Origin of the sequence: Cohnella cholangitidis, from assembly GCF_014107495.1 — a bacterium.
Taxonomy (GTDB): Bacteria; Bacillota; Bacilli; order Paenibacillales; family Paenibacillaceae; genus Cohnella; species Cohnella cholangitidis.
On sequence record NZ_CP041969.1, the window covers coordinates 4,471,025 to 4,528,695 of the forward strand.

At 51.0% G+C, this 57,671-nt stretch carries 50 protein-coding genes, 5 tRNA genes and 1 pseudogene (1 of these 56 cut by a window edge); 43 read left to right on the plus strand and 13 right to left on the minus strand.

Annotated elements, in window-relative coordinates:
* A protein-coding gene (locus tag FPL14_RS20605) for an MFS transporter (protein ID WP_182299528.1) crosses the window boundary here: on the minus strand, nucleotides 1-432 show its beginning. The gene continues 1,005 nt to the left of window position 1, outside the view; the window shows 432 of its 1,437 coding nt (coding positions 1-432); its start codon is at nucleotides 430-432; the stop codon falls past the left edge of the window.
* A 197-nt stretch (nucleotides 433-629) separates the two neighbouring features.
* Nucleotides 630-1,160, minus strand: a complete 531-nt coding sequence (locus FPL14_RS20610; RefSeq protein ID WP_182299529.1) for a TetR/AcrR family transcriptional regulator — start codon at nucleotides 1,158-1,160, stop codon at nucleotides 630-632.
* Nucleotides 1,161-1,365: 205 nt separating this feature from the next.
* On the opposite strand from FPL14_RS20610, the gene FPL14_RS20615 reads away from it, so the two are divergent.
* The 6 genes from FPL14_RS20615 (at nucleotide 1,366) to FPL14_RS20640 (ending at nucleotide 4,315) form a co-directional block, all read left to right on the plus strand.
* A tRNA-Asn gene (locus tag FPL14_RS20615) sits at nucleotides 1,366-1,441 on the plus strand.
* Nucleotide 1,442: 1 nt separating this feature from the next.
* Nucleotides 1,443-1,533: transfer RNA gene (locus FPL14_RS20620), tRNA-Ser, on the plus strand.
* A gap of 520 nt (nucleotides 1,534-2,053) precedes the next feature.
* Nucleotides 2,054-2,128, plus strand: a tRNA-Glu gene (locus tag FPL14_RS20625).
* 3 nt (nucleotides 2,129-2,131) lie between these two features.
* Nucleotides 2,132-2,207 (plus strand) — tRNA-Lys (locus tag FPL14_RS20630).
* 50 nt (nucleotides 2,208-2,257) lie between these two features.
* Nucleotides 2,258-2,343 (plus strand) — tRNA-Leu (locus FPL14_RS20635).
* Between the two features lie 247 nt (nucleotides 2,344-2,590).
* Nucleotides 2,591-4,315, plus strand: a complete 1,725-nt coding sequence (locus FPL14_RS20640; RefSeq protein WP_182299530.1) for a hypothetical protein — start codon at nucleotides 2,591-2,593, stop codon at nucleotides 4,313-4,315.
* 210 nt (nucleotides 4,316-4,525) lie between these two features.
* On the opposite strand, the gene FPL14_RS20645 is transcribed toward FPL14_RS20640, so the two are convergent.
* Complete coding sequence (locus FPL14_RS20645) at nucleotides 4,526-5,200, minus strand: SDR family oxidoreductase (RefSeq protein ID WP_182299531.1); 675 nt, start codon at nucleotides 5,198-5,200, stop codon at nucleotides 4,526-4,528.
* 234 nt (nucleotides 5,201-5,434) lie between these two features.
* Between FPL14_RS20645 and FPL14_RS20650 the strand changes: the two genes are divergently transcribed.
* The 7 genes from FPL14_RS20650 (at nucleotide 5,435) to FPL14_RS20675 (ending at nucleotide 12,872) form a co-directional block, all read left to right on the plus strand.
* Nucleotides 5,435-5,962, plus strand: a complete 528-nt coding sequence (locus FPL14_RS20650; protein WP_182299532.1) for a hypothetical protein — start codon at nucleotides 5,435-5,437, stop codon at nucleotides 5,960-5,962.
* Nucleotides 5,963-6,147: 185 nt separating this feature from the next.
* Entirely contained in the window at nucleotides 6,148-7,509 is a 1,362-nt protein-coding gene (locus FPL14_RS20655) for an MATE family efflux transporter (RefSeq protein WP_229263602.1), read from the plus strand.
* A 146-nt stretch (nucleotides 7,510-7,655) separates the two neighbouring features.
* On the plus strand, nucleotides 7,656-7,778 hold the full coding sequence (locus FPL14_RS30375) for a hypothetical protein (RefSeq protein WP_267875383.1): 123 nt from the start codon (nucleotides 7,656-7,658) through the stop codon (nucleotides 7,776-7,778).
* A gap of 294 nt (nucleotides 7,779-8,072) precedes the next feature.
* Entirely contained in the window at nucleotides 8,073-9,080 is a 1,008-nt protein-coding gene (locus FPL14_RS20660; protein WP_182299534.1) for an ABC transporter ATP-binding protein, read from the plus strand.
* A complete protein-coding gene (locus tag FPL14_RS20665; protein WP_229263603.1) occupies nucleotides 9,077-9,895 on the plus strand; it encodes an ABC transporter permease in 819 nt (272 codons plus the stop codon). Before FPL14_RS20660 ends, FPL14_RS20665 begins: the two co-directional genes overlap by 4 nt.
* Nucleotides 9,879-10,682: an ABC transporter permease gene (locus FPL14_RS20670; RefSeq protein ID WP_182299535.1), complete on the plus strand. Its 804-nt coding sequence runs from the start codon at nucleotides 9,879-9,881 to the stop codon at nucleotides 10,680-10,682. Before FPL14_RS20665 ends, FPL14_RS20670 begins: the two co-directional genes overlap by 17 nt.
* A gap of 126 nt (nucleotides 10,683-10,808) precedes the next feature.
* On the plus strand, nucleotides 10,809-12,872 hold the full coding sequence (locus FPL14_RS20675) for an alpha-glucuronidase family glycosyl hydrolase (RefSeq protein ID WP_182299536.1): 2,064 nt from the start codon (nucleotides 10,809-10,811) through the stop codon (nucleotides 12,870-12,872).
* A gap of 39 nt (nucleotides 12,873-12,911) precedes the next feature.
* Here the strand turns inward: FPL14_RS20675 and fdhD are convergent, their stop codons facing one another.
* The gene (gene fdhD / locus FPL14_RS20680) at nucleotides 12,912-13,703 is read right to left on the minus strand and encodes a formate dehydrogenase accessory sulfurtransferase FdhD (protein WP_182299537.1); all 792 of its coding nucleotides are present in this window, start codon (nucleotides 13,701-13,703) and stop codon (nucleotides 12,912-12,914) included.
* 24 nt (nucleotides 13,704-13,727) lie between these two features.
* Nucleotides 13,728-16,080, minus strand: a pseudogene (locus FPL14_RS20685) (FdhF/YdeP family oxidoreductase).
* A 979-nt stretch (nucleotides 16,081-17,059) separates the two neighbouring features.
* Between FPL14_RS20685 and FPL14_RS20690 the strand changes: the two are divergent.
* The 4 genes from FPL14_RS20690 to FPL14_RS20705 are packed head-to-tail and all read left to right on the plus strand — an operon-like array spanning nucleotide 17,060 to nucleotide 21,681.
* Nucleotides 17,060-19,192, plus strand: a complete 2,133-nt coding sequence (locus FPL14_RS20690; RefSeq protein WP_182299538.1) for an MMPL family transporter — start codon at nucleotides 17,060-17,062, stop codon at nucleotides 19,190-19,192.
* Nucleotides 19,193-19,223: 31 nt separating this feature from the next.
* Complete coding sequence (locus FPL14_RS20695; protein ID WP_182304088.1) at nucleotides 19,224-19,898, plus strand: response regulator transcription factor; 675 nt, start codon at nucleotides 19,224-19,226, stop codon at nucleotides 19,896-19,898.
* Entirely contained in the window at nucleotides 19,895-21,268 is a 1,374-nt protein-coding gene (locus FPL14_RS20700) for a sensor histidine kinase (protein WP_182299539.1), read from the plus strand. Before FPL14_RS20695 ends, FPL14_RS20700 begins: the two co-directional genes overlap by 4 nt.
* A 23-nt stretch (nucleotides 21,269-21,291) precedes the next feature.
* Nucleotides 21,292-21,681 carry a hypothetical protein gene (locus FPL14_RS20705; RefSeq protein WP_182299540.1) on the plus strand — a complete coding sequence of 130 codons (390 nt, stop codon included), beginning with the start codon at nucleotides 21,292-21,294 and terminating at the stop codon, nucleotides 21,679-21,681.
* Nucleotides 21,682-21,765: 84 nt separating this feature from the next.
* On the opposite strand, the gene FPL14_RS20710 is transcribed toward FPL14_RS20705, so the two are convergent.
* Complete coding sequence (locus FPL14_RS20710) at nucleotides 21,766-22,128, minus strand: Na-translocating system protein MpsC family protein (protein WP_182299541.1); 363 nt, start codon at nucleotides 22,126-22,128, stop codon at nucleotides 21,766-21,768.
* Nucleotides 22,129-22,311: 183 nt separating this feature from the next.
* Between FPL14_RS20710 and FPL14_RS20715 the strand changes: the two genes are divergently transcribed.
* The 9 genes from FPL14_RS20715 (at nucleotide 22,312) to FPL14_RS20755 (ending at nucleotide 32,705) form a co-directional block, all read left to right on the plus strand.
* Nucleotides 22,312-23,190, plus strand: a complete 879-nt coding sequence (locus tag FPL14_RS20715) for a helix-turn-helix transcriptional regulator (RefSeq protein ID WP_182299542.1) — start codon at nucleotides 22,312-22,314, stop codon at nucleotides 23,188-23,190.
* Nucleotides 23,191-23,331: 141 nt separating this feature from the next.
* Nucleotides 23,332-23,580: a hypothetical protein gene (locus FPL14_RS20720; protein WP_182299543.1), complete on the plus strand. Its 249-nt coding sequence runs from the start codon at nucleotides 23,332-23,334 to the stop codon at nucleotides 23,578-23,580.
* A 32-nt stretch (nucleotides 23,581-23,612) separates the two neighbouring features.
* Complete coding sequence (locus FPL14_RS20725) at nucleotides 23,613-25,157, plus strand: cache domain-containing sensor histidine kinase (protein WP_182299544.1); 1,545 nt, start codon at nucleotides 23,613-23,615, stop codon at nucleotides 25,155-25,157.
* A 30-nt stretch (nucleotides 25,158-25,187) separates the two neighbouring features.
* On the plus strand, nucleotides 25,188-26,819 hold the full coding sequence (locus tag FPL14_RS20730; protein ID WP_182299545.1) for a response regulator: 1,632 nt from the start codon (nucleotides 25,188-25,190) through the stop codon (nucleotides 26,817-26,819).
* 178 nt (nucleotides 26,820-26,997) lie between these two features.
* Nucleotides 26,998-28,095, plus strand: a complete 1,098-nt coding sequence (locus FPL14_RS20735; RefSeq protein ID WP_182299546.1) for an ABC transporter substrate-binding protein — start codon at nucleotides 26,998-27,000, stop codon at nucleotides 28,093-28,095.
* Between the two features lie 86 nt (nucleotides 28,096-28,181).
* Entirely contained in the window at nucleotides 28,182-29,696 is a 1,515-nt protein-coding gene (locus FPL14_RS20740) for a sugar ABC transporter ATP-binding protein (protein ID WP_182299547.1), read from the plus strand.
* A 27-nt stretch (nucleotides 29,697-29,723) separates the two neighbouring features.
* Nucleotides 29,724-30,686, plus strand: a complete 963-nt coding sequence (locus tag FPL14_RS20745) for an ABC transporter permease (RefSeq protein ID WP_182299548.1) — start codon at nucleotides 29,724-29,726, stop codon at nucleotides 30,684-30,686.
* Nucleotides 30,687-30,706: 20 nt separating this feature from the next.
* On the plus strand, nucleotides 30,707-31,699 hold the full coding sequence (locus FPL14_RS20750; protein WP_182299549.1) for an ABC transporter permease: 993 nt from the start codon (nucleotides 30,707-30,709) through the stop codon (nucleotides 31,697-31,699).
* 28 nt (nucleotides 31,700-31,727) lie between these two features.
* Complete coding sequence (locus tag FPL14_RS20755; protein ID WP_182299550.1) at nucleotides 31,728-32,705, plus strand: aldose 1-epimerase; 978 nt, start codon at nucleotides 31,728-31,730, stop codon at nucleotides 32,703-32,705.
* Nucleotides 32,706-32,801: 96 nt separating this feature from the next.
* On the opposite strand, the gene FPL14_RS20760 is transcribed toward FPL14_RS20755, so the two are convergent.
* Nucleotides 32,802-33,293 carry a cupin domain-containing protein gene (locus tag FPL14_RS20760; RefSeq protein WP_182304089.1) on the minus strand — a complete coding sequence of 164 codons (492 nt, stop codon included), beginning with the start codon at nucleotides 33,291-33,293 and terminating at the stop codon, nucleotides 32,802-32,804.
* Nucleotides 33,294-33,464: 171 nt separating this feature from the next.
* On the opposite strand from FPL14_RS20760, the gene FPL14_RS20765 reads away from it, so the two are divergent.
* Nucleotides 33,465-34,148 carry a DUF421 domain-containing protein gene (locus tag FPL14_RS20765; RefSeq protein ID WP_182299551.1) on the plus strand — a complete coding sequence of 228 codons (684 nt, stop codon included), beginning with the start codon at nucleotides 33,465-33,467 and terminating at the stop codon, nucleotides 34,146-34,148.
* A 64-nt stretch (nucleotides 34,149-34,212) separates the two neighbouring features.
* Here FPL14_RS20765 and FPL14_RS20770 read toward each other — a convergent pair whose 3' ends face one another.
* Together FPL14_RS20770 and FPL14_RS20775 are read right to left on the minus strand one after the other, a co-directional pair.
* Nucleotides 34,213-34,875, minus strand: coding sequence for a response regulator transcription factor (locus FPL14_RS20770; RefSeq protein WP_182304090.1), 663 nt, complete (start codon nucleotides 34,873-34,875; stop codon nucleotides 34,213-34,215).
* A 22-nt stretch (nucleotides 34,876-34,897) separates the two neighbouring features.
* Complete coding sequence (locus FPL14_RS20775; protein WP_182299552.1) at nucleotides 34,898-36,961, minus strand: sensor histidine kinase; 2,064 nt, start codon at nucleotides 36,959-36,961, stop codon at nucleotides 34,898-34,900.
* A 231-nt stretch (nucleotides 36,962-37,192) separates the two neighbouring features.
* Between FPL14_RS20775 and FPL14_RS20780 the strand changes: the two genes are divergently transcribed.
* Nucleotides 37,193-37,714, plus strand: coding sequence for a hypothetical protein (locus FPL14_RS20780; protein WP_182299553.1), 522 nt, complete (start codon nucleotides 37,193-37,195; stop codon nucleotides 37,712-37,714).
* A gap of 162 nt (nucleotides 37,715-37,876) precedes the next feature.
* On the opposite strand, the gene FPL14_RS20785 is transcribed toward FPL14_RS20780, so the two are convergent.
* Both FPL14_RS20785 and FPL14_RS20790 read right to left on the minus strand, forming a co-directional pair.
* A complete protein-coding gene (locus FPL14_RS20785; protein WP_324617827.1) occupies nucleotides 37,877-38,230 on the minus strand; it encodes a GNAT family N-acetyltransferase in 354 nt (117 codons plus the stop codon).
* A 174-nt stretch (nucleotides 38,231-38,404) separates the two neighbouring features.
* A complete protein-coding gene (locus FPL14_RS20790; RefSeq protein ID WP_182299554.1) occupies nucleotides 38,405-38,974 on the minus strand; it encodes a hypothetical protein in 570 nt (189 codons plus the stop codon).
* A 154-nt stretch (nucleotides 38,975-39,128) separates the two neighbouring features.
* Here FPL14_RS20790 and FPL14_RS20795 point away from each other — a divergent pair, with 154 nt between their 5' ends.
* The 9 genes from FPL14_RS20795 to FPL14_RS20830 all read left to right on the plus strand — a co-directional run bounded on the left by FPL14_RS20795 (nucleotide 39,129) and on the right by FPL14_RS20830 (nucleotide 46,881).
* The gene (locus FPL14_RS20795) at nucleotides 39,129-39,731 is read left to right on the plus strand and encodes a TetR/AcrR family transcriptional regulator (RefSeq protein ID WP_182299555.1); all 603 of its coding nucleotides are present in this window, start codon (nucleotides 39,129-39,131) and stop codon (nucleotides 39,729-39,731) included.
* A 365-nt stretch (nucleotides 39,732-40,096) separates the two neighbouring features.
* Nucleotides 40,097-41,200, plus strand: a complete 1,104-nt coding sequence (locus FPL14_RS20800) for a Gfo/Idh/MocA family protein (protein ID WP_220471174.1) — start codon at nucleotides 40,097-40,099, stop codon at nucleotides 41,198-41,200.
* A 30-nt stretch (nucleotides 41,201-41,230) separates the two neighbouring features.
* Nucleotides 41,231-42,133: a sugar phosphate isomerase/epimerase family protein gene (locus FPL14_RS20805; RefSeq protein ID WP_182299557.1), complete on the plus strand. Its 903-nt coding sequence runs from the start codon at nucleotides 41,231-41,233 to the stop codon at nucleotides 42,131-42,133.
* A 100-nt stretch (nucleotides 42,134-42,233) separates the two neighbouring features.
* Nucleotides 42,234-43,325 carry a fatty acid desaturase family protein gene (locus FPL14_RS20810; protein WP_182299558.1) on the plus strand — a complete coding sequence of 364 codons (1,092 nt, stop codon included), beginning with the start codon at nucleotides 42,234-42,236 and terminating at the stop codon, nucleotides 43,323-43,325.
* A 36-nt stretch (nucleotides 43,326-43,361) separates the two neighbouring features.
* A complete protein-coding gene (locus tag FPL14_RS20815; protein WP_182299559.1) occupies nucleotides 43,362-43,679 on the plus strand; it encodes a MocE family 2Fe-2S type ferredoxin in 318 nt (105 codons plus the stop codon).
* A gap of 120 nt (nucleotides 43,680-43,799) precedes the next feature.
* On the plus strand, nucleotides 43,800-44,051 hold the full coding sequence (locus FPL14_RS29625) for a hypothetical protein (protein ID WP_220471175.1): 252 nt from the start codon (nucleotides 43,800-43,802) through the stop codon (nucleotides 44,049-44,051).
* A complete protein-coding gene (locus tag FPL14_RS20820) occupies nucleotides 44,015-44,944 on the plus strand; it encodes an NAD(P)/FAD-dependent oxidoreductase (protein ID WP_220471176.1) in 930 nt (309 codons plus the stop codon). Before FPL14_RS29625 ends, FPL14_RS20820 begins: the two co-directional genes overlap by 37 nt.
* 67 nt (nucleotides 44,945-45,011) lie before the next feature.
* A complete protein-coding gene (locus tag FPL14_RS20825; RefSeq protein WP_182299560.1) occupies nucleotides 45,012-45,998 on the plus strand; it encodes an aldo/keto reductase in 987 nt (328 codons plus the stop codon).
* Nucleotides 45,976-46,881, plus strand: coding sequence for a creatininase family protein (locus FPL14_RS20830; RefSeq protein WP_182299561.1), 906 nt, complete (start codon nucleotides 45,976-45,978; stop codon nucleotides 46,879-46,881). The genes FPL14_RS20825 and FPL14_RS20830 overlap by 23 nt, the downstream gene beginning before the upstream one ends.
* A gap of 558 nt (nucleotides 46,882-47,439) precedes the next feature.
* On the opposite strand, the gene FPL14_RS20835 is transcribed toward FPL14_RS20830, so the two are convergent.
* The gene (locus FPL14_RS20835; protein ID WP_182299562.1) at nucleotides 47,440-48,207 is read right to left on the minus strand and encodes a response regulator transcription factor; all 768 of its coding nucleotides are present in this window, start codon (nucleotides 48,205-48,207) and stop codon (nucleotides 47,440-47,442) included.
* Nucleotides 48,204-50,087 (minus strand): cache domain-containing sensor histidine kinase, encoded by a 1,884-nt coding sequence (locus FPL14_RS20840; protein ID WP_182299563.1) that lies wholly within the window; start codon nucleotides 50,085-50,087, stop codon nucleotides 48,204-48,206. Before FPL14_RS20840 ends, FPL14_RS20835 begins: the two co-directional genes overlap by 4 nt.
* Nucleotides 50,088-50,329: 242 nt before the next feature.
* Between FPL14_RS20840 and FPL14_RS20845 the strand changes: the two genes are divergently transcribed.
* The 6 genes from FPL14_RS20845 (at nucleotide 50,330) to FPL14_RS20870 (ending at nucleotide 57,631) form a co-directional block, all read left to right on the plus strand.
* On the plus strand, nucleotides 50,330-51,685 hold the full coding sequence (locus FPL14_RS20845) for an ABC transporter substrate-binding protein (protein ID WP_182299564.1): 1,356 nt from the start codon (nucleotides 50,330-50,332) through the stop codon (nucleotides 51,683-51,685).
* Nucleotides 51,686-51,785: 100 nt separating this feature from the next.
* Nucleotides 51,786-52,661, plus strand: coding sequence for a carbohydrate ABC transporter permease (locus FPL14_RS20850; protein WP_182299565.1), 876 nt, complete (start codon nucleotides 51,786-51,788; stop codon nucleotides 52,659-52,661).
* Nucleotides 52,658-53,476: a carbohydrate ABC transporter permease gene (locus FPL14_RS20855; protein ID WP_182299566.1), complete on the plus strand. Its 819-nt coding sequence runs from the start codon at nucleotides 52,658-52,660 to the stop codon at nucleotides 53,474-53,476. Before FPL14_RS20850 ends, FPL14_RS20855 begins: the two co-directional genes overlap by 4 nt.
* A 41-nt stretch (nucleotides 53,477-53,517) precedes the next feature.
* Nucleotides 53,518-54,603 carry a Gfo/Idh/MocA family protein gene (locus tag FPL14_RS20860; RefSeq protein WP_182299567.1) on the plus strand — a complete coding sequence of 362 codons (1,086 nt, stop codon included), beginning with the start codon at nucleotides 53,518-53,520 and terminating at the stop codon, nucleotides 54,601-54,603.
* A 162-nt stretch (nucleotides 54,604-54,765) separates the two neighbouring features.
* Nucleotides 54,766-56,544 carry a sensor histidine kinase gene (locus FPL14_RS20865; RefSeq protein ID WP_182299568.1) on the plus strand — a complete coding sequence of 593 codons (1,779 nt, stop codon included), beginning with the start codon at nucleotides 54,766-54,768 and terminating at the stop codon, nucleotides 56,542-56,544.
* Nucleotides 56,537-57,631, plus strand: a complete 1,095-nt coding sequence (locus FPL14_RS20870; RefSeq protein WP_182299569.1) for a response regulator transcription factor — start codon at nucleotides 56,537-56,539, stop codon at nucleotides 57,629-57,631. Before FPL14_RS20865 ends, FPL14_RS20870 begins: the two co-directional genes overlap by 8 nt.
* Nucleotides 57,632-57,671: the final 40 nt, after the last annotated feature.

Here is a 57,671-nt window from a genome sequence, read left to right on the forward strand (position 1 = left end):
GCCCAAGCCGGATATTCCCGACCAAAGGCCGATGGCTGCAGCTCTCTTCTCGCGAGGAAACGCGTTGTTTACCAACGTCAAGCTGAGGGGGACGATTGCGGCTCCTCCTACGCCTTGCAGGGCTCGCGATAGGATCAATTGTATGGAGGTTTCGCTAAGACCCGAGAACAGAGAGCCGAGCGTGAAGAGGACGACGCCGCCTAAGAACACCTTCTTCCTTCCTATCGTGTCGCCTAATACGCTGAATGGGATGAGCAGAACCGCGAAAGCAAGGGTGTAGGCGTTCATAAACCATTCCAGATCGGAAAGGGTAGCGCCCAGATCCTCCTGGATAGAAGGGAGCGCGACTCCGAGCACCAGATTATCGAGCATGGCCATGAACAAGGCGATACAGGTAACGAACAGCAAACGTACGCGTGCGGGGGGAAACATGTTAAATCTCTCCTTTTCGATTAATCTTATTTATTGATAAATAAATGAAAGTCGTGTAAGTTGCTGATTATTGAAAACCAGACAGGGAGCGATATTGATTTGAATAAGTTGAATTCCCGATATCGAATTCCATGAATACGAGACGAATAATTTTTGATTTATTGATAAATAAATACAAGCCTTAGAAAAAACCTCGGTTAATCGAGGTCGTTGAACCAAGGGGAAAGCTTAGGCAGTTCCAGTACTTCCGACAAAGTTACGATCAAGCCGCATGAGATAAAGGTGCTTGCAGCCCATGACGGGTTGGGAACGTTGGCATTTTGAAACCGTGTCAGAATACGATCGTAGATTTCCGAATACTTATCCTTGACGAAGTCCCGAATCGACGGTTCCGGCGTCGTGAAACTTTGCATGAGGAGCAGCATCTCGTTCCGGTGGGACTCCAGCAATACGTTGAACGCTCTGCCCATTTGGATGCTCAGCTCTTCGGGAGGGGCCTCTATGGAGAAGAAGGCGTTCATCATTCTCGTGAATGCCCGATCCAATACGGCTAGATAAAGCTGTTCTTTGGATTTGAAAAAATGGAACACATAGGGCTGGGTAACTCCAACGTCTTCCGCGACATGCGCGGTCGTTGTTTTATAGTAACCCTGAGAGGCGAACAAGGCTGCTGCGCTATTGATGATCTGGTCTTTTCGGCTTGCTGCGACTTCCTCTTTGGGGCTCACTTCGGCATCGGCTCCTTTTTCGTCGATTTGATTTATTAATCAATAAATAACATTTAAATCCACGCGATGTCAATGCCGTTTTCCCATATTCTTCATATATCATTGCGCGGAAATTGGCTTCAGAAAAAGGTTAAAAAAACTTTCCGCAATTGCTTGACTTACCGATCGAACCATGATAAATTATTACTTGTCGCTTTTGAAACTTTCCCTGATAGCTCAGTTGGTAGAGCACTCGACTGTTAATCGAGTTGTCACAGGTTCGAGTCCTGTTCGGGGAGCCATGGGGAGATACCCAAGTGGCTATAAGGGGCTCCTCTGCTAAGGGAGTAGACGTGTCATGCGTGCGAGGGTTCGAATCCCTCTCTCCCCGCCATGTGTATTCAATAAGACGACTTGAAGGAGTTCATCGGCCTCGTGCTGATGGACTCTTTTTGATTTTCTGCCAATGGATCGAAAAGTCCCCGCCCTAACCAACGGACTTTTTGGAATTATGCCGGCAATGCTGGGGGATTCTAAAAATAAGGTGTTGGCAAGGCGTTAAGGGTGAGGTATGTGTGAATATGTGCAGAATAAGGTGAGGGCATAAACTTATTTGCTACGGATTACAGAGTATCGGGTATTGGAGCTACAAATAAGGTGATGCCAAGGCGTTAAAGGTGGGGGAAGGCGCAAATTGGTGTAGATTAAGGTGATGGCATACCGTTATGGTTCAGAATGGGTAGACCGATCGAAGTAAAAAGAACGAAATGATCGATTTTCCAACCCAACATTTGGAATAAAACTTTCGTGAAAATTGTTCGAAAAAATGCTTGCACTGAGCAATCGATTCGGATATAATCATATTTGTCGTCTGAAACGGGTAGCGGTAAAAAGCACTCATCTCTCACTGGAATGGCCCCTTGGTCAAGCGGTTAAGACACCTCCCTTTCACGGAGGTAACAGGGGTTCGAATCCCCTAGGGGTCACCATGCGAGCCATTAGCTCAGTTGGTAGAGCACCTGACTTTTAATCAGGGTGTCGTAGGTTCGAGTCCTACATGGCTCACCATTTATTTGTTCCGAAAGGCTTACGCCGAATCGGACGACGTTTCATCATATGCGGTCGTGGCGGAATGGCAGACGCACCAGCTTGAGGGGCTGGCGGTAGCAATACCGTGGAGGTTCGAGTCCTCTCGACCGCACCATACTTAAGAAGCTGAAATCCCTTGATACGTAAGGGATTTTTTGTTTGTGTTTTTACCGAATCAGTGAAGGCGAGGGCGGGAGAAATGCTCAAAATAGCTAATCTGAGACCTGTTAGTATGCGGGAACCAAGTACAAAAATATCATATGCACGATCTCGAAAGGCCATTTCATTACTGCTGGTTTACACCTTCCAAAATCCCCCTTATGATGGACGGATGGGATATTATTGAATGAAGGGAAGGTATTATGAATACAGGAATCCGCATTCTATTAAGTCTTTCTATAATGGCAAGCATGGCTGTCGCAGCCCCCATTGGGATTACCGCACCTCAAGCTGCAGTTGCCGCAACCACACAAACGAAGGCGATGCCTGCCACATCTACAGTCTATGTGAACGGTCAAGAGATGCAGTCTGACCTCTATACCATCAGCATCTGCAAAAAGGTTAATGCCACAGATCACTATTGCGACATTAACGACGACCTCTATGTGAAGCTTCGCGATTTTGCCAAAACGTTGCAAGGGACAGATAAGGAATTCGCCGTCGGGTATGACAGCGCGAAAAAGAAAATGAATTTGCTTTCAGGGAAAGCCTACAAGCCGGTTGGTGGCGAACTAAAGAAAACTAACTCGGAGAGCTTACAGAATGCGAAACCGTCGGATGCCGGCTTGTTATTGGATGGTCAAGCTGCAACCGCCACAGCCTATACGATTAAGGGTAGCACCTACTACAAGCTGCGCGATCTATGTACAATATTCAAGCTGCCGGTATCAACCCGAACCTACGATAACAGCATTCGAATCCATACCTATGGTGAACTTTCAACGACTTTAGTTGCAGGGAATACGCTGGAGCGGTCAAGCGTTGATTATAACTATTCCAATTGGTTTAGCCCTTCTAAACGATTCTTATATATAAGCGGCGGACAACTCCAAGTACTCGAGGCATCCGAGACGAGATCACAGCTTATCATTCATTCGTTCTCATCCGACTATAAGGAGCTAGGCCAGAAGAAAGTTCCGATGGAACTACCTCTATTCGGCGGTTTTCATCAAAGCCAAGACGGAAACTACTATGTAATCTACGGTCAGAATAATCGGGAGGATTCCGACCGTAAAGTCGTATACCGGGTTGTGAAATACGACAATTCTTGGAAGAAGATCGCACAGGTCGACATTACCGATGTGTATGTATCCGAGCCATTCCATGCAAGCAACGTGACGATGGACAGCTATAACGATAAGCTGATCATCCATTCCGGGCGCCTGAGGTATCTTACTGATGACGGACTTCGCCACCAATCGAATATCAGCTTCCTGATTGATACGAAGACAATGACCGTATTGGAGCAACCGATGAACCATGTCAGTCATTCCTTTGCAACCTACGTTCGTTTCGACGGGAACCGAATAGTGTATGTAGATCACGGTGATGCCTGGCCGAGGTCGATCGTCCTGCAGGTTGAGTCTAATGGCGGCATCGAGCAGACCGTCGATTTAATAACGTTCCCCGGAAAATTAGGCGACAACTATACGGGCGCAAATTTAGGCGGACTTGAAGTAGCCAGCTTGAATGATTTGATTGTAGGCGCCGACAGCGGCACCAAGGGAACCAAAAACGTGTTCTTAAGCGTCGTGCCGAAGAATGCACAGCAATCCTCCGATGTGAAGACGATATGGCTGACGAATTATACGACGAAGTCGAGCGTGCGGATCAAAAACCAGACTCACCTCGTCAAGCTAAGCGATAACAAGTTTGTTGTTATGTGGGAGGAGTTAACGGAAGCCGGCGAACCAACTGTGGTGTATGCAGTTATTGACGGATCCGGCTCCATTATTCAGAAGCCGAAGAAGTTGCCGGGCGTGCCGTCCCCGGGTAACATGATGCCGCTTGTACAGAACGGGAACCTAACTTGGTATTATTCACAAACTACAGATCTTGTAGAGTGGTATACACTGCGAATCCAGTAATGCATCTATAACAACGTATAGGGCCACCATCGATTGAAGTGCTCCCCGTTAAGTAGACAGTACTATAAATAAAAATCAGCTAAGCGGCCTTCGTCCTGAATTCCATGGGACTGAGGCCGTTTAATTTTTTCTGTAATTTTGAAAAGATTCATACATCACGCGAAAATCTTGAGCCAACCATTCAGGCATCGCCTTTATGGCTTGTTGATACTATGAGTCCAGATCGTCTCCGGCATAACGCACGGGTTTTCCGAAATGAAAGGCATACGTCTCCGCAATCGCCTCTCCCGTTAAGGCTACCGGTCCGATAAGAGGAAATTCCCGATTTTCGTATCCGTCCAGAAGGAGCGCGTTCGCGGCCGCATAGGCAATATCCTTGGCATCGACTCTATGCAAACCGACCGAACCGAGCGGCTGAGGGTAAACCCCATAATTCATAACGGCTTCTTGGAACCAGATATCATTTTGGAAGAAATTGTTCGGGCGAAGTATCGTATACTTTATGTCGGATTGTTTAATGGCCTCCTCAATCCCGATCTTGCCCTTAATGTGAGGGATGTGCAGCATATGCTCGTGCATAGGAACGGATAAAAAAACGATCTTGCGAACACCCGCTTGCTTGGTCGCTTGAACGGCCGCAACGCCTTGAGCCGTCTCCGTTCGCGACATGCCGAGCAACAAGAATACGGCATCGACCTGCTCGAAGACCCGGCCCAGACGGTTTGGAGCCTCCAAATCTCCTTGGGCCCACTCCACGTTCTCATATCCTTGCCGGGAGCGCTGCGGATCCCTTGAGAGAATGCGCAGGGACGCTTTGCGCTTTAGAAGTTCGGGAACCAAATGGCTGCCTATCGTGCCGGTTCCGCCGGTGACTAGAATTCTCATATTTCATCATCCTTTTCAGTTGGTGTGCTGCGGAGCGAGTAGTTTTTCGCCCTACACCCTAAAACTATCACTTAACCCGATAACCAACTATCGAGCGAATGACGTATTCCTTTCCTTTCCATTACGTATTCTTGATTTGATTAAAGATCTCGTTACTATTTTTTAATAAAGAAGAGGAAAAATCTATTTCTCTGCGTAGTGTACAACAAAGCGAATAGAAAGGCTGATGACAAGGTGCAAAGCGTACGAAAATGGATTGCCGTTTCAGCTTCGTCATTGTTGTTGCTCTCTCTTGCGGCGTGCGGCAATGCGACTCCGACCGTGGACGAGGTTAAGAGCGGTTTAGAGACGGCGATTTCCGATCTCAAGGATTGGACCGGGCAGCAGGTGGAGTCGCTTGATGCCGTGAACGATCGCGTTACGGCATCGACCAAGAACATCGTCGATTTGTTCGGAGAGTTGAAATTCGATCTATCCTTCCGGGAGAACGGAATCGGTTTCTCCAATTCGAGCGGCGTCGAAGGAGTCGTCGGAGTCCAAGGGAATTGGCTCGTTCTAGACGTAGCGTTCCCGAGCAGCAATGCGGATGCGGCTCATACGGTTAATCGGGTTCTCACAGTATTCTCCGGCAACAATTGGGCCGAGGACCGGTTAACGGCGATCACTAACGGGAACGAGCCCCAAACGACGCAACTGGAGAACGGCTGGATCGAGACGGATGGACAACTCGTCAAGGTACATCTGGAAAAGGCTCTGATCTGACGAAAAACCGCGAATGATGCGGATAAGACTCCCTGGGGAGGAGTAGAAGGCCGTTTATTCGCCGATTCCGGGTCTACAAACGCATAGAAGACAATTGGATTGCCTTTCTCCTAGCTTAGCTCCGTGGTATGATGCCAACTGTATGTGATTTTGCAGTGCATGGCGAAGGGGATTATAGACGGAGTATGGAGAAAAAGCTTTCCCTATGGGCGCTTTCTTGGCCTATTATGATCGAAATGTTCCTTCAATTCGCGATCGGAACGGCGGATACGCTTATGGTAAGCCGTATTTCCGACGATGCGGTTGCGGTTGTAGGTTTTTCAAATCAGTTTTTTAACGCGGTGCTGATTATATTCATGTTGGTCGCCAGCGGCGCGGGAATTTTGATCTCACAGCGGCTGGGGGCGGGGCTTCGCGCGGAAGCCCGCACGATCGGCACGATGGCTATCGTCCTGACGGGGGCTCTCGGAGTCGTCGTCAGCGTCGTTCTTTTGTTCGGGACGGGGTCTTTCGCCGCGGCTCTGCAAATGCCGGAAGAAATTCGCCCTCTTGGCCATACTTATATGTCCATTGTCGGCGGAGGCATGGTGTTTACCGCGCTGAACGCCGCGCTCAGCACCTGTGTGAGGAATACGGGGGATACGCGCTCTCCCATGTATATCGCGTTCGCCATGAACATCCTGCACATCGTCCTGAATGCGCTATTCATCTTCGGCGCCCTCGGATTCCCGAAATGGGGGCTGTTCGGAGTGGCGTTATCGACGTTGTTCGTTCGAGTGTTGGCGGTGCTGTTGCTGCTTCGGCTGTTTCGTCATGCGTTCGAAGCGCCGATCGCTTGGCGCGAGTTCGGTAAATTCGATTTGCGCCTGTTGAAGGAAGTATTCAAGATCGGATGGCCGATGAGCGTAAACGGTGCTTCCTGGCAAGTCTCGCAGCTAGCGATCACGAGCTTGATCGGGGTTATGGGGGCCCAGGCGCTGGCGGCTAGAACGTATATGAACACGATGGAGTCGTTCGCCTTCACGATCGGATGGTCGCTCGCGATGGCCGTACAGATCCAGATCGCCCGTGAGTACGGCGCCGGGCGATATAGGGAGGCCTACTACAGCTGCTATCGCGCGCTCGGAATCGGGATGGTTCTAGTAATGATCAACACGGGATTGATTCTCTTGTTCCGGGAGTCGATTCTTAATTTCTTTACGGCGGATCCGTGGATCGTGGATATGGCCGTTTCGCTACTATGGCTGAATTTGTTGCTGCAGCCGGGGAAAATGCTTAACATGGCGCTCGGGCAGTCGATTAACGCGATCGGCGACGGCCGATTCAGCATGAAGGTATCGTTGCCGTGCATGTGGATCGTTGCCGTCGGTTTGACTTACTTGCTCGGCATATCCTTGGAATGGGGGTTATACGGCGTCTACGCCGGGATGATTCTGGATGAATACTCTCGCGGAGTCATCATGTGGTTCCGCTGGCGGCGTCACCGGAAGTCCGGGGCATTCGCTTCCGCGTTCCGCCAATACAGCTCAAAGGAAATCCCTTGTTAACCAAGGGAATTTTTTTACTGTCGTTATTGACGATGATAATCATTATCGACAAGTATGAAGGTGTGAATCATTAACGGCAGCCGTTAATTCGGCCAACCAAAGGAGAGGGGAAGTTGCGGTGGCTAGCATCGTCATAATATCAATCGATGCTTGAACAAGAAAGCGCGGAAGCGAGATCGGAAGACGATCAAGAGAGGAAGGCTGCCGAGGAACCGATATTGATCGAGCTTCTGGCCAACCCCATTGGCGGACGATCTCAAGATAAATAAAGTCGCGAGGAAAGGCGTCATGAAATTGTTCGACGAGCCTTTCAGGAAAACTCTTGCTTTAACTGCCAGCGCAAGGTAAAATCTTACATCAAACGGAAGGGTTTCTAGGGAGCCGGAAGCGAGGATGCGCGGGAGCGCGCCAGCTTGCCGAACCGAGCGAAACCGGCTGCGGCTTCGTCCGCGTTACACCGTAGGGATAAAAGACCTTCGGCAAGTTCCGCTACTCTGTGGCGGAACTTGCCGAAGGTCTTTTTTGCTGTACCGTGGCAGAGAGAGAAAAGGGGGGAAGCTCGCATGTTGGCGTTACGGACTAGAGGACTTCGGAAAAGGTTTCAAGTGAAGAGGAAGGAAGCGGGGCTGTCGGCCAGCTTTCGTTCGCTCTGGAAACCGCAATGGGAGACGAAAGAAGCGGTGCGCGGCATCGATTTGGACGTTCGGGAAGGAGAGACGATCGCGTTCCTCGGACCTAACGGGGCGGGTAAATCGACGACGATCAAGATGCTGACCGGCATTCTTCATCCGACTTCGGGGGAAGCCGAAGTACTCGGGTTTACTCCGTGGAAAGAACGAGAAAGATTAGCGTTCCGGATCGGTACGGTATTCGGACAGAAGTCTCAGCTATGGTATCACTTGCCTCCCATGGACACGTTCGAGCTCATTAGCCGCGTCTACGAGATGAAGAGAGACGAATACGCAACAAGGAAAAACGATTTGATCGAGAGATTCGAGCTGGGCCCGTATTTGCACACGCCGGTACGCAAGCTGTCGCTCGGAGAACGCATGCGTTGCGAGATCGCGGCTTCGCTGCTTCACCGTCCCAAGCTGTTGTTCCTGGACGAACCGACTATCGGCCTCGACGCTGTCGTCAAGCAGCGGATTCGGGAGCTCATCCGGGAACGGAACCGCACCGAAGGGACGACCGTCTTCCTCACCTCGCACGATGCCGGCGACGTAGAGACTCTGTGCTCGCGGGCGGTCGTCATTCATCATGGAGGCGTTCTGATCGACGAACCGGTAGACCGAATGAAGCGTGAAGTCCTGAGCCGTAAAAATATCACGTTAACGTTATCGTCCGGAATCGACCATGAAGCTCTGCCCGCCATCTCGGGAGCGGAGTGGCTCCGGGAAGAAGGCAGCAGCTATCGATTAACGGTCGATCTGAAGCAGACGAACATCGAACGCGTGATGGGGGAGCTGATCGGGCGCGTAAGCTTCACCGACGTTAACGTCGAGGATCCGCCGCTTGAGGAAATCATCAAGCACGTATACGGCATGCGTTTGGAGAGGGAGGGAGAAGGATGAACGGGGAGAGCAATCGTTGGGGAGCGATGGGAAGAAAAGCGTTCGCTGTCGGCCGGATAACTTTCCGCCATCAACTCGCTTACAAAACCGACTTCGTCATGCGCTGTTTTTTCTTGCTGTTTATCCTCTACGTATTCATTCAATTGTGGTCCGCCGCTTACGACGGGAATTTCACGACCGTCATCGCCGGGTTCACTCTGAAGCAGATCGTCTGGTATCTCGTTTTCACGGAGGCTTTGACGCTTGCCGCGCCGCCGGTATGCACGCGAATCGAGGAAGAGGTGAAGAACGGGGACGTCGCGATTCGGCTAACCCGCCCGCAATCTTATGTCGCCTATCACTTCTCGGTGTTTGCTTCCGAGGCGTTGTTGCGCTTCTTCGTTCACCTTATCGTCGGCAGCGCGATCGCTTGGGCTTTCGTCGGGGCGCCGTCATTCGGATTCGGGTGGATGGGACTGCTAGCTTTAAGCGCCGGAGCGCTGACGATCACCTTCCTGCTGCTGATGCTAGTCGGGTTATGCGCGTTCTGGGTGGAGGAGACGAGCGGACTATACTTCGTGTTGCAGAAACTGCAATTCACGATAGGCGGCATGCTGCTGCCGATCGATTTGATGCCGGAGTGGCTGCAGCGAGTTTGCGCATGGCTTCCTTTTCAAGCGGCGTTATATTTTCCCGCGAGGATGGCGGTTCATTACGATGCCGCGCTGCTTGCAGGCCAAGCGGGAATACAGGCGGCTTGGATAGTCGGTCTCGGGCTTGCGGTCGGTTGGTTATATCGGAGAGGGGTGACTAAGCTGCATGTTAACGGGGGCTAAAATCGGAGCGAATATCCGGTTCGTGTTAACTAGCTGGAAGGTGAACTTGGCGTCGGCGATGGAATACCGGTTAAGCTTCCTTTTGCTTGCCGGAATGATGTTCGTCAACAATTTCATTTGGCTGTTCTTCTGGGGATTGTTCTTCGAACGGTTTCCGATCGTGCAAGGCTGGGAGCTGCGGGACGTCATGATGTTATGGGCGATCAGCGCGGGAGGCTTCGGTTGGGCTTCCATGCTATTCGGCAACTTTCCCCGTATCGCGGGAATCATTGCCACGGGCCAGCTGGACGTCTACTTATCGCAGCCGAAGCCGGTACTGCTTAACGTACTCGCGAGCCGAAGCTCCGTCACGGCCGCGGGAGATTTCGCGTTCGGTCTCGTCGTCTATTTCATGGTCGGAGATCTGTCCATCCGGGGGGCTCTGCTGTTCCTGCTCGGTCTGCTTATAAGCGGGCTGCTATTCATGGCGGTAATGATCATCGCGGGATGTTTGGCCTTCTATATGGGACACGCGGAAGGAATAGCGCACCAGCTGTTCGTCAGCTTTATCGCGCTAACGACTTATCCGTCCAATATATTCCGCGGATTCGCGAAGCTGGTGTTGTTCTCCGTAGTGCCTGCAGGCTTCATCAGCTATTTGCCCATAGGGTTGCTTAAGGAGTTCGATGCGGCATTCGTTGCGATTGCCGTGGCGTTGACCGCCGCATTTACGCTTGCGGGCGTCTTCTTCTTCCGATTGGGCTTGCGCCGCTACGCTTCCGGCAACACGATCGCCATGAGGAGCTGAAGCCGTTCACGGCTCGATTTGGATAAATGATAGGCTCGAAAAGAGCATGGAACCGCTGTCGGCAAGGTGTTAATTTGGGAGGGAGGGTTGATCCAAGGATCGTAGAGAGGCGGTTGAAGCGCGATCATGAGTCTAGGGAAAAGCGAAAGCGGCTACGATTGTTGGTTAGGTTATCGTTATATCGATAACGGTAAATTGCGCGAAGCGTATTTGAAGAGCTGCTCGCGCCTGAAGGTATTCGGAGAGTCGGCGATCTTGCATTCCGCGCGAAGAGAGCTGGAGATTGCGCTCAATGCGATGCTCGGATTATCGCTTAACGATAACGGGATAGTAGGGGATGAACCGGCTATCGTGGCCGGAACCTTCGGCAGCTCGCCGGCGTTCGACGGGGTGGCGGCGAAGTTCGATCCGGCCGAGCTGGGCGAAGAAGGGTATGTCGTCCATACGGCCGACGATGGCACGATCTATCTAGCGGCGGCTGAGGATATAGGCGTGCTCTATGCCGCGTTTCATTTGATCCGGCTGCTGCAAATCGGGGAAAGCATCGAAAAGCTGGCCGTTCGCGAGGTTCCCGGCAACGGATTGCGCATGATTAACCATTGGGACAACTTGGATGGGTCGATCGAACGCGGATATGCGGGAAATAGCTTTTTTTATCGCGACAATAAGTTTGTTGCGGATTTCGGCCGTATCAGGGATTATGCGCGCTTGTTGGCATCGGGGGCAATCAACGCGGCGGCGATAAACAACGTGAACGTGCATCGAGAGGAATCGAAGCTGATTACCGAAACGTTGTTGCCCGATGTGGCCAAGGTCGCGGATATTTTCCGGGAATACGGCATTCGCTTGTATTTGAGCGTCAATTTTGCGAGCCCGATCGAAATCGGGGGACTGGATACGGCAGATCCGCTTCATCCGGATGTCGCCCGTTGGTGGGAAGAAGCGGCGAGAGGGATTTACCGCCGGATCCCGGATTTCGGCGGTTTCCTCGTGAAGGCGGATTCGGAATTCAGGCCAGGTCCCTTCACGTACGGGAGAAACCATGCGGATGGGGCGAACATGCTCGCGAATGCGCTTGAGCCTTATGGCGGAGAAGTCATTTGGCGATGCTTCGTATACAACTGCTTGCAGGACTGGCGCGATCGGTTAACGGACAGGGCGCGCGCGGCTTACGATCATTTTATGCCTCTGGACGGACAATTCCGGGATAACGTACTGCTGCAAATCAAGAACGGGCCGATGGATTTTCAAGTCCGTGAGCCCGTATCGCCGCTATTAGGCGGATTGAAGCAAACGAATCAAGTGATGGAGCTGCAAATAACCCAAGAATATACCGGACAGCAACGCCATCTGTGTTACCTAGTTCCGCAGTGGAAGGAAGCGTTGGCGTTCGACACTTATGCCGGAGGGGAAGGCTCGACGATCGCGGACATTGCCAGCGGGAGGCTGTTCGGCAACGGAAGGGGAGGAATCGCGGCGGTATCGAATATCGGGGATGATCCGAATTGGACCGGACATGATCTTGCCCAGGCGAACTTCTACGGGTTCGCGAGGCTGGCGTGGAATCCGCGCTTAAGCTCCGAGCAAATCGCGAAGGAATGGATTGGAATGACATTCCCCCATGATCCGGAGACCGCGAAGGTCGTTGCCGGGATGCTTCTCGACTCCTATTCGATCTATGAATCCTATACGGCACCGCTCGGCGTCGGTTGGATGGTCAATCCAGATCACCACTACGGCCCGAACGTCGACGGCTACGAATATTCGAAGTGGGGCACTTACCATTTCGCGGATAACGAAGGAATCGGGGTCGATCGAACGGCACGATCCGGCACCGGCTATACCCGACAGTATCATTCCCCGCAATCGGACATGTACGAAGCGCTTGAAACGTGCCCGGACGAGCTGCTCCTGTTCTTCCATCACGTTCCGTATACTCATGCGTTGAAATCCGGCAAGAGCGTCATCCAGCATATTTACGATTCGCACTTCGAAGGGGCGGACAGGGCGGCACGTCAGCTCGAGCAATGGGACTCCGTCAAGGCGAAGGTCGATCCCGGGATATACAACCGCGTAAGGAAGCGTCTCGTTGATCAAGCGGAGCATGCCCTAGAATGGCGAGATCAGATCAATACGTACTTTTATCGCAAATCCGGGATCGCGGACATGCACGATCGGGTGATATATTAGCGCGTCGCTCATAAAGACGCTGCGCATTCAACCGATTCGTTACAAGCCCGTGATCCTCTCTCGGTGAGTATAAATGTTCATGGAATCCGCGCGAATGAATCCGACGCAGGTGATCCCAAGGTCTTCGGCTAGACGGAGAGCGAGATCGGTCGGAGCGGATTTGGACAACAAGATGGGGCAGCCGATTTTGGCTGCCTTTAGCACGACTTCGGAAGACAGCCGACCGCTGAACGCGATGACGCATTGTTTGGTCGGAAGCTTTCGGCGCAGACTGTGGCCGAAAAGTTTGTCGAGGGCGTTATGCCGGCCGATGTCGGTACGGACCTCTATTAGGTCCTCATTATCGCAAAGCGCCGCATTATGAAATCCGCCCGTGAGATGGAAATCGATGGAGCTGAGTTGCATGCGTTTCATCAACTCGAAGCACCGCTCCGCCGAAATCGTCGTTCCTCCGATCAAGGTTTTCGCGGTACGCGCATCGTTATGGAAGTAGAATTGCCGGCTCTTGCCGCAGCAGGAGCCGACGATCCGCTTCGAGTGGAACTCCTTCGCGGTCGATTGCGGCCGATGAAGCTCGACGTAAGCGAATCCGCGATCCTCGTCGATAGACAGACCCTTGATGTCATCCGTCGAACGAATGACTCCTTCCGATGCGAGGAAGCCGACGACGAGATCGGTCAGGTCGCTCGGAGAACAGACGATCGTCGCGAATTCTTCGCCGTCCAGACGAATCGTGAGCGGGAATTCGGCGGCGACGTCGTCTTCCACTTCCGCGCAATGATCCCCGTTTATTTTCGTCGTCCGCCATGTGACGCAGGACTGTTGTTCCAACTTTATTCCTCCGTTCAGCTCCGGTTATCCCGGCAAATCCAATTCTAATTCTTCGATCCGGCGTTCCACGTAACGTGTGTCCTTCAACGCGTGATACGATTCCGCTTTCTCCACGACAACGGCGGCATTGTACTCGGGAATGCCTGCATGCGGCTCGTATACGCCTTTCGGGAGCAATGAGTTTCCTTCCGGCCAATAGAGCTCGATGTTGCCCGGCGCGATATCTTCAAGCTTCGACCTCCCGTGCATGACGCCGTAACGGTTGTACGCTACGATGGCATCCCCTTCGCGAATGCCTAGCTTATCCGCGTCCCCGCGATTCATCAGCACGTCGTAACGTCCGGCTCCGTTGAATGAATCTGTCTCGCTGTACACCATCGAATTGAACTGTTTGCCCTGCGCGTAGTCGCGTAAAATTTCCCTTCCGGCTTGCGAAGCTCGGGCAGCTCGATAGCCAGCAATCGGCCTTTTCCGTCATCCGTCGGGCACACTCCGCCCTCGCACAGCCACGCGCCTCCCCATTGGAAAACGTCTCCTTGATTGGACAGATGCTGAATGCCGTTGTAGTTAGGAGCGGCCTGAGCAATCTCCTCCCGAATATGAGCGGCATCCTTGAACAGAACGGATTGGCGCCGATCGGTTTAACCCGTGCCGCCAAGTCGGAGTAAATCGCCCACTCCGGACGGGCTTCGCCTATTCTCGGTCCCCGGATTTCCGGCGAGAAATACACCATGCGCTCGGTGGAGGTGGAAGTGCCGCCGCCCGGTTGTTCGTAACGGGTCATCGCCGGCAACACCCATACTTCCTCCTTGGCGTCGGCGAGCGTCGAAGTATTCAGCACGATGTCTTGATGAACGCGGAGCTCCACGTTCTCCAAGCATAATTGTACGAACTCCGGCTCCGGCATCGTCTCGAGGAAGTTTCCACCCGACGTATAGAACAGCTTGAGCTTGCGTTCATGATCATTGGGCAGCATGGCATTCTCAAGAGTAACTCCAACGATGTCCCCTTGCCATCTAGGAAGCTCGAATCCCCATAACCGTTCGATTCGCTCGATGTCCTTTCCGTAAAATTCGCCCCCGGGCAAGCTGAACGGATCTGCTCCCATCTCGCCTGAGCCTTGCACTCCGCTATGTCCCCGAATCGGCATGACGCCGCAATGCTCGCGTCCAAGGAAGCCCCGAAGCAGCGCAAGGTTGGCGACCTGCGAAATATTGTCCGTTCCGAACCGATGCTGCGTCAGTCCCATGCTCCACACGAATACGCCGGATTTAGACCGCGCCAGCAACGCGGCGAACTCCTCGATGCGCTCTCGCGTCAAGCCGGAAGAGCGCTCGAGCTGTTCCCACTCTTGGCTCTCGATATGCGCTTTCAAGGATTCGTACCCGTTCGCGTGTTCGCGGACGAAATCATGGTCGATCGCGGAGCCCGGCTGTCTCTCCTCCATCTCGAACCATGCTTTCATGACGCCGTTCATGAAGGCGATATCCCCGCCGATGTTGACTTGGTAGAAATCGTCGGCGAGTTTCGTTCCGAATAGAGCGGATTCCGGAATCGAAGGAATCCAATATCCTTCCATTGCCGGCTCCCGATAGGGATTGATGACGATAATTTTCGTTCCTTTGCGTTTGGCCGCGTACATGTACTTCGTGGATACCGGCTGATTGTTGGCGGCGACGCTTCCCCAGAAGACGAGAACGTCGGTGCCGATCCAGTCCTTGTAGTTACAGCTGGAGGCTCCGATCCCGAGCGAACGTTTCAAAGCGGTCTTCGACGGGGAATGGCAAATCCGCGAAGCATTGTCGATATTGTTAGTGCCGATATATCGCGCGGCTTTGGCCGCCGCGTAATAGGATTCGTTCGTTATCCCGCGGGCCGTAAGATAGAACGCGAGCTGCTTCGGGTCGATGCCGCGGATTTTGCCCGCGATTCGATCCATCGCTTCGTCCCAAGTGGCGCGCCTGAACGAACGCTCGCCTTTGCCGCGCACCAAAGGATAGGGGATGCGGCCTAACGCGCGAAGCTGCGTGCTGTCCATGCGGCGAAGCTCCTCGATATCCGAATGGAGCACTTCGGGTTTAATGGCCGGCATCGTATTGAGGCGCAGCACGTTCAGCCTCGTCGTGCAAAGATGAGGCCCAGATAACGTCTGGTCGTACAGGCCGGATACGCCAAGCGCGCAACCGTCGCATACGCCTTTCGTTAATATACGATAGGCGTAAGGAAGATTGTCGCGGTTTTCCCACATGATTTTCATCGTTTCTCGGATGTGCTTCGGCTTTACTTTTCCCAGTCCGAAAGGGACTTTGCTCACCCATAGCTTCGGGCTAGGCCGGCTTGGCAGCTTCGTTCTGCCGGAATGTTTCGTTGTTCCCATGATGTTTCCTCCCTGATTCAATCCATTTATTCCGATCGCGCCATTCAACTTGTCGAATACAAAAAAACCGCCAAGCCTGTGAGTCTTCACGAAGAAGAATTCAAGTCTCGCGGTTAGTCCAAAGCAGGTGCGCTGCCCGGTGCCAATCCTGATAGGAGGTTCAAAAAGTCAGCTTTTGATCACGATGCATTTCGAGAAGCATATTCGGCGTCGAATCTTGGATTCAGCCGGGCCTTCCGGTACTCACGTAGGTTTTGCCTACGCTCCGTTCCTCAGTCCCTAGCTTCTTCCAGTCTTCTCGGTGCTGAAAACCTGACTTTTTGAACTTTATTTCACTGATAGGAGTTCAAAAAGCCAGCTTTTGATCACGAAGCGACGCAAGGAGCGGATTCGACATCGAATCTTGGATTCAGCCGGGCCTTCCGGTACTTACGTAGGTTTTGCCTACGCTCCGTTCCTCAGTCCCTAGCTTCTTCCAGTCTTCTCGGTGCTGAAAACCTGACTTTTTGAACTTTATTTCACATTATGATAAGCCGAACTTGGCTTGCAAGTCGGTGTCGAAGACGAAGTCGACATTCCGAAGTCTTTGTCCACGTGGATGTCGAGATAAAGATCGCTTTCACCAAATTGCTGAATTCGGCTTCGTATCGATTTATGACTGTCCCTCGAATTCCCATGTCCGGTTGCAGGTGCGCTGCTCCGTAACAAGAGGCAATGATAATTCCATCTTAACAATAAAACGCATACATCTGCAATCGTTAGTTTGAAATGGTTTTTCTTTTACAGTTGATATTCAGCATGAGATGATGGCGTATTTTCTTCATCCGATGACCTTCACCGTTACCGTGAACGCCAGTAGTGGTATCATCTCTATCGTATTTACGAAGTTTATTTTGAGTTTATATAGAGAGAATATGATGGTATGCGTAGCAAACGAGATTCATTCGAGCAGATGAGTCTACAACAAAAGGAGGATAAAATGAAAGCCCTATTACGTCCATTAACAGATTGGGTGTCCACAAAGCGCGGCATGTGGATAACCCTAAGCGTTTGGCTGGTTGTCATGATTGGTTTAAGTGCTGGACCCAAATTAAGCGACTACAAGGTGACGAACTTCCAGTCTTTGCCGAAAGATGCGCAATCGATCATTGCGAATGAAAAGCTTGAGCAATATTTCCCTAATGATCAAGGAACACCGGGGATTCTCGTATTTCATAATGAGAACGGCGAAGTAAATCTCGAAGATGTAAACAAGATTATGAATGCGATAATATCCGCGAATATAGAGGGCGTAGACGCAATCGTTGACATTTCCACATTGCCAGCGCCGGCATTGGAAGGATTTAAATCAAAAGATCGATCAACCTTGATTATTCCGTTGACTTTGGACCCCGATGCCGACAATCGTCAGATTGGCGAGACCATCGATAAAGTTGCGGAAGCCGGAAATCATATCGCCGAAGGCTTGGCGGACACTACATTCCGCATAACGGGACCTGCGGGCATCGCGGGGGATACGTTGAAACTGTTTGAACGCGCGGACTTTGTATTGCTTTTGGCTACGATCGGCATTATCCTGTTGCTGCTGATCTCGATTTACCGTTCACCATTATTAGCGCTCATTCCATTGCTGGCTACTGCGATTGTATACCAGGTCGTCAATCAAGTCGTTGGCTTGATGGGAGCCGGTGGACTAGAGATCAATAACTCGACATCTTCGATCATGAGCATTTTGCTGTTCGCGGCGGTTATCGATTATTCGTTATTCGTATTCTCGCGCTTCCGCGAAGAGTTGAATCATTACGAAAGCAAGTACGATGCCATGAAGCACGCAATGCGGGCAACAGGTGAGCCGGTATGGCTTGCGGGCGGCACCGTATTCGCAGCGATGCTTGTGTTATTCTTCGCAGACTTCCGAGACTACCAGAACTTCGCGCCTTTTTTCGGGATGACGATGCTGATTATTATGCTGGCGTCGATTACGCTATTGCCCGCGTTATTCACATTGTTTGGGCGAAAAGCGTTCTGGCCTGGGGTGCCTAAGTACGGCACTTCTGCTGAAGTGAAGCATTCCTTCTGGGGGCCTTTGGCCAAGTTCGTTGTCAATAAGCCAGGGGTTGCAGGTGGAATAGTAGCCATCTTGATGATTGCGGCGGCGCTTAATGTACTTAACACGAATTATGAGTTCGATACCGTGAAATCGTTCCCGAAAGATTTGCCTTCACGCGAAGGATATGAAATTGTGGAAAGCAAGTATGATAAAGGGGAGTTAGCGCCGACCTCGTTACTGGTTACAAGCAAAGAAGCGTTAACGGAACAACAGATCGACAGTCTCCGCGGTACACTGCAGAACAATGATGATATTGCATCTGTTCGATTAGTTGATGTAGCGGAGGATTCTAAAGCGTTAAAGTTAAGCGTGACGCTTGATTTTAACCCTTATTCCGTCGATGCGATCAACATGCTCAATGAGCTGCGCAACAATAGCGATAGCTTGCTTGCGGCGGCAAGTATTTCGGGAGAAATCCATTTTGGCGGGATAACGCCGAAGCTGGTGGATGAACGTGATATAAACAACCGTGATATAAAGGTGATCGTTCTCCTCGAAACGCTGCTTATCCTTGTGCTGCTGCTCGTAATGACGAAATCGATTAAAATGTCATCCTACATGATGGCGACGATCCTGGTATCCTTCTTGGCGGCATTGGGACTCGGGATATTCCTGATTGACGTGTTGTTCGGCTATGAAGCAGTAAGTACTCGTGTGCCGGTCTATGCGTTTATTTTCTTAGTCGCGCTTGGAATTGACTATAATATTATACTGGTGTCACGCTTCTTAGAGGAACGTAAGACTCGCAAGGTGAAGGAAGCGCTTGAAATTGCGATTCGCAATACGGGCGGCGTTATTTCATCGGCCGGCTTGATATTGGCGGCAACGTTCGCAGCTTTAATGACGATGCCGATTGCCGATCTGTTCATCTTTGGTTTCATTGTCGCGATCGGTATTCTGATGGATACTTTCTTGGTTCGAGGAATGTTACTGCCTGCTCTAATCTTGTTCTTCGAGAAGGATAAAAGGAAGTCAGCTGTCTCAGAGTCTTACGGACTCTAAAGGTCGTATTCCATGATTGGGGGGGATTAAGCTGAAAATCATGGTGGTTGATGATGATAAGAACATCGTACAGCTTGTAAGCATCCATCTGGCACGCGAAGGGTATCGGGTGTTGAATGCTTACGACGCAGCAGAAGCCCTGGATATGTTGGAGAAGGAAGTGCCCGATTTAGCCATCGTTGATGTGATGATGCCGGGGATGGATGGTATTGAATTAACAAGGATTTTAAGCCAAGATTACGGCATTCCTGTTCTGCTCTTAACTGCTAAGGGCGAGCTGGAAGACAAAACAAAAGGATTTCTCGCGGGATCAGAGGATTACGTGGTGAAACCGTTCGAACCGAAAGAATTATTATTTCGAATCGCTGTCATCTTACGGCGATTCGATAAGGAATATCAATCGATCATACAAGTCGGCAACGTGACCATCAACCGTAAACTATTTGAAGTTTCGACGGGAGAGCGTTCCGTCGTCATGCCTTTAAAGGAATTTGAATTGCTCGCTTTATTAGCAAGTCGTCCGAATCATGTTGTTGAACGGAGTACGATTATGGGGCAAATCTGGGGGCATGACTATGAAGGCGATGATTATACGTTGAATACGCATATGACACGGGTACGCGAACGCCTAATCCACCTCGGAGCCAATATAGAAATAAGATCGACCCGTGGCGTTGGATACAAGCTAGAGGTTCAGAATTCGTGAAAACACTTTATCGGCAATTTACCGTCACCGCTATTCTCATCATCTTAATCAGCACGGTTGTCGCCTTCTTCTCGGCAAATACGTACTATTATCTGGTTAGCGAAGAGCTGAACGATGAGAAGAATGTCGCGATTGCACAACAATTAACGCATTATATTGAAACGACTGAACATTTAGATTTAGAACATTATTTATCCACGCTTGGTCAGATCGGTTATCAGCTATACGTTGCAGGAGAATCGGGCTATTCTCGATTTTTCGGGAGCGAATTTGCAGTTACGGAATTATCGGAGTCAGCCAAGCTGCTCGTATTTAACGGAAATGTGTATCATGGGATGGAAGAATTCCCTAGCTGGATCTTCATGAAGGGAATGTTTGCGAACGAGCTGGAAAACACAGTTGGACTGCCGTTTAAATACGAGGGTGAAAACTATGGATTATTTCTACGGCCGAATATTGATCTGCTTGTAACAGAGGTACACATCATTTTTGCCGGCATGATTGTATCGATGGCCGTGATTAGTCTTGTGGCGATGCTCGTCGTTGCCAAGCGGCTTATTCGCCCAATTACGCAGCTTACGGAAGCGACAAAGCACATTTCGCAGGAGAAGTACGATCATTTGCTTAAGATTAACCGCAGAGACGAGATTGGGCAGCTTGCCGAGAGCTTTAATGAGATGACGAAGAAGCTGCATGAGAACGATCAGTCGCGCAAAGAATTCATTAGCAATGTGTCGCATGATTTTCAGTCTCCTCTTCTCAACATTCAGGGATATGCGGATTTATTGGGGGCTCAGACGATAACGGAAGAAGAACGATTGGCTTATTCTTCGATCATTCAGACGGAAGCCAAACGACTATCCATTCTCACGAAACAGCTGCTGCTTCTTACTTCGTTAGATCAGGCAACCCGCAGATTAAAGCGTGAATCGTTCTCGTTGGATCAGCAGCTCAGAAGCCTGTCACAGAAATATTTATGGCGAATCGAGGAGAGAGGCATCGAGCTTTATTACAAACTCGTTCCTGTTGTTTTCCATGGGGATAGGAGCTTATTGGAGACAGTCTGGGATAACTTGTTTACCAATGCATTGAAATACAATAAACCGAACGGTTCCATTCGAATCGAGCTTGAAGACGGTGATTCTTATGTAACCATTCAATTCAAGGATACTGGGATCGGTATTAAAGAAGACGAGCTTCCGCACGTGTTTGATCGTTTCTATAGGGCGGAACCTTCTAGAACGAAAGAAGGTACAGGGCTTGGTTTAACGATCGTCAAACAAATCGTTGAATTGCATGACGGGAGCATTGATGTATCAAGCGAGCTTGGCGAGGGAACGTGCGTGAGGATTACATTACCTAAAGAATGAAATTAATAAAGGAGCGGAATAATATGGTTAATTATAGTAAATGGTTGATTCGTATTTCAGCAATCTATTCATTGATCGGTGCGATGCTCGGATCGGATTTGGCGGGTAGAAAAGATTATACAATGGTTCCGGGTCATGCCCATATTCTAGTTGTCGGCTGGTTAACCCTCTTCGCGTACGGTATTTTTTATTATGTATTTAAAGAGATCAGCATGAAGAGAACGGCTAAGCTGCACGCTTGGACCAGTCTAATCGGCGGCGGACTTATGCCGCTTAGTATGCTGATTTACTATAAGAATGAGAACACGCTCACAACGATTACGTTTATTTCGACCGCATCGGTTTTGCTCTTGGCCATCATTCTCTTCACCATCCTGTTGTTTTTCGATAAAAAAATATTTATTCGAAACTAGATCGATGCGAGAAATAAAGTAGAATAGAATTCATTACTTGAAATCAGGGCGCTCGAGATCGAGGCGCCCTGACTTTATTTTAATTTATGATGAGCCGAACTTGGCTTGCAAGTCGGTGTCGAAGACGAAGATCGACATTCCGAAGTCTTTGTCCACGTCGATGTCGAGATACAGATCCAGAAACTTCGCGCCGAGCAGGCGCTCCATGTCCACCGGGGGATACTTGCGGTAAATTTCCTTCACCCACAGCGTGCGCGCGTCGCGAACCATGTTCTTGCCTTCGCTGGCGGACGCCATGAATTTCTCGACGGGAGACAGATTGCCTTCCATCTCGCAGATCGCCCAGTTTTTGCAGAACGTCGTAATGATTCGGCTCGGGCCTTTGCCCATATGTTGCTTGCGGTAGGCCTTTACCAAATTGCTGAATTCGGCCTCGTATCGATTCATGGCTGTCCCTCGAATCCTCATGTCCGGTTGCAGGTGCGCTGCTCCGTAACAAGAGGCAATGATAGAACCATCTTAACAATAAAACGCATACATCGGCAATCGTTACTTCAAAAAAAGCTTAGTCTTTCTTTAGTAGACCGGTGCGAGAAGTGGATTATAATAGAGTTCATTAGCGTTAGTATCGTGTTGGCAAGAGCATCCAGAAGGGACGTGCACGACTTGTTCTTCGTCGATTTGAAATACGAGAAGCAACTGATGTTCACCAAGAGGATCGACTATGATGTCGAACACGAGCTACATATGCACGATTGGCTGGAGATTAACGTCCTGTTGGAAAATAGGGCGCGTTTCCGTTTGCTGAACCGCGACGTTACCGGCGAAGCGGGAGACGTGTTCGTGTTCCGGCCGTACGAACCGCATTACAATCTCGTCCAGGAACCGGGAAAGCCGATCGTCTGGATTCTGGTGCTGTTCTCGCCGTCTATCGTGAAATGGATTCCTCACGGTCATAAATTGCTGTATCCGTTCTATACCGACACGGTATCTCCCCATATTGAGAAGTCGAGCCCTTATGCGTCCGCTATTCATCGGGCGGCGATCGAGGCGTATGAGGAAGAACAGCGGAAGGCTCCCGGTTGGGAGACGCAGCAGTTCATGCATTTTATCGATATTCTTATCCAGATCTATCGCTATACGTTAGATCGGCAAGCCGAGATGGGCAACACGGCCGTCGATTCCGAAATGATTGCCGTATTGGAGCATTTGCTGCAGCATATGACCGAGGAGATGGACATCCAAGTGCTCATCCGCTTGTACGGCAAAGGCAAAACACGGTTTTATAACGATTTTAGAAGCTTGATGGGAGTGTCCCCTAATCGATTCATTCATCGATTGCGCGTTCAAATCGCCATGCATCTGCTCGATACGACGGACAAGCCGATTACGTCGATCGGGTTCGAATGCGGGTACAATTCGATTCATTATTTCAACAAGGTTTTCAAAGAGCACCGGGGAATTTCCCCAAGCCAGTACCGCAGCCGCAAGGAAAGCGGGATGTTATAAGCATATTTAGGAACATTCCGCTGTGAACAAAATCACAACTTTAGCCGCGACTTTGGTTAAGTATGCGACGATTTTTTCCCCTATGCTTATAGTGATTCGTGGAAGCGCATACACAATAAGCTGCCGATAGGGGGGAGAACGGTGTTCGGTCATTGGAATCGATTGTCGCGCTCGTTCTTTGGGCGATTGCAGTGGAAGCTGTTCGTCTTTTTCTTGATTTTGACCGTTATTCCGGCCATCGTAATCGGATACGTCTTATACAATAACGCCTACAAAGCGATCGAAGAGAAAACCGGCTTGTATTCCGAGCAGATCATGGTTCAGTCGGCCGGACGGCTGGATGCGCTGCTCACCGGCATCGAAGACATCAGCCTGCAAATCGTATCCTGATCGACATTCAGCAATCGATCGGGGAAATCGCCTTGGAGGATAACGAGACTGTCCGGGCGCAAGCGGCGGATAAGCTTAAGAAGAAGCTAGGACAAATTCTCAGCTCCAAGAGAGAGATCGTCGGAGCGCAAATTCTGATGGCCGAGCAGGAATACGCGGTTACTTCGGGGGAAACGATGGTGCCCGAAGATTATAAATTATCCAACGAGTATACGCAGGCGATGAGCCGGCCGGAGCCGGTATATTGGCGGGGAACGATACAGAATCAAAGTCCGTCGATGCTGTACGAGTATTTAACGACGCTCACGCGCAAAATCTACGATCCTTCCAGCGGGAAGGTCATGGGAACTTTAGTGCTAGGCACGAAAGAATTCGCGCTCGCCGACACGTTCTCTTATATCGATCTGGGCCCTAACGGGTTCGTGTTCATCATGGACAAAGAAGGAAAGGTCGTCTCCCATCTCAGCAAGAAGAAGCTGACCAAACCCGCGGAATATTCTTTCGTTCCGCAGATCGTCGATTCCCGGGAGGGGGACACGCGCATGTTCTCCTCGGACCTGGACGGACAGAAGTTCATGGTTACCTATGCCAAATCCACGGCGACAGGGTGGTATGTCGTCAGCGCGATTCCTTATTCGTATCTGATGGAACGGATCGTCTCCGTCGGGAAATTCTCGATCCAGCTGGACTTCGTTCTGCTCGTGCTGGCGATTCTCATTTCCCTATCGATCTCGATAAGCATCTCAAGGCCGGTACAGAGGCTCGCGGCGGCCATGCGCAAAGTCGAGGGAGGCGATCTCAAAGTATTCGTCAACCTGAACAGCAACAACGAGATCGGCGTTCTCGGCAGCAGCTTCAACCGGATGCTCAAACGGATCAATCAACTCATCGACCGGGTATACGAAGCGGAAATTTTGCAGAAGGACGCCGAAATCAAAGCCTTGCAATCGCAGATCAACCCGCACTTTCTATATAACACTTTATCGGTCATCGACAGCATCGCCACCGTGAAGCAGGAGAAGGAAATCAGCTCGATCACCCAAATGCTGGCCGATATTTTCCGCTATAGCACGAACGGCAACGACGTCGCCACGATCGACGAAGAGGTAGGCCAATTGCAGCGTTACCTGCACATTCAGAAGACGAGATACGGCGAAGATCTTCGATGGCAATTCATCATCGATCCGAACGTACGGGATTGCCAGATCGTGAAGCTGCTGCTTCAGCCTCTCGTCGAAAACTCCGTTATTCACGGAATACGGAAGGCCGGGACGATTAAAATCATGATTTTGCCGGACGGAGGCCATCTTTCGATTGCCGTGCAGGACAACGGAGCGGGGATGAAAGAGGAGGAATTGACCTCGTTGATCGAGCGATTGGAGACGTCGTCCAACCGACTGCAGAGCAAGACGGGCGGCGGATCGCATATCGGTCTTGCGAACGTATGCCACCGGATCAAGAGCTTCTACGGGGAAGCTTACGGGTTGACCATCGTCAGCTCCGAAGGCCTAGGGACAAAGGTGACGATAACGATTCCCATCGTTCGCGAAGCCGCCCACAACGACAATATCGCTTAAGATTTCGACAGAGAAAGGGGTTCATTAGCCATGTTACTAAACGTTATGATCGTCGATGACGAAGCGCATATCCGAAACGGCATCAAAATGAAAGTCGATTGGGAATCTCTCGGCATGCAAGTTGCCGCGGAAGCGTGCGACGGAACGGAGGCCATGGAACACATCGCCGGCGGAACGATCGATCTCGTCATTACGGACATCACGATGCCGGTCATGGACGGGCTTACCCTGATCCGTCAGTCGGCGGAAGTAAGCCCATCCGTTAAATTCATCGTCATCAGCGGGTATAGCGAGTTCGAATACGCGCGGGCCGCGATGAAATACGGAATATCGGAATACTTGCTCAAGCCTCTTAAGGAGACGGAGATGAAGTCGTCCCTGTTGGCCGTCAAAGCCGAGATTCTAACTTCCGAAAGCGCATGGATGAAGGAGCGGGAAAGCCGGGAGAAGCTTAGGCTGAAAGAGGAATCCCTGCTGCACTGGCTGGCGGACAAAAACTCCAAGCAGGTGCCGGCCGACGTTGGGCAAGAATGGGAGAAGGAGCTTGCCGCCGGCCGCTTCCTGATCGGCGTTCTCAAGACCGAGCTGTTGTTGGATTCGACCGCCGACGATCCTAACCGCATACGCAATCTCGTCCTCTATAACGAGCTGGAGACGGCTTGCCGAGAATACATGGCGAATCTGGGGGAAGGTTGCGTTATCAAGAACATCAGACCCGACCATGAGTTCATCCTGCTGCTTCATCCGGAGCCCGGGAGCGGCAAAGATAAAATCGTTCGTTTGCTCGTTCCGTTCGTGGAAAGCATGGAGAAGCGGTTCGGAATCCGCGTAACCGTCGGAATCGGCGGCGCTTATGATCAAGCGAATGCGATTAAAGCTTCTTACCGCGAGGCGCTATTCGCCGTAAAGGAGAGGCTTCTTCTCGGAACGGGCAAGGTGATCGATTACTCGCAAGCGTCCAATAAGACCGACAAACCGAATTTCTCGGCGGATATGAAGCTGCTTACGCGTTTTCTGAAAGAAAAGAAGTGGGACAAGGTCAAGGAACATATCGATTACTTGTTCAAGCACGCGGTTCGGAAGAAACTGATCTCCAATCATACCCAAGCGCACGAGCTGTTCTTCGAGGCGTACTTCGTCATCAAGCAATTCGCGCAGGAAGAAGCTGCGGTCAATCCGGACGCCGCGGTGGCGGGTTCGGTGGCCGACATTACGGAAATCGTAACCGGATTCAGCTATCTGGACCAGATGGTCGACTGGCTATATCAGTATCTCGAGAACGCCTGCCAACACTTGATCGGAGGACAAGACGCGACGGGCAAGGAAATCGTATATCGGGTTAAGGCGTACATCAAGGAATTTTGCAGCTCGGAGCTGACCCTGAACATGGTGTCGGAGAAGTATCATATCAATCCGATCTATTTCAGCAGAATATTCAAAACGTACACGGGCGAAAGCTTCAACAGCTATATGACGAGAATCAGAATGGAAGAAGCGAAACATCTTTTGGAGACGACTTCCTTAAGACAACAGGAAATTTCCGAGATCGTAGGGTACGAGGACCCGAAGTATTTCAGCAAGGTGTTCAAGAAGTTTTTCGGCATTAGCCCGAGCCAGTATAGCGAGAACCGGCAACAGGACCTCTCGTCGATCAACGGGTAGTCCGCCCGAAAGGTATAATTTTTGCACTCGTTTAGTTGATTCTGTGAGTCTGCGGGAGCAGCCATCCATGATAACCTAAGTCTCAGACAGACACCCATACCCGCAAAAGCAATCACAAAAATCGGGATGCTGTGGAGAGTGGAATCATGGATTTTCCATTTCAAAGGGAGGCTTTTCAATGAAAAGAAGTTTGTCCATCGTACTCTGCATCATGCTTGCTTCGGTTCTGGTCTTGGCCGCCTGCGGCAAGAACGAGAGCAAACCGTCCGAATCGGCGGCGACTAGCGGCGCAAGCGCCTCGCAAGGAGAATCCAAAGAAATCAAACCGATCGTCGTCGGAGTGAGCAACGGTTACATCGGCAACGGCTGGAGAACGCAAATGACGGAAGCGATCGAACAGCTCGCGGAAGATTACAAACAAAAAGGTTGGATCGAGAAGATTATCGTACAGCACGCGGGCGTAGACGTGAACAACCAAATCGCGCAAATTCGCAACATGATCAACGCCAAAGTCGATTTGCTGCTCATTGACCCCAATTCTGAAACCGCTCTCAATCCGGTAATCGAAGAAGCGGTCAAGAAAGGAATCACCGTTATTACCTTCGATCAGCCGGTTACGACGCCGAAATCGATCAACGTCGTTATCGACCAGCAGGAGTTCGGAAGAAACCTTGCCGAGTGGTTCGTGAACGAGCTGGACGGCAAAGGCGATATCGTCATCGTCAGCGGATTGGCGGGAAGCTCCGCCAACGTTAACCGTTTGATCGGAATGAAGGAAGTGCTCGCGAAACATCCGGATATTAAAGTTTTGACGGAAGTGAACGGCAACTGGGATGAAGCGAACGCGCAGCAAGTGACTTCGAACCTGATCGCTTCGTATCCTAAGATCGACGGCGTACTCACGCAGGATGGCATGGCGCTTGGCGTAGTTAACGCATTCCAAGCCGCGAATAAGAAGCTCCCGGTTATTACGGGCGAGAATAACGTTGCCTTCCTTAAGAAGTGGAAGGAATTGAAAGACAGCGAGGGCTTCAGCACTTACGGCCAGAACAATCCTCCGGGAATCGGCGCGACGGCGCTCGGAATCGGCGTAAGAATGCTCCAGGGCAAGAAAAGCAATTTGCCTATGAAAGACAACACTTTCTACTACCCGATCAGCACGCACATCAAGAACGACACTCTAGAAGCCGAATTGAACAAGGTTGCGGACAAGCCTGATACGTTCACGCTTGACGAGTGGCTGTCCGAGGAGCAACTGAACGCGTTTTTCGAATAACGCCATAACGGCCGTAAGTGCAACAATCGATACGACGAGAGAGGGAGTACCGAGGTATTCCCTCTTTCGATAAGAGGAGACTGGCCATGCAATTACTCGAAGCGAAATCGTTGCGTAAATCCTATGGCGGAGTCATGGCACTTCGCGACGGCAATCTAATCTGCAAGCAAGGAAAAGTATGCGGGCTGCTCGGGGCTAACGGTTCGGGGAAGTCGACGTTCTCGAAAATGATATCGGGCGTCGTGAAGCCGGACGGAGGAGAAATCTGGTTCGACGGCGAGCGGCTTAACGTCGCGAATCCGCAGGAAGCCAAAAAGCACGGAATCATCATGGTTCACCAGCATCTCAGTCTCGTTCCCGAGTTGACCATCTGGGAGAATATGACGCTTGGCTCCGAGCCGGAAAGCTCGATAGGTTTCATGAACGATCGGCAATCGAAGGAGCTCGCCGCGACTTATTTGTCCAAATTCGCCCCGGAACTGTCGATCGACGAGAAGGTGAAAGACTTATCGCTCGCGCAAAAACAGTTCGTGGAAATCGCCAAAGCCATTTCCCATAAGCCTAAGCTGCTTATTCTTGACGAACCTACCGCTCCGCTCGAGACGTCCGAGGTAGAGAAGCTCTTCGCCGTCATGCGCGAATTGAAGGCGCACAACACGTCGATTATTTTTATCTCCCATCGATTATGGGAAATCAAAACCATTTGCGATTACGTAGTGGTGTTCCGAAACGGGGAAACCGTCGGCGCCATCGATTTCGAGACCGAAGCCAAGGACGAGAATCTGATCGTCTCCATGATATCCGGCAAGGAACATCGGCACGCCAAAGACAATGCTCCAGCCAGCAGCGCCATACAGTCGGAAAAGATGCTCGAAGTCCGGGAGCTCATGCTCCGCAAATCGAAGGATCGGGTGAGCTTTGATATAAAGAAAGGCGAAATCGTCGGCCTTGGAGGACTGCAAGGACAAGGGCAAGAAGAGCTGCTTCTCGTGTTGTCCGGTCTCGTCCAGCCGAAGCAGGGCCAAATTTCGCTGGGCGGGAAGAATCTAAAGCTGAGGCATCCAAAGCATGCGGTGAGGGAAGGCATGGTTCTCGTGCCGGGAGACCGGCATAAGGAAGGGCTGTTCCTGCAGCATGACGTGCTGCTTAACTTGATCTATCCGCAATTCGCGACGAAGAAAACCGGATTCTTCCTTAACATGAAGAAGCTGAAGGCGGAGGCTAATGACGTTATTCGCCAAGTGAACATCGTGCCGAACGATCCCGGCAAAGTCGTGCAGTATTTAAGCGGCGGCAATCAGCAGAAGGTCGTCGTAGGCAAGTGGCTGCCGTTATCCCCTAAGGTGCTGCTGCTCAGCGATCCTGCAAAGGGCGTCGACATCGGAGCCAAGAAGGAATTGTACGATACGGTCAGAAAGTTGGCCGCGCAAGGAACTTCCGTTCTTCTGTACGCAAGCGACCATGAAGAATTAATGGATATTTGCGACCGCGTATTCATCTTGTTCGAGGATCAGATCGTGGATGAATTGATGCCTGCCGATTACAGCGAACAACGTTTCGTGTCGTCATCCCTGCGTTCGGCGAAGGCCGCGGTAAATTAGTTTATCTCTATTTTGGGGTGAGTCGAATTGAATGGACAAAATCGCTTGCATAAGCTCCAGCATCATAGCTTGTTCCCGATCGTTATTATTTTCTTGATCGTCGTCGCCGTCAATGCCTACTTGCAGCCGGGATTTTTCACCTTCGACGTCTTCCAGTCCAACTTGGCCAGCTTTACTCCGCTCGTGCTCGCAAGCATGGCGCAAGCGGTCGTCATTCTCGTGGGAGGAATAGATCTGTCCCTCGGCATGGCGATTACGTTGTCGACGGTCATTATGGCCGCGACCATGAACGATTCGCCTTCCAGCGTCATCTTGGGAATCGGTCTCTCTCTCGTCGCGACGTTCGCGGTCGGGGCGTTGAACGGGATTACGGTCGGCTACTTGAAGCTGCCGGCGATTATCTCGACGTTCGCCGTGTCCGCCATCTGCTACGGAGCGGCGCTTCTGATTATGCCTCAGCCCGGCGGGTATATTCCTTCCTTCTTCTACGAGACGTATCAGACGAACATCGCTTCCTTCTTGCCGATGTCCTTAGTCATTATCATTATCGGACTCGTCATCTGGGGATTCATTCAGAGGCGGAAAATCTATCGTTATATTTATGCCGTAGGTGGCAGCGAGCAGGCGGCCTACGCTAATGGGATCAACACGAAGAAGGTCAAACTGTACGCTTTCCTGATCAGCAGCGTTTTCATCGTGTTGACGGCATTGGTCGTCGTTTCCCAGACCGCGACGGGGGATGCGAACATGGGCCGGGCGTATACGCTCAACTCGATCGCCGCGGTCGTTATCGGAGGAATCAGCCTTCAGGGCGGCAAAGGCAACTTGATCGGCGCGGTTCTGGGCGCATTGATTCTCGGATTCATTTCCAATATTATTTTCTTCGCGAATCTGTCCTCCTTCTACCAGGATTTGATTAAAGGCTTGATTATTATATTCGCGCTGACGCTGTCCATTCTTCCGACGCTTCGGAAGAAGGCGCTTGCCTAATCGGGAGGTCGACAACAAGCATGAGCCAATTGCAAACAAGCGAGGCGCGGAATTCGGGCTTGACGCTGCAGAAAGTCAAGAGCCATGGCAGCTTTAAGGTACTCGTCGCCTACGTGCTCGCCGTATTGATTTTCATTGCGGGTCAGATCATTTCCCCCGGCTTCGGGGAATTCTCCAATATTATGAACGTGCTGAACATATCCGCGTTGCTGGGGTTCATCGCCTTGGCGCAGATGCTCGTCGTCTTGTCCGGCGGCGAAGGCATCGATCTGTCCGTAGGGGCGATGGCTTCTCTCGGCGCCGTGATGTCTTCGCAAATCATCGGCGGTCTGGACGGGAATTTGCCTCTTGCGGTATTCGTCGTATTGGCCGTCGGATTCTTGATCGGCTGCGTCAGCGGGATTGGCATTTCCTATTTCAAAGTACCGCCGCTCGTCATGACGCTGGCGATGGCAAGCGTTATTCAAGGCGCGGGACTCGTCTATACGAACGGTCAGCCGAAAGGCATGGCTTCTCCGTTGCTTAAAGAACTCGGGACGGGCAGGACGGCGGGAATTCCCAATCTCGTCTTCGTATGGATCGTGCTAGCCGCTATCGTCGCGCTGTTTCTCACCCGCACGAAATGGGGCAAACTGCTGTACGGATTAGGAACCAATAGGCTAACGACGGAATTGTCCGGCGTGAGGACAAGGGTCGTTCGCACGGTCGTGTACGGCGCAAGCGGCGCGATATCGGCGATCAGCGGCATGATGCTTCTTAGCTATACGGGAACGGCGTTCCTGGATATCGGCGCGACTTATATGCTGCCTACGATCATTGCGGTCGTCATCGGAGGCATCGCGTTAACGGGAGGATTAGGAACCTATAACGGTACCGTTGCGGGCGCGATTCTATTGACCTCCCTGAGCAGCATCCTCATTACGCTGAACATTAGCGAAGGCGGGCGGCAGATCGTCTATGGTATCATATTGTTGCTCTTGCTCGTTGCTTATGGCAGGCAAAAAACAACGTGACGAAGCGAAGACGAAAGGTTGAAGCGCGATGAGTCGATATGCAGCGAACCGAATTATTAAAGACGGAATGGCCGTTATTGAGCTAACGGATGCCGGAAGCGATTCCGTAGCGGAGATCGTTCCCGAGGTCGGAAACAATCTCTATCGTTTCGAGAGCGGCGGGCGGCAAGTTCTCGTGCCGCCTGCGAGCGTAAGCTCGTTCAAGGACGTCGAGTTGGCGGATTTTCAATACGGTACGCCGATTTTGTTTCCTCCTAATCGGGTGAAGGACGGACGAATGAGTTATAAAGGAAGGGAATATCATCTTCCGCTGAACGAACCGCCTCATTTTCATTTGCACGGGGAGATTTGCTCCAAGGCATGGGAAGTCGTCGAGACGGGGGCTTCGGAAGAGCGCGGCGCTTACGCGATCAGCCGATTCCGCTATGCCGCGCATCCTGCAATCATGGCTTATTTTCCTCATCCTCTTACTTTTACCGTTACCGTCTCGCTCCGAGAAGGGCGGCTTGAGATGAACGGGACGATCGCGAACGAGGGACAAGACGAAGCGCCGTTAGCTTTCGGGCTCCATCCGTATTTCGCTATTCCCTTTGGCAATGGAGAAGAGATCAGGCTGCAAGTTCCCGCGACGGCGGAGTGGCCGGTCACGAACCTGGCACTGGTTGCGGGCAAGCCGGAGGTTACGGCTTACAGCCGCAGCTTAAGCGAAGGCGTCTCTATCGCCGACTATCCGCAGCTTGGCTGCAATCTCTTGACCTTGGCTGGCGGAGATAGCACTTGCCGCATGGAGATGAAAGATAGAGGTTATACGATTGCCTATCGATTCGGACCGGAGTTCCCTTACGTGCTGCTTTTCCGCCCCGATTGGTCATCGGCCTACTCGCTTGAGCCATACACTTACGTGACCGATGCTTTTAATCTCCCATACGAACACGAATGGACTGGCGCTCGGGGGATTGCAGCCGGAGAGACGTTCCGCTTTAGCACGAGCATGTGGGTGGAGTAGGCTGGGATTAGGCGCATGCGCGAAACCGAATTATAAATGGAAAGAGGCTGAGCGGCGATTTATCGCTGTTCAGCCTCTTTTGTGCTTTTGTTAGGGCTAGAAGATTCTTTCGGAAGCCATCGCATCCGCTTTTGTTACATGCACTGTGCCATGGGGGTGATGAGGTGGTGCATAGATCACGTATACTTTGAGCGGTCTATTCCCCGTATTGGTTACATTATGCCATTTTCCGGCGGGTATCATAATCGCATAGTCATCATATGCCATTGCTTGAAAATCTAAATGATCTTTGCTATCACCCATTTGAACAAGCCCCTGACCTTCTTCGATTCGAATAAATTGGTCTGTCGTCGGATGGACTTCCAATCCGATGTCTTCGCCGACGTTAATGCTCATCAAAGTCACTTGAAAATGTTTTCCCGTCCATAAAGCGGTGCGGTAATTGTTGTTGAGCTTAGCTGCTTGGTTAATATTCACTACGAACGGTTTTGGACCATAATCCTGCAAAATCAAGTTTCTATAATAAGAGTTCTGATTGTAAAAGCTCCAATAATGAGCATTCCAATTATAACCATGATAATTATTAATTGAATAACGCCTCCATTCAGGTAATGTCGCCTTATCCTATGCAGATGCCTAGATAAAGGAAAGCATTATGCTCAAGAATGGGCTTGAGCCCGCATTATAATAAATCCTTGTTTTCCGGGGAATACATAATTCGATTACCTACTATGGCGTAGTTTGGGGGCAATAAGCTTCATGAAATTCATAAATCTCACTTGCGAACTTGTTGTGGGATTTTCCATGCTTTTCATAGTCGTTAAGATTGTAGGAAGAAAGATCATCACTCAAGTAACGCCATTCACGTTTATAACCGCCATTGTAATGGGAGAGATCCTTGGGAACGCGCTTTATGACCCCGAGATCGGGATTGGCGAGATTATCTTTGCCATTTGCCTATGGGGATTATTACTGCTTGTTGTCGAATACATAGGACAGAAATCATTGAGGTTTCGAGGTTTCGTTGAAGGGAAACCGGCCGCGCTCATTAAAAACGGAGTCATAGACCGAGAAGAACTGAAAAAGAATCGGATGAACCTAAATCAGTTACAAAGCTTGCTTCGGCAAAGCGAAACTTTTTCGATTCGGGAAGTTGCCTACTGCTATCTGGAACCGAACGGATCGATCAGCATTCTCAAAAAGGCGAAGTATCAAAAAACAACATTGGAGGATTTCAAAATGCCGGGTAAGCCGGTTCATGTTCCCGTTACCCTCATTCGAGACGGAAAAGTATTGTGGGATGAGGTCAAGGATCTGGGGTTCGACGAATCGTGGTTAAAGAAGAAACTGCTATCCCAACATGTTTCGGATTACAAAGACGTTTTAATAGCCGAATGGTTGGTTGGGGACGGAATTTTCGTGCAAACCTATGCAAAGGCGTAGTTGGATTGGATGGATGAACGATTGGGAAGGCCGAGGAGCGATTTATCGCTGCCCGGCCTTTTTTTTATTTGGGCTCGGATCCTCCCGGCCATCTTCCTAGACCGGCTTCCCTCGCAAGCAGAATGGCTTGGGCTCGATCGACAACCTGCAGTTTATTCAAGATGTTCGATACGTGATTCCGAATCGTCTTTAAGCTGAGTTGGAACGATAGGGCAAGATCGGCCATCGTCTTCCCCTTGGCCAACTGCTCTAGGATTTCCGTCTCTCTGAAGGTCAATCCCGGGAATATCTCTTTTTGCGGCGGATTCTGAATCGTATTGAAATAAAACATCATCTTGCTGGCGATTCCCGGGCTGAAGATGGCTTCCCCGTCCGCGACGGCGACAAGAGCACGGATAATCTCTTTGGGTTTGGCTCCTTTGAGCAGATAGCCGCGAGCGCCTGCCCGGATCGCCGAAAAGACGGAATTATCGTCGTCGAACATGGTCAGGATCAGAATTCGGATGTGCGGGCTCGTCATGATGATTTGTTGGGTGGCCTCGATCCCGTTGACGCCGGACATGCTGATGTCCATCAAGATCAGATCCGGCTGCAACGATTCGGCCAAACGCACGGCTTCGTCTCCTGATTCCGCTTCCCCCACGATCTCCAATTCCTCGTATCCCTGAAGCACGGCGATGATTCCTTCCCGGAAAAGGGGGTGGTCATCCGCTATCAATATTTTCATTTTCTCCAATGATGGAACCTCCTTAGCTCGATTGGGATGGAGAGAACAGCGGAATTTCGATTTCGATCCGAGTGCCCGGGTCTGCCGAATCCCGAATCGTAAACCATCCGTTTAACTCCTCCGCCCGTTCCCGCATGGAGCGAATGCCGACTCCTTTCTTGGAATCATTGGACATGCCGACCCCATCGTCCGTAATTTGGATTCGAAGCGTTTCTTCGACTGTCAGTTGGATATGGCACGCGGTGCCATTCGAATGCTTCAATGAGTTCGTTATCGCCTCCTGAACGATTCGGTAGACAGCTACTTCTACCGCCGCCATAAGCGGAGGCAGAGACTCGGGCGCTTGAAGGATAACGCGAAAATGGGCTTGTTGCGATTGACCCGCCAGATCGCGAAGAGAGAAGAGCAAGCCGAATTCATCCAGCGAAGGCGGCCGCAAAGCGTAAACGAGCCGGCGAATGTCCGTGATAGCGCCGTCTAGTTGATGTTGCACATTGGCGAGCATCGATTGAACCTTTGGCGACTGACCGTCGTACTGATCGAGCGCGGTCGCCAGCTTCATGCTGATGCTGGCCAGGTTGGATCCGAGTCCGTCATGCAGATCCCGTCGCAGCCGGCGTCTCTCCTCCTCCCTCGCGCTGACGAGTTGTTCCCTCGAACGCTGCAGTTCGTTCGACAATAGAGCCGTCCGGGTAGCGATCGCCACTTGCCGGATTAAATCGTCAAACAAGTACCGTTTGCTTGGAGGCATGATGTTATGAATAGCCGACGAGCCAAGAATCAAAGTTCCGACGGGCTCGTTTTGAATAGACAACGGGATCTCCAAACATCCGGGAACCGGCACTCCGTAGGAGGCAAGCAGGCCCGAGCTATCGCGACAATCCTTGATCGCGGCGTAAGGCAATCTTAAGGCTTGTGCTAAAAATTCCAATACGAGCGGCAAGACGGTTCGATTGGAAACGACCGCCTCCAACTGCTGAATCAAATTCGAGACGACCCGATAGGGTTCTTCGCGCATGCCGTAAATGAGCCGATCGACGGCGTCCTGAACTTTATCCCGGAGCGGTTGCAGCACGATCGCGATTAATCCTACGATTAGCAAGGAGATCAACCAATTGTCGTTCGTTTGGAAAATAGCTCCGATCATGCCCATCGCGAGCGCAAAGACGGATACGACAGTGAAGCTAAGCACGGCATAGACGATGGATCTGTTGAAGACGGTCGTCATTTTTCGGCTTCTCTGCTCGATGACGGTAAGCGCCACCGAGAAGGGAATCGACAATAAGCCGATATTCATGACGCCCCATAGGATAATTTTGAAAACCGGGTTGTTTCCGACGGCTACCATGAACACCGATCCGGACAAATACAACGCGATGCTCGCGACGAACCATTTCGTTCGTTGACGCTGTTCCGCCGAGAATGTCCGTTTATATCTATACACCTGGGAATAGACGATCAACGCGAATAGAATCGAGCTTTGAATAACCCGAATCGCGAGCGGCCACGTCGACATATCCAACACCGTCGACGGAGCGAAATAGGGGGATAGCGCGAAGAACAAACCGTAAATAGCGAAGTATTTTGTCCACCGCGGAGTGAAGGCGCCGTCGGGATACAGGAAAAGCAGCAAATAAGATAAGCCGAATAACATGTCCTGGAATTCGAACGCGCGAACCGCGAGCGGCCAGGCTTCCAGGACGGATCCGTCGTTCGTGAACGCGGAGCCCGTCGCCATTAGCAAGATCGAAGTCGTATAACACACAGGATCATTCGACCCGTAACGATAGAGAATCCAGCTTACGGAGAAAAAGCTCGCGAACGATAGAGCGGCGAATCCGCCCATTACTCCGCTATAGAACGAAGTCGGCAACCCGATCAGATTCAATAAGGACATTTGATCGGAAGTCAAATAAAAAATATTGGAGCACCAATTCTCGTCCGTGCAGGGGGTTTGATGAAGCGAATAGCCCTTCCATAACGAAAGCGCGAAAATAACCAACGAGAGAAGGGCGAACAAAGGCCATATCGTATGCCGAAAAAGAACGATCGCCCATAATCTTCTTCCGCGTAATCTATTTTTCACGGGCCTAGTACCTTACCCCTCTCTCGAATAAATGCCATCTTTCTCCACTATAACCGCCATTCCTAGAACAGGAAAGGGAACAATTCCCGACCCGTTCGGGAATTTTCTTCCTGATCGGGACGGGACGATCAATCATGACGGCGGGATAACTTCGTTGTTACATTGTTCATGCCGCCATTGAACTTGAAGGACGGCGGAACCTAAAACGACGCGAGAAAGCGGAGGATGAACATGACAATTGAAAAAGCGGTTAGATGGTTTGCGTTTGTCGCCATGATCGGAGGTGTTAGCCGAATCGGGATGACTCCCTCCTCCTATATATGGGGCGGGGATAGCGATCAGGAATTAATTTGCGCGTTCATCGCGAACATTTTGATGGTTTTCGGAACATTCGGTCTCTATTTGGCGCAGGTGAAGGAAGCGGGGAAATTCGGATTTATAGCCTTCGCCGTTTTGGAACTCGGACTCATCCTGGTCACTTGTACGGTTTGGTCGTCAATGTTGCACGTGTCGCCGTGGGAGTGGGGAATCGTCAAAGGTTTTGAAATTACGTCCGGCATGCTAGGGCTTTTACTCTTTCCGATCGCCAGTCTCAAAGCCCGCGTCCTGCCGAAATGGCCGTGCATTACTCTTATAGCCATGTTGTTCATAGGCGTAATTCCCATGTTCGAGAAAATCGTCGCTTTACTTTGGGGAGTTGCATATATCGGCATGGGATACGCGGTTTGGTCCTCTAAAAAAGACGCGGCATAAAACCTGCTTGGCAAATTGATAAGGGAGCTATCGGAATGGATCCGTCAGCTCCCTATATTTCTGTTTCAGCCAATCTTCTTGGTTTGGCTTATGGATCGTAAGATAAGAGATGGGGCTGCTGCCGAGACAGTACAGGGAACTTGCCGTTAGCTCCAACGGAGATCAGATGTCGTCTTTTCGATAGCGCATGCAATAAACAGGCATATCGTTCAAGTTCGTTTCTCCGCTTAAGGCAAACTCAAACCTTCGATATAAACTTACGTTTTCTAAATTTTCCGTATCCAGCGCGACTCCTAGCGAGTTCTCGTCCGCGTTTACCGCATTTAACAGATGGTTCAGCAGCGCTTTGCCGACTCCCTTACCCCGAGCCTCCGGTATAACGCCGATCATTATGAGATAATGATGCGCCCATCGGGGGGCGGCTGATCTTGTTACTCGCATATAGTCGTTAAGGAAGCGCGACGTTTGTCGGGACAGTTGAAAGAGCAATGGCAGCAGCCTCCCGATCAGCAACACCCCTCCGCGTATCCTCTGAATCATGTTTGCGTGCGGCTTTTCAACGACATAGGCCCCTAGCAAATCCCCATCTTCGTAACAGGAACAACGGGTCCCGGGAAAAGGCCCGGCTCATGAGCGTAATGAATCGGGCTTTGTCCGATTTTGCCAGCGTGGCTATTCTTGGCGGAGCAATCATGCTCCTTCACCGATGTTGCGATCGGCATGACCGTAATGATCGACGGCGAAGCTGAACAATACTTTCAACATGAACAATATACTGACGATCAGCATATAGGGCGTGATTTCCGGCAATAGGGGGAGACAACCAAGACCGACAGACAAGAGTATTCCCGCAACGAACTTTTGGGATGGCTTGCCGATAAGGGCATTTACGACAAAGGCTCCGAGAATCGTATAAGCCCATACCGCTAGCGAATGCCAAATATCGATTTGGAGCAGAAGCGCGACCAATACGATATGGAAATGGATAGCAATGAATACGATTCGATTCGTTTTTCTCGCCGCGTAGAAGTTGCTCGTTGAAGAAGTAAAGTTCGCTACGCAGCCGGAGAAAATATCGAAGATCAATAATAAGGCCAGCGCGCTGCGCCACGCCGGCAACCGGTCCGTCATTTCGGGGAATATCCAATACAACGCCGCAGTCAGCGTTCCGCCGAAAAGCAGGATCGACAGAATGGACCCGAGAGACTGTTTTTCGCCAAACACATCATGCAAAAAAGAAGGAATTCGCATTTGATTCATTTCATTCAGCTCCCACCATTTAATAGTTTTGTACTATATATACTAAAACACTCTAAAATTATTATAACTATGAAAATGAAATCAATCAATGTTTTGTACTCGTTTGATTGAAATACTCCACAACTTTAGCTACACTACAGTTGAGGTGAAGTTGATGGACGGCTTCGAACGGCGGAAACAGAAAAAGATGGATCAAATCTACGGCGTGTCGATCGAGTTATTTTTCAAATTCGGCTTTCAGAAGGTCAGCGTGAACGAGATCGCGCATAAAGCGAAAGTTTCCCCTGCTACCATATATAACTACTTCGGTACCAAAGAGCAGCTGTATACCGATACGCTTATGTACTGGATGGACAAGCAGTTGGAGCAATATGAGAACATTCTGGAATCCGGGCTGTCTTTTCCCGAGAAAACGAAGGAAATCATGGTGCTGGAAGCAAAAAACATAAAAGTTTTGGCGGATGAATTTCCGAAAGTCCCCTCTTCGGAGCTGAACGGACTCATGCAGACGATGGAAAGCTACGGCGAGCGGAAGATCGCGCCTTTTTTCGGGAAGTTTGTCGCGCTTGGCATACAAGAGGGGTATATTCGCAAAGATCTATCGGAAGTGATGGCGATGCGTTATTTCACGATGTTCAAAAATGAACTGGGCCGTTACTGGGAAGCACCGAATCAGGAACGGAACGCTCGAAGCATGGATCAATTGTTGGAGCTGTTCTTCTATGGGCTAGCGGGAGAGGGAAGGGAAATGCCGTAACGTCTCTAAGGTGCGTATCGGAGCGAGTTAGTCGACTAAACCGACTAATAGGGGGAAGTCCCGCCGCCATTCGGCAGCGAAGGACTTCTTTTTATTTGACGATCTTTACCGCAGCATGACGGAACCGCCGCCGACCATCAGCGTCAGCCCCGTCACCGTTGGACTTTCATAGTGTATAACCATTCAAGCTTCTCCATATCGGAGAGGCTTTTTTTCATGGGCAGGATCTACGCTTCACTAAAAGTAAGCGCTTCAACTGGTATAAAAAACACTCCTAAGAAGTTGATTTTATGAGTCGGATTAAGGGGCGAGGAATTTTATGATTAATGCATAACAATGGCTTGGCTGAAGAGGAGGAACATCGATTGAGCGCAATTGACTTGAACTTGAACATCGAACCGGAGATGCCTAAACGCAAAGATTACCGGATCGGCTGCATCGGTTCCGGATTCATCATGCGGGATTGCCATCTCGTAGCGTACCGGGATGCGGGATTCAACCCGGTCGCCATCGCTTCGCGAACTTACGAGAACGCGAAAGCGGTTGCAGAGCTCCGAAATATTCCTAAAGTACACGAGACGTGGCAACAGCTGGTCCAAGATCCCGAGATCGAGATTCTCGACATCGCGGTTCCCCCGGACAGACAGCTAGAAGTCGTGAAGCTGGCCGTCAAGCAGCCGCATATCAAAGGGATTCTGTGCCAGAAGCCGCTCGCCATGAACTCTCGGGAAGCGCGCGAGATCGTCGAACTGTGCGAAGGCGCGGGCATTAAAATCGGCGTAAACTCGAACATGCGCTACGACCAATCGATCCGGGCGCTCAAAACGGTGCTCGAACGGGGGTATCTCGGAGAACCCGTGCTGGCGACGATCGAAATGCGGGCGATCCCGCATTGGCAGGATTTCCTTCATCAATACGAGAGAATCGAGATCCTCAACATGGGCATTCATCACATCGACGCGTTCCGTTACCTGTTCGGCGATCCGGAGAAAGTCACGGCAGTGGCGCGCAGGGATCCGAGAACGACGTTTAAGCACATCGACGGAATTTCGCAATATACGTTTCAATACGCCAACGAGCTTATGGCTTCGAGTCTGGACGACGTTTGGGCTTGGCCCGGCGAAGGAGCCGAGAAGGATATCTATATCAAATGGAGAGTCGTCGGGTTGGACGGTATGGCTCAAGGAACGATCGGGTGGCCGCATCCCGAAAGAACGCCGAGCACTCTGGAGTTTACGACGAAACAGTCGCCTAACCAATGGTACCGCCCGACTTGGGACGGCGTGTGGTTCCCGGACGCTTTCCAAGGAACGATGGCCCAGTTGCTTCGCGCGGTGGAGACGGACGACGAGCCGGAAATCGGCGGCAGGGATAACCTGAACACGATGGCCGCCGTTGATGCTTGTTACAAATCGATCGCCGAGGGCCGCACCGTAGCTTTCTCCGAAGTCACAAACTTAAACCTATAAACCAAACCATTTTAAGGGAGGAACTTGCACATGATCTCAGTAGGTATTTTTACCGGTTATTATCCTTATTCTTTGGCAGAAGTCATTTCCAAAATTAAGAGAGACGGATTCAACAGCGTTCAATTGGACCTTTCGTTCAAAGACATGGACGTGAACGAGCATAACCTGACTCGGGAGAAAGCGCACATCATTCGCGATGCATTCCGGGACGCGAATCTGCCGATTGTCGGAATCTCCGGTTATACGAATATTATTCATCCCAATTCGAAGATACGCGAGCAGAACATTAGCGGACTTAAAAATCTGCTAAGATTCGCGCGGGATCTCGGAACCCCTTATGTCATCAGTGAAACGGGAACTTACAACGTCGAGAGCGACTGGGTATGGGATCCGAAGAACGGAACGGAAGAAGCCTATGAGGAAGTGTGCAAGACGATCGAAGATCTCGCGAAATTCGCATACGATCATGGTTCGGTCTTCCTGGTAGAGAATTACATCCAGAACGTCATCGGCTCCGTCGAACAGTTGACTCGCTTATTCCATGACGTAAACCATCCGGGGCTTGGATTGCTGATGGATCCAACCAACTATTTCACGGGCGACAACATTAATCATGTCGACGATCAGATTAACCACATTTTCAATACATTGGGCGATAAAATTAAAATCGCTCATGCGAAGGATTGCAAGCCGGCAGAAGATACCTCAGAGAAGCATGCGGATATCGATGCCGGCGAATCGCATACGTTCCGCGGCGCGGGAGCAGTCGAACTTCCGGCCCCAGGTCTTGGAATCCTGAACTACGATCTGTATTTGCAAAGGCTCGGCAAGCTGCATCCGAACATCCCGATCATTATCGAGCATCTGGACGAGGAAGATATTCCGCGCGCGAAGAAGTTCCTGGACGGGAAGTTGAAAAAAAACGGAGTGTAATCGAATTACAGCAGGGATTATGTAAAGTTCGTCAACAGGTAAGCGCGATCGCGGTCGCGCTTATCTGTTAGATATTTATACGAGCGGGGTGGATTAGAGCATGGCGATCGTAGTACAGAAAAGGGACTACAGCATTACGGGGCCGGAAAGCAAACGGGCACAAGAAAAAGGGCTGGCGACGGCGGAGTGGTACACGAGCCCGATTCCGCGCGCGAAAATGAAGGAGCTCATGAAGAGAAGGAACGGGCCGGCCATTCGGGATACGATCATCTGGTTCGGCGGACTGGCCATTCTTGGCTACCTTGCCTATCTAAGTTGGGGAACTTGGTGGGCGATTCCGGCTTTTCTGGCATACGGCATCTTGTATGCCACGCCCGGAGATTCCAGATGGCACGAGTGCGGGCACGGAACGGCGTTCAAGACGCCTTGGATGAACGAGGTCGTCTACCAGATCGCGTCGTTCATGGTGCTAAGGTCGGCGACTCCGTGGCGTTGGAGCCATGCGCGCCATCATACCGATACGATTATCGTCGGACGCGATCCGGAGATCATTACGGAGCGGCCTCCGATCTGGAGAATTTTGCTCATGCAGATTTTCCATCTGTACGGCGGGCCGGTCGAGATCAAACGATTCATTCTTCATACGTTCGGCAAGCTGGAATCGCAGGAGAAGGAGTACATTCCGGAATCGCAGCATAGCAAGACGTTCTGGGAAGCCCGGGTATACATGCTCATTATTTTGGCGATTATCGGAGCTTGCATGTATGCGGGAAGCATTTTGCCGGCGATGTTTATTTTCCTGCCTTCCTTCTACGGCGGCATCGTGGTCATCACGTTCGGCATCACGCAGCATCTCGGCTTGTACGAGGACGTGCTGGATCACAGGCTGAACTCGAGAACGATCTACATGAACCGGCTCTGTCGGTTTCTGTATTGGAACATGAACTATCACGTGGAGCACCACATGTTCCCGATGGTGCCGTACCATGCGCTGGCGAAGCTGCACGCGGAGATGAAGGACGATTGTCCGGCGGCGCGTCCGGGGTTGTGGGCGGCATTGAAGGAAGTGATCACGGCGTTGCGCAAGCAGAAGCACGACCCAGCGCACGTCGTCGTCAAACCGCTGCCGAGTACCGCGCGCCCGTACATGTACGGGATCGAGCATAACATGAACATCAAGGTCGAGGGGTAATAGCTTTCAACTAGATAATCGCAAGGAGTGAAGGGCATGAGTAATGGACAATGGATTGAGGCTTGCGAGGTAGACGATATCGAGGTCGAAGACGTCATCCGCTTTGACCATGGAGACCGGACGTTCGCGATCTACCGGACGGAAAAAGGAGATTTTTACGCTTCCGACGGCTATTGCACCCATGAAAAGTTTCATTTGTCGAACGGATTGGTGATGGGCAACGTGATTGAATGCCCTAAGCATAACGGTCGTTTCGATATCGCCACCGGCCAAGCCAAAAGAGCGCCGGTGTGCGTGGATCTGAGAACCTATCCCGTGAAGATAGAAGCAGATAAGGTATATATCCAGATTTGATGTCGAAGGCCGAAGGAGCACGAATATGAAGGACTATGGAATGGTCGTCGTCGGAGCCGGAGAAGCGGCGCGCGCGCGGCGGTCGAGCTTCGGACGCAAGGTTGGACGGGCGCGATTACGATGATAGGCAACGAGAGGTGGCAGCCGTACGAGCGTCCGCCTTTATCCAAACATCAGCTATACGGCTCTGAGGAGCCGTCCCCCGTTACGATTCTCGATAGCGATAGATTAAACGAGCATAACATCGGTCTCCTAACAAACGACGCGGCTGTCCGAATTGACCGTCAAGCCCATTTCGTCGAGTTGGCGAGCGGAATTCAAGTGCCTTACGAGAGTTGCTGCTCGCAACGGGAGCTAATCCAAGAAAACTAAGCGTCAATGGGAACGCCGCCGAGGAGATGCTCTATCTGCGGACGTTTGCGGACGCGATCCGAATTCGGGAGCGGCTTCAACCGGGGAAAAGAGTGGCGGTCATCGGCGGTGGGTTTATCGGCCTGGAAGTCGCCGCCAGCGCGGTGACGAAGGGATGCGAGGTCACGCTCGTGGAAGTGGCGCCGCGGATCTTGATGCGCGGAGTGCCGGAACAAATCGCGGCGATGGTCGAGGAAAGGCACCGCGCCGCGGGAGTGCAATTCAAGATCGGCTTGATGATCGACAGCGTGGACAAGGAAGTCGGCGGCGAGTACGTTATTTCGTTAGCCGACGGAACGACGGTTCGTTGCGACGTTATCGTAACCGGAATCGGAGCTATTCCCGAAATGACGCTGGCTGTCGCAAGCGAACTTGAGGTAGATAACGGCGTTAAGGTCAACGAACTGCTCGCGACCGGCGACCCGGATATTTTCGCCGCGGGCGATTGCTGTTCTTTCCCGCATCCTCTCTACGGCGGCAAACGAATTCGGCTGGAGGCTTGGCGTAACGCTCAGGATCAAGGAACGCACGTCGCGGGCAACATGTTGGGCGCGTCTGCACCTTATGCTGCGTTGCCTTGGTTCTGGTCCGACCAATACGACCAAACGTTGCAAGTGGCGGGGCTGTCCGAGAGCACGGATACGACGGTAGTGCGCGATCTCGGCGAGGCAGGCAAGCTGTTCTTCCATGTATCGGCCGAAGGGATACTCGTATCCGTAAGCGGAATGGGTCCGACCGGGGGAATTGCGAAGGAGTTTCGATTAGCGGAAATGCTGATCGAGAAGCAGGCCCGGCCGGAACTAGAGGCATTGGCGAATCCGGGCAAGAAATTGAAGGAGCTGCTGCGCGCGTAAATAGGAAGAGGTCGTTCGGAAGTCCAATTAGGCTTAATATAAGGCGCTAGGCGAAAGGAATGAGAACATGAAGTATAACGCGTTCGGAAAATTAGGTACCCAGGTTTCCCGATTAGGTTTCGGAGCCATGGGCTTAGGCGGCGTATTCGGCCAATATGACGAGAAGGAACTTGTTCGTTCCGTCCTGCACAGCTTGGAGCAAGGCGTCAACTTCATCGACACCGCGAGAAACTACGGGGAGTCGGAGCGTATTCTCGGCTTGGCGCTGCGCGAATGGAAGGGCGAACGGCCGTTCATCGCATCCAAGATTCAATCGAAAGGACCGGGCAATCTGGGCTGGGGTAAACCGATTCCGGTGGAAACGGCTTTTCCGAAAGGATGGCTCAGGGAAAGCACGGAAATCTCGCTGAAGCTGTTGGGCGTCGAGACAATCGATCTCATGCAGCTTCACCAATACTGGCCTCAATGGGATAAAGCAGATTACTGGATGGACGAATTGCTGCAGTTGAAGCAAGAAGGGAAAATCCGCGGCATCGGCGTTTCCGTACCCGACCAGCGGCATGATATCGTTCTTTCCCTCGTGCAAAGCGGAAAGATCGATTCCGTCCAAACGGTATTCCATATTTTCGACCCGTTGCCTCTCGATTGCCTTATCCCGATCTGTCAGGAAAACCATGTCGCCGTTATCGCGAGATGCATCTTGGACGAAGGAGGACTGACGGGATTCTTGCGAGAGGATACAGTGTTCGGAGAGGGAGATTTCCGCAAATCGTATTTCGACTACATGCCTCGCAGCCTGTATATCGAGCGCGTGAATCGGTTGAAGGAGGCTTTCGTTCCGAAATACGCGAACAGCTTGGCAGAGCTGGCGATCAAATTCGTCTTGCATCATCAGGGAGTTACGGCGGCGATCAGTTCCATGCACGTTCCGCAATACGCGGATGAGAACATCGCGGCCGTCGACTGCGAACCGTTGCCCGAGGAAGTGTTCGAAGAAATCCGACAACATCACAGATGGGTGAGAAATTTCTATGAAACCAAGTACTGGCAGTAAGACGCTGTGGTCCGAGCTATTGCCGTACGAGTTCAACAGACGATTGGACGAATGTCCGATCGTCTATTTGCCGCTCGGACTGTGCGAACCGCACGGGCAAGTGAGCGCGTTCGGACTCGATACGCTCAAAGCGGAGTGGCTCTGCCTGCGAACGGCCGAGAAGGCAGGCGGAGTCGTTGCGCCTTCGATGGGCTATCATATTCACGAAACCGGCTATCACGCGCGTTGGCTGGAAGACGAAGTCGGGCAAGAAAATCCGCATATGACGGGGATACCTCCGGCTATTTTTATCCATCTATTCCTCTACCAATTGAGAGCGTTCGTTAATGCGGGTTTTCGGAAAATCATCGTTCTATCCGGGCATAGCGGAGGCAACCAGAAGGATTTGAGGCTGGCGGCGAAAGCGTTCATGAGCAGATTTCCCGAGGTCGAGGTATGGGTGCGGAGCGATCCGGAGTTAGTGGAAGATCAGTACGAGGGAGATCATGCCGGCAAATACGAAATCTCGCAGCTCATGTACATTAGGCCGGAATTGATCGAGATGGACAAGATGGCGTTGCAGGACAAGCCGGGATCGGGCGGACGCCTTGCGCTTGGCGCGGATGCCTGCGAGGCAAGCCCGGAGCTGGGCAAGCGGATTATGGAAGCGTGCCTCGCGAGCATGGTGGAGAAAGCTAACCGGATGAAGTCGGAAGCAACGAAGGCGGCTAAGGCGGAGGGAGCCGCCATTCCAAGAATTTCATATGCCGACGTCGAGGCGATATGGAGCGAAGTATCGCAACAGGCGGACAAATGGGCCACGGCAAATCCTTGGCCGTCTCAAGAGCCGGTTTCTCCTCAGTCGCAGTGGAAACCTTATGAGCGTTATGAAGCCGGTCGCTGAGACCGGCTTTTCCATTGCACGTATTAAAGGAACTCCGCCAACGTCAACAATAACGGAACTGAGCACCGCAAATTCGCAGAAATCCTCGCCAACGTCCGCAATAACAGAACTGAGCACCACTAATTCGCAGAAATCTCCGCCAACGTCCACAATAACGGAGTTGAGCACCGCTAATTCGCAGAATTGCTCGCCAACGTCCGCAATAACGGAACTGAGCACCGCAAATTCGCAGAATTCCTCGCCAACGTCCGCAATAACGGAACTGAGCACCGCAAATTCGCAGAAATCCTCGCCAACGTCCACAATAACGGAGTTGAGCACCGCTAATTCGCAGAAATTCTCGCCACAGTCCGCAATAACGGAGTTGAGCACCGCTAATTCGCAGAAATCTCCGCCAACGTCAACAATAACGGAACTGAGCACCGCTAATTCGCAGAAATCTCCGCCAACGTCAACAATAACGGAACTGAGCACCGCTAATTCGCAGAAAATCCTCGCCAACGTCCGCAATAACGGAACCGAGCACTGCTATTACCTCTCACGGGAGAGCGTTTCTGACTACTTCTGATACTCCTTAGGCGTACACCCGGTTACCTGCTTGAACAAGCGACTGAAGTAAAACTGATCCGGGTAACCGACGCGTTCGGCGACTTCCTTGACCGAGAGGCTCGGGTGATTGGCCAGCAAGTACTTGGCCTCGTTGATGCGCAGCGAGATCAAATATTTAGAAGGCGCTTCCCCAGTGTGCTTGATGAAGATCTTGCTCAAGTAGGACGGCGTGAAATTGAATTGCCTCGAAATCTCCTCCAAGCTGATTTCTTTGGTAAAGTTCTCCCTCAGGTAATGCTGGACCTGCCCGACGATATCCTCGGACGATACCGCCCCATTCACGCGCAAGCCCTCCGCCACGTTCTTTTTGTACATGGACTTCTCGTTTTCGATCGAAGTTTGTACCCGTACGATAGCCTTCTGAAGCTCGCCCGTCTTAATCGGCTTTAACAGATACTCGCTCGCTTCGTACCGAACGGCTTGCCTGGCGTATTCGAAATCCGCGTAGCCTGTCGTGATGATTTTGCGAATGTGCGGGTAATGGGATTGCAGCGATTTGATCAGCTCGAGCCCGTCCATGACGGGCATGCGGATATCCGTCACGATGAGGTCGGCGGCGTTGTCCCTAATGTAATTCAGGGCGCTTTTCCCGTCTTCGGCGGCATATACGACCTTTAACGCGCTATCCATGCTTTCGATTTTCTTGACCAAGTTGTTGCGAATCAAGTCTTCGTCCTCGGCAACTACGATTCGGATGGCGTTATCCGCATTTGTCATGCTTGTTCCCCCTTCGCCAATCGGCCTCCAATGGTGACCTCCGCTCCTCCTGTAGATGAATTGCCAAAGAGGAACACGGAATCGGAACCATAAGTAAGCCGCATGCGGATGAAAATATTGAGTAATCCCATGCCGCCCAACTGCAAGACGGGAGTTACGTTGGTCAAATACGTTTCGTCGATCTGGTTGCGAAGCTTCTCCATGCTCTCGGGACTGAAGCCCGGACCGTTGTCGGACACGGTAACTCGCCATTCGTTTCCTTCCGCGACGCCGACGATTCGTATATTCCATGGCGGCTCCCGTCGCGTGGCGAATTTGAGCGAGTTTTCGACCAACGGCTGGATGACCAGCTTGGGAATGCAAGTCCGCTCAAGGGCGTCGTCCACCTCGAACGAGAATTTCAGCTTCTGGCCGTGACGTATCGCGTTCACTTCCAGGTACTTGCGGGTATACAGCAATTCCGTCCGTAGTTCGACGGAAGATTCTTCAGACGAGATGTAACGCAATATATCGGACATATTTTCCGACATCGATACGATTTGCTCGTTCATGTTCTCTTCGGCCATGACGCCGATCGTCGCGAGCGTGTTGTACAGGAAGTGCGGATTCATCTGCGACTGTAGGGCAATCAGCTTAGATTGAACTTCCTGAGATTGGGATAATAGCAATTCGTCCATCGATTGCCGCAATCTTGAGCTCATGTTCACGAACGCCTCGTGCAGCTGGTCCAGCTCGTTCAGACCGCTATTTAACTCTTGAGAGGCGATCCGTCCGCTGCCAAGATCGTCCAGGCGGATATTTCGCACCGTCCGGAGGATTCTATAGATCGGGAACGTGATTTTCTTGGAAGCGATGAACGATAAGACAATGGCGAACAACAGGATACCTATGGCGACGAGCAACGTTTTGCGCGTAAAATCGGACAGGGGAGCGAGAAGCTTCTTCTCGGACACGATAACGACGGTGCTCCAGCCCGTCTGCTCCGAGTAATGGTGCGAGAGCAGCTCCTTGTCACCGGTAACCGGATTCCGGAAAGATTCGTACGTGCTTTCGTTCGAAGTTTGCCGAGCGGCGAGTTGCCCGATATAGGGCTCGTACAAACTTCGGTCGGCCTGAAGCGGATAGATAATCTGTCCTACGTTGTCGTAGACTAGCACGCTTTCTCCATAGGTGCTCTGCTTCACGAAGGACAGAACGCTTTTGAAAATCCGGTTATAGTACTGTTTGACTTCGACGATCCCAATAGGGACGTTGTAGTTGTCATAGAATTGGCGGAACAGAGACATCGAATATTGCTTCTCTCGCGCCGAGATGAATTTGGACATTTCCGCGTCTTCGACCGGCAAAGTAATATATTTCCCTTGGGTAGCCATCACGGCTTGGAACCAAGGCGTGGAGTTAGGATCATAGGAACGTTCCCCGTTGTCGAATCCGTTGCCGTAGGCTTTGCCTTTGAAGTCGTACAAGTACAGTTGCTCGGCGGCTCTAGAGGGGCCGATCGCGGCCGTTAGAATTTCGGCAAGCTCCTTGGCGCTCTGGACGGAGTTCGCGGAAGCTCCAGGTATCGTAGCCGGTTGCTCCACGTCCGGTACCGAGGAATGCGGCTGCTTCTCGATATCGGACAAATACTCAAGGAACTGGTTTTTGACCAGGTTGGAATACATGACGTTCAGAGAGACGTCGTTCATCTTGCGGATCTCGGAATCGATCTGGTCTTGCATGGACTGGCCTATATTGACTAGGGAGTCGGTTGCGTTATTTTTGATGAGCTCCGATACCCACATGTACACCCAAACGACGAGAATCGTGAAGACGATGATGATGATCAGCGTATAAGTCGAAAATAGAATCGTCTGGATGTTCCGAATTTTTCTCCACATAATGCCCTCCGAGAAGCCTTAATGATACCGTTTTCATAAACCTATTGTGAGGTCGCAATTTCGATTTGTCAAAAACGATTTCGGCACGCGGTTAAATAAGTACATAAAATGTAACCGTTTTCTCCATGGTCTCATATCGTCCCCAAATCTATAATGAAGACATCCCGAACGAACGGGAGAGGCTGCTGCAAAGCCATAATGTAAACGGATTCATCGGTGTATCTGACAAGGGGAGTGATCATGTGAAAAGGTTTGTCGCTATGTGTACCGCCATTATGCTGATCGCGGTTTTGGCGACGGCGTGCGGAGGCAAGAACGAAACGAATTCCTCGCCGTCGGCGTCTCAGCCGAATGCTTCTGAAACGGCAGCAAGCTCCGGCGCGGCAAAGAAAGATATTACTTTGACGTATATCGCCAGCCAAGATTGGATCAAGGACGCGGAGATGGAATTGGCCAAGAAGTTCGAAGAAAAGACTGGAATCCATATCGATTATCAAATCATTCCGGCCGATCAATACTTCAACGTGCTGAAAACGAAGCTCAATTCCGGAGAAGGTCCCGATCTCTTCGGCGGCCAAAGCGGGAAAAGCGAAATCAGCCTAAACTACAACGCCGAGAAAAACGCCGTCGACCTGAGCGATCAAGAATGGGTGAAACGGGAAGATCCGTTATCGATCGACCAGTTGTCCCTGAATGGCAAAGTGTACGCGCAGACGATCTGGGATACATCGAACAGCTACGTGCTCGTGTACAACAAGAAAATTTTCGCGGATCAAGGTCTGAGCGTGCCGACCACCTATGCGGGATTAAAAGAAGCGGCTCTTAAAATTCAAAAGGCAGGCATTACGCCTATCTATGAGCCGGTCGCGGACGGCTGGCATCACGTCTTATGGTTTGCCGAGCCCGGGCCGCAGTACGACAAGCTGCAACCTAACCTCTACAACGATTTGAACGCGAACAAAGCGAACTTCGAGACTAGCGCGCCTATGATCACTTCGCTTACGCAACTCAAAGAAATGTACGATTTAGGTTTCTTCGGGGATAACGCGCTTTCCGATACATTCGCGGATACGGCTAACCAGATGGCTACTGGCAAATTCGCCATGGCTCTAATGACGCAAGATCTTCCTCAGCAGATCGAGAAGATCAATCCCGAGCTGAAAGCGACGGATTTCGGATTCTTCGTCATCCCGCTCGCGGATAACCAGTTCTATTACGTCAATCCGGGCGGTCCGAGTAAATTCGTGTACTCCGGCGGCAAACACATCGAGGAAGCGAAGCAATATTTGAGTTTCTTGGCGGAACCGGACAACCTTCAATACTTGCTGGACAATACGCCAACGTTCTCCAACTTAAACTTCGCCGGTCTCAAGGACAAATATACGGACGAACAGAAGAAACTGCACGAGACTTACCCGGTTAAAGGAACGGATATCCAAGACTACGTAAATTACGTGAACCCGCAATGGATGGATATGGGTAAAGACATCGTCGGAATGTTCGGCGGAGCTATGCAACCCGTAGATGTTCTTAAGAGCATCGACAAACGCAGAAGCGACATGGCTAAGATCGCTAAGGACGAAGGCTGGAACAAGTAAAATATAGCGTTGGAACCGGCTGACCCTAATCCTGTCATCATCTCTCGGGATTAGGGTCATGCATTCACCGCTTCCAACCGCATGCGGAGTTGATAGCATCATGTTGAGAAACAAAACGTACCCGTTCTACTTTACGCTGCTGACGCTTGTCGTTTATACCTTGTTTCTGGTCATTCCGGGAATCATGGGCTTCTATTATTCGCTAACGGACTGGAACAGCTACTCGGACGAAATCAATTTTATCGGTTTGGAAAACTTTAAGACTTTGTTCTCCTCGGGAGAGCATTACATGAGCTACGTCTACAACACTTTGAATTTCACGGTATCGACCGTCGTGCTCAAGACGGCGCTCGGCCTTCTATTTGCGATAGCGTTAAACGAAGGAATCAAGATGAAAGGTTTTCACCGGGTTATGGTGTTCATGCCCGCGATTATCCCGATGCTCGTCGTCGGTCTCGTGTTCAAGTCGGTACTCAATCCGGCAACCGGCCTTCTGAACGAAACGCTGCGTTTCGTCGGATTGGATTTTATGGCTCAGAAATGGCTGGTCGACGTCAACTGGGCGTTCAAATCGATCATCGCCGTCGATACGTGGAAGGGCGTCGGATACATTATGATCATCCTGCTCGCCGGCCTGCAATCGATATCCAAATCGTATTATGAGGCAGCTGCCATCGACGGTGCGAACATCTGGCATAAATTCAGATTCGTAACGTTGCCGTTGCTCATGCCCGCGCTTGTCGTTACTACGGTACTTAACTTGCTGTACGGCTTGAAAGTGTTCGAAGCGGTCTACGTTCTGACGAACGGCGGTCCCGGTTATGCGACGGACGTGGTCTACACGGCCATATTCAAGGAGTTCTCGATGGGACGTTACGGCGTCGGCACTGCGCTTTCTACCTTGTTGTTCCTGTTCATGACCGTCGCGGGTTACTTTGTCATCCGCCTGATGACCAAAGGGGAGGAACAATCATGAACAAGAATGTCCGCAGCTTGCTGATCAACGGATTGGCATGGGTGCTCAGTCTTACGATGCTGACGCCGCTGCTTCTCATCGTCGTAAACTCGTTCAAGACGCAGACGGAGGCGGCTCCGATGAAGCTGAGTCTGCCGACGAACTGGGAATGGAGCAATTATTCCGTCGTTATCGAGCAAGGGAAGCTGATAACTTCCTTCTTGAACAGCTTGCTCTATTCCGCGACGTCAACCGTTCTCGGTATCGCCTTGGCCTCTATCGCGGCTTATATTTTTTCCCGGAATCCGACGAAGCTGAACAGATTCTTTTACTTCTTTCTCGTGCTTGGAATAGCGATGCCGATCAACTTCGTTACGTTAACGAAAGTCATGCAGTTTACTCACATCATCAATACTCAGTTCGGAATTATCGTATTATTGACGGTTATGTCGCTTCCTTTCACCGTATTTCTCATGCATGGCTACATCGGATCGGTGCCTCGTGAGCTGGACGAAGCGGGAATCGTCGACGGCTGCTCGCCGTTCCGGTTATTCTACGCGATCGTGTTGCCGCTGCTTGCTCCGGTAATCGCCACCGTAGGCGTCCTGAACTTCATGAACGCTTGGAACGAATTCGTGCTGCCGCTTTATTACTTGAACGATTCGGCCAAATGGCCGATGACGCTGGCGGTCTACAACTTCTTCGGTCAATTCCAAGTGAGCTGGAACCTTGTGTCCGCGGATATCGTGCTGACTACGCTGCCGGTTATCGTGATTTACTTGCTCGGCCAGAAATATATTATTTCCGGGATGACGTCGGGCTCGGTTAAAGGTTAAGAGAACGTACTTCTAGGGGAACGCAGAGAGGATGAAAGGCTATGGCAGCAACAACATATCGAATGGGTGTAGTCGGACTAGGAGAAGGACGAAGCATTATGTCCGCTGCGCTGAGCAGCAGCCGTTGGAAGCTAGCTAAGGTATGCGACCTTAACCAGGAGCTATGCGAGCATCGGGCGAAAGAATTCGATTTCCACGAGTGGACGACGGATTATCAAGAAATGCTGGCCGATCCGGACATCGACGTCATCGCTATCTACACGCCGGACCAGCTCCATTTCAGGCATGTGTGCCAAGCGCTCGAAGCGGGCAAGCATGTGATTTGCACGAAGCCGCTGCTTCCTTCCCTCGAAGGGGCGAAAGAACTGATGGAAGCGCAAGAGCGGACGGGCAAGCACGTATTCGTAGGGCAAAGCTCGCGTTTTTTCGAACCGATGAAGTTGCAGCGCCAAGACTTCGAGGCGGGACGGAACGGAGACGTCGAGACCGTCGAGGCCTATTATATTACAGATGCCAGATGGTTTCTGGAGAAGGCATGGAGCCGGCAGAAGGGCTTCAGCTGGATGTACAATTTCGTCATTCATGCCGTTGATATGGTCAGATGGTACCTTCCGGACATTACGGAAGTCATGGGCTTCGGCCGCAGCAGCGCCAACAACGCGGCTTACGGATTGGAGACGTGGGACACGGTTAGGTTCCTGCTCCGCGATTCGAGCGGAAGAATCGCTACGGTGTCCGGCAGCTATACGCTTCCGATCTTGGACCTTGCGGCGGAGACCGCGATAGGCTGCACGATCCGGGGGACGAAAGGAACGACGCGGGGCGAGTATCCTAACTTGCGCTACCATACGCACTTCGAAGGCGAAGAGCCGGCGGTTCAAAAGATGGACGACATGCACGATTATTACTTCCGGTTCGAGGGCATCAGCCATCATGCGGGGGAATATCAGAATTACATCGAATATTTCGCGGAATGTCTCGATCAAGGCATCACGCCAAAGCCGAACATCGAGGAAGCCGTTACGACGCTGGCCTTAATGGAAGCGATGGAACGCACTCTCCGTTCGAACGGGCAAAGCGTGAAGGTCCAAGACGTATTGGACGAATATTGGGCAGGTAAGCGGTAACGCTTAGCAAGAAGAAGACGATGGCGAAATAGCCGATCGTCTTCTTTTGCTTTTTCGAATTCGCGATGATTTAACCGCGCCTCGCGTTGACAGCCTTTCCGGCTATCTCTACGATAAGAGTATGGATGAATCGGCAGACGAGAAGCGAGATGAAGACAAGCCATGAAGAGAAGAATCGGAATTCGATTCAAGCTGATGGTCATGATGATTTGTTTAACGACTTTACCCGTAGCTGCCGTTACCTGGTTAGCTTCTAATAACACGCGTCATTCCGTAGAGCAGGAAATCATTAATGCTAACGAGTCGCGGATGGAATGGGTGAATCAGTATTTGAATGAGCTTATCCAGCAGATCGATACCTTATTCTATACTGTACAGATCAATACGCAATTAATGAGCAGCTTGGCTAAGGTAGATTCTTCCGATATCGGCGATCAATTTACGACGCAGAAATATATTAGCGATACTCTTAAGCAAGTCTTCTATGCCAATTCCAAAAAAATAGATGATTTCACCTTGTATATCCATGAGAATAAGAAAGCCATTACCGTTAACTTTACCAGCAGCGGTTCGATTTCTTATCTGGATATCCGGGACGGTTCGTGGAGCCGAATGTCGGATACTCCTGTCAATATGTATTTCAAACAAGAGATTAACGGGATCTATGCTTTTCATAGCATGAACCGATTCGAAGACCGCAAGCTGCTCGGAGGTCTTTCCGTTAGAATTAACCGCAAGGTGTGGGACGAAGTAGGCATGATTCTTAAATCGGAACAAGACAGTTCCGTCTTCTTGCTTAACGACGAGGGGGAGCTGTTGTCCGGATCGACCGATGGGAAAAGTGCGGAAGAAGCGTCTTCCTTGATCGGCAGTCTGGATGTGCCTGAGACGGGGATGGGATTTCAGAAAACAAGCAAATCTTATTTTTTCATGCAGAAGGTCAGCAAAGGGAAAATGACGATTATCAAAGCGATTCCGGTTGAAACCATCAATCAAAGCGCGCAAGCGACGATAAAAGCGGGGATCGTCATAGGCCTTTTGTTCGTCGCGGCTTCCGTCATCCTTTCCATTCTGTTCTCGCTGAGAATCAGCAAGCCCATCGTTAGTCTAGCCCGAACGATGAGAAGGGCGGAGATTCAGAGTTTTGAGTTGAAGTCGGTTAAGAATACCGATGAAATAGGACTGTTGGAGCATGGTTATAATTCGATGATGCAGCGAATGAAAGAGCTGATCGAGGTCGAGTACCAAAGAGAAATCGATATGAAGACTTCCCAGCTTAGAACGCTGCAAGCTCAGATTAATCCTCATTTTCTGAATAATACCCTTCATTTAATAGGGGGGATGGCTTTAGAGAAAGAGGCTCCGGAAATTTATCGCGTTACTCGGGTCATCGGAGATTTGCTGAGGTATTCGATCAGCACGGGAAGCGATTTAGCGTTATTCGGCGATGAACTGAAGCATATGCAGAACTACATTTTCATCCAAGAGCAAAGGTTCGCCGGACGCTGTCGGGTGATAGTCGCAAATGACGAGGCTTCGTCGGATTGTCGGCTTCCTAAATTCACTTTGCAACCGATCGTGGAGAACGCGTTCGAGCATGGCTTGCAGAGTAAATCGGGAAGCTGGTTAGTGGAAGTAAGAATCAAACGAATCCGTAATCGCATATTGATCGCGGTTTGGGATAGCGGCGTCGGTCTGGAGGAAGATAAGCTTGCCGCGATCCGTAAAGACTTGCGCTCGGGAAGCGAAAGCAATGCCGGCCAGTCGGAAAAAGAACCAAGCGGAAGACGAAGAGGGATAGGGTTGAAAAACGTCGATTCCCGATTGAAGCTCCATTTCGGCGAACGTTCCGGAATACGTATATATAGTAAAAAAGGCGAGGGAACAATCGTTTTATTCAGGTTGCCTAGAAAGGCGAAAGGTGAGCCGAAAGATGTATAAAGTGATGATTATAGATGACGAGCCCTGGTCAAGAAAAGTGATTAAGCAACTAGGAGAATGGGACTCGCTGCAATTGACGGTAGTAGGAGAAGCGGAAGACGGTTCCGAAGGCTTGCGGAAGATAGACGAGCTAACTCCGGATATCCTCGTAACGGACATGAGAATGCCGGGCATAGACGGCGTCGAGCTCTTGAAAACGTTGAACGAACGATATCCTTCACTCCAAATCATCGTGATGAGCGGGTATGACGATTTCGTTTATTTGAAGCAAGCTATTCATTCCCAGGCTAAAGATTATTTGCTTAAGCCAGTGGATCCGGATGAGCTTAATAAGGCGCTTGAGCAATGCGTGCGCGGGTTGCGAAAGTCCGAGCAAGTTTCCGCGCTGATGGGGAAGCAGCCCCTCCTATTGGCGGATTCGAATGTATTGGACGAATATCTGGAATATCGAAGCTTGGTTTACGGATATTTATTGGATCTTAACGCCGCGGGGGTCTCGCAGACGTTAAATGCGTTGCGGCATTTTCTCGATTCCGAGAACTTCGATGATAGCAGGCTGAGGGAAATCGGACACGATTTCATGCGGATGCTCGAAGACTATTTGGCGACTAGCGAGTTGGAGCAAAAATGGGAAATATGGAAGACCAAGCTTGACCCGAAGCAACCCGGGGAAAGCCCATGGCAATCCGCGAATGAGACGATTGGACGAATCGGGCGAATGTTCGCTCAAGCGATAGAAGATTTGCAGGAAACGCGTCAGAAGAGAAGCAAATTAGATATGAACGAAGTCGTTGCTTTTATCGATCGAAATTATAAAGAAACCCTATCACTGGAATCGCTCGCCGATTACTTCTATATTAGCAAAGAACATTTAAGCCGCTCCTTCAAAACGTTCAGCGGTGATACCGTTACCGATTACATCATCCGAAAGAAGATGGAGAAGGCCAAACAATTGATCGTTGAACATAAGTTATCCATTAAGCACGCAGCCGAGATGACAGGGTATACGGACCTTGCTTATTTCTACCGCGTATTTAAGAGGCATTATGGATTCGCACCGGGGGAATTGCGCAAAGGAAAGGAATAGCCTCGGGATGCTCCACCTCAATATAGTGCAATAGAAGACG

What these genes read in the sequence shown, in the direction of transcription:
- FPL14_RS20840 (WP_182299563.1), bottom strand. Translation starts at nt 50,087, where the DNA reads ATGTGGAGAAAAATTCGGAACATCCAGACGATTCTATTTTCGACTTAT.
- FPL14_RS20805 (WP_182299557.1), top strand. Translation starts at nt 41,231, where the DNA reads ATGATCTCAGTAGGTATTTTTACCGGTTATTATCCTTATTCTTTGGCA.
- FPL14_RS30375 (WP_267875383.1), top strand. Translation starts at nt 7,656, where the DNA reads ATGCTTGAACAAGAAAGCGCGGAAGCGAGATCGGAAGACGATCAAGAG.
- FPL14_RS20795 (WP_182299555.1), top strand. Translation starts at nt 39,129, where the DNA reads ATGGACGGCTTCGAACGGCGGAAACAGAAAAAGATGGATCAAATCTAC.
- FPL14_RS20705 (WP_182299540.1), top strand. Translation starts at nt 21,292, where the DNA reads ATGGTTAATTATAGTAAATGGTTGATTCGTATTTCAGCAATCTATTCA.
- FPL14_RS20670 (WP_182299535.1), top strand. Translation starts at nt 9,879, where the DNA reads ATGTTAACGGGGGCTAAAATCGGAGCGAATATCCGGTTCGTGTTAACT.
- FPL14_RS20860 (WP_182299567.1), top strand. Translation starts at nt 53,518, where the DNA reads ATGGCAGCAACAACATATCGAATGGGTGTAGTCGGACTAGGAGAAGGA.
- FPL14_RS29625 (WP_220471175.1), top strand. Translation starts at nt 43,800, where the DNA reads ATGATAGGCAACGAGAGGTGGCAGCCGTACGAGCGTCCGCCTTTATCC.
- FPL14_RS20770 (WP_182304090.1), bottom strand. Translation starts at nt 34,875, where the DNA reads ATGAAAATATTGATAGCGGATGACCACCCCCTTTTCCGGGAAGGAATC.
- FPL14_RS20755 (WP_182299550.1), top strand. Translation starts at nt 31,728, where the DNA reads ATGAGTCGATATGCAGCGAACCGAATTATTAAAGACGGAATGGCCGTT.
- FPL14_RS20660 (WP_182299534.1), top strand. Translation starts at nt 8,073, where the DNA reads ATGTTGGCGTTACGGACTAGAGGACTTCGGAAAAGGTTTCAAGTGAAG.
- FPL14_RS20810 (WP_182299558.1), top strand. Translation starts at nt 42,234, where the DNA reads ATGGCGATCGTAGTACAGAAAAGGGACTACAGCATTACGGGGCCGGAA.
- FPL14_RS20640 (WP_182299530.1), top strand. Translation starts at nt 2,591, where the DNA reads ATGAATACAGGAATCCGCATTCTATTAAGTCTTTCTATAATGGCAAGC.
- FPL14_RS20850 (WP_182299565.1), top strand. Translation starts at nt 51,786, where the DNA reads ATGTTGAGAAACAAAACGTACCCGTTCTACTTTACGCTGCTGACGCTT.
- FPL14_RS20730 (WP_182299545.1), top strand. Translation starts at nt 25,188, where the DNA reads ATGTTACTAAACGTTATGATCGTCGATGACGAAGCGCATATCCGAAAC.
- FPL14_RS20780 (WP_182299553.1), top strand. Translation starts at nt 37,193, where the DNA reads ATGACAATTGAAAAAGCGGTTAGATGGTTTGCGTTTGTCGCCATGATC.
- FPL14_RS20870 (WP_182299569.1), top strand. Translation starts at nt 56,537, where the DNA reads ATGTATAAAGTGATGATTATAGATGACGAGCCCTGGTCAAGAAAAGTG.
- FPL14_RS20790 (WP_182299554.1), bottom strand. Translation starts at nt 38,974, where the DNA reads ATGAATCAAATGCGAATTCCTTCTTTTTTGCATGATGTGTTTGGCGAA.
- FPL14_RS20675 (WP_182299536.1), top strand. Translation starts at nt 10,809, where the DNA reads ATGAGTCTAGGGAAAAGCGAAAGCGGCTACGATTGTTGGTTAGGTTAT.
- FPL14_RS20710 (WP_182299541.1), bottom strand. Translation starts at nt 22,128, where the DNA reads ATGAATCGATACGAGGCCGAATTCAGCAATTTGGTAAAGGCCTACCGC.
- FPL14_RS20815 (WP_182299559.1), top strand. Translation starts at nt 43,362, where the DNA reads ATGAGTAATGGACAATGGATTGAGGCTTGCGAGGTAGACGATATCGAG.
- FPL14_RS20690 (WP_182299538.1), top strand. Translation starts at nt 17,060, where the DNA reads ATGAAAGCCCTATTACGTCCATTAACAGATTGGGTGTCCACAAAGCGC.
- FPL14_RS20865 (WP_182299568.1), top strand. Translation starts at nt 54,766, where the DNA reads ATGAAGAGAAGAATCGGAATTCGATTCAAGCTGATGGTCATGATGATT.
- FPL14_RS20655 (WP_229263602.1), top strand. Translation starts at nt 6,148, where the DNA reads ATGGAGAAAAAGCTTTCCCTATGGGCGCTTTCTTGGCCTATTATGATC.
- FPL14_RS20825 (WP_182299560.1), top strand. Translation starts at nt 45,012, where the DNA reads ATGAAGTATAACGCGTTCGGAAAATTAGGTACCCAGGTTTCCCGATTA.
- FPL14_RS20645 (WP_182299531.1), bottom strand. Translation starts at nt 5,200, where the DNA reads ATGAGAATTCTAGTCACCGGCGGAACCGGCACGATAGGCAGCCATTTG.
- FPL14_RS20750 (WP_182299549.1), top strand. Translation starts at nt 30,707, where the DNA reads ATGAGCCAATTGCAAACAAGCGAGGCGCGGAATTCGGGCTTGACGCTG.
- FPL14_RS20830 (WP_182299561.1), top strand. Translation starts at nt 45,976, where the DNA reads ATGAAACCAAGTACTGGCAGTAAGACGCTGTGGTCCGAGCTATTGCCG.
- FPL14_RS20855 (WP_182299566.1), top strand. Translation starts at nt 52,658, where the DNA reads ATGAACAAGAATGTCCGCAGCTTGCTGATCAACGGATTGGCATGGGTG.
- FPL14_RS20735 (WP_182299546.1), top strand. Translation starts at nt 26,998, where the DNA reads ATGAAAAGAAGTTTGTCCATCGTACTCTGCATCATGCTTGCTTCGGTT.
- FPL14_RS20765 (WP_182299551.1), top strand. Translation starts at nt 33,465, where the DNA reads ATGAAATTCATAAATCTCACTTGCGAACTTGTTGTGGGATTTTCCATG.
- FPL14_RS20740 (WP_182299547.1), top strand. Translation starts at nt 28,182, where the DNA reads ATGCAATTACTCGAAGCGAAATCGTTGCGTAAATCCTATGGCGGAGTC.
- FPL14_RS20835 (WP_182299562.1), bottom strand. Translation starts at nt 48,207, where the DNA reads ATGACAAATGCGGATAACGCCATCCGAATCGTAGTTGCCGAGGACGAA.
- FPL14_RS20665 (WP_229263603.1), top strand. Translation starts at nt 9,077, where the DNA reads ATGAACGGGGAGAGCAATCGTTGGGGAGCGATGGGAAGAAAAGCGTTC.